The organism is Pseudomonas sp. NPDC077451 (genome assembly GCF_044543345.1).
Lineage (GTDB): Bacteria > Pseudomonadota > Gammaproteobacteria > Pseudomonadales > Pseudomonadaceae > Stutzerimonas.
The window spans coordinates 169,337-227,007 of sequence record NZ_JBITVX010000008.1 but is presented as its reverse complement, the minus strand read 5'-3'; the positions used below and the strand labels follow the sequence as shown (position 1 = coordinate 227,007).

Here is a 57,671-nt window from a genome sequence, read left to right as displayed (position 1 = left end):
GTACTGGAATCCATCGGGCAGCTGGAGCAATTCCAGGCCGGTGCTCAGGTCCTTGGTCGGACGCAACGGGCCGTAGCTGCTGCGAACCAGGCCGGCGCCGCGTCCTTGTGAGTTACGCGCTGCGAAGGCTTCGAGCGTGCCGAGAAACGGCGTGCTGGCGACGACGGCGGCGGTGATAGCGCCACCTTTGAGCAGGCTGCGGCGGCTGGCATCGTGTTCACGGTTCATGCGGTGTCCTCTTTATAGGAATGGGAGGGAGCGGCATGAATGAAGCCAGACGAATACGGCTAAACGATGACCGTGCGGTTTCGTTCCGGTGATGCGAGACGGGTGGACGGTATAAGCTTTGCTTAGATTGCCGTGACGTCAGCAAACGGCTGGCGTCCAACCTTCCTCTTCTCCCAGTCAGGTCCGACTCGTTCTATGCGCTCACCCTCGCTCAGCCATTCCCTGCGCCAGCTCTGGGCGCTGGACAAGTTCGGCTACAGCCTTCGCGTACTGATCGCACTGGCCGGCAGCATGGGATTGAGCTGGTACCTCTCCCAACCATCGATGGCGATTCCCTTGTTTCTCGGCGTCATTGCCAGCGCCCTGGCGGAAACCGACGACAGCTGGCTAGGGCGGTTATCGGCCCTGCTGGTCACACTGCTGTGCTTCAGCATTGCCGCGGCTTCGGTGCAGCTGCTGTTCCCCTTCCCTCTGCTCTTCGCGCTCGGCATGGCGGCAGCAGCGTTCGGCCTGGTGATGCTCGGTGCACTAGGCGAACGCTACGCGACCATCGCCCAGGCGACCTTGATTCTCTCGATCTACAGCATGATCGCAGCCGACCAGCGTGGCGGCGAGGCGCTGCATCCCTGGCGCGACCCGCTGCTGTTATTGGCGGGCGCGACCTGGTACGGCCTGCTTTCCGTCGTCTGGAATGCGCTCTTTGCGCACCAGCCCGTACAGCAAAGTCTGGCTCGCCTGTACCGGGAGCTGGGGCAGTACTACAAACTCAAGGCCGCTCTGTTCGAGCCGGTGCGCCAGCTGGATGTGGAAGAACGTCGCCTGCAACTGGCGCAGCAGAACGGTCGGGTGGTAAGCGCGCTGAACGCCACCAAAGAAACCCTGCTGCATCGCCTGGGCAATGGTCGGCCCGGAGCGAAGATCAGCCACTACCTCAAGCTCTACTTCCTTGCACAAGACCTGCACGAGCGCGTCAGCTCCTCGCACTATCCTTACCAGGAGCTGGCCGAGGCGTTCTTTCACAGCGACGTGCTGTTTCGTTGCGGCAGGCTGCTGCGCTTGCAGGGCTTGGCTTGCGTGGACCTGGCCAATGCCGTCCAGCTGCGTCAGCCGTTTCGCTACAGCGAAGCCAATGCACAGGCACTGGCGGACCTGGAGTCGTCGCTCGAACACCTGCGGCTGCAGAGCAACCCGGCGTGGCGCGGGCTGTTGCGCTCACTGCGGGCATTGTCCGGCAACCTAGCGACCATGCAGCGCCAGCTGTCCACGGCGACCAACCCCGATGCCCTGGAAGGGGAACAGGACAGCAGCCTGCTGGATCGGCAGCCACAATCGTTGCGTGATGCGTTCAACCGTATCCGCTTGCAGCTGACACCCACCTCGCTGCTGTTCCGCCATGCCCTGCGCATGAGTTTGGCGCTGCTTTGTGGCTATGCCGTGCTCCACACGATCCACCCCGAACAGGGTTATTGGGTATTGCTGACGACGGTGTTCGTCTGCCAGCCCAACTACGGCGCCACGCGGATCAAGCTGGTCCAGCGCGTGACGGGCACGGCACTCGGCCTGGCTGTTGGCTGGGCGCTGTTCGATCTGTTTCCCAGCCAGCAGATACAGGCGCTGTTCGCCGTGATCGCAGGCGTCGTGTTCTTCGCCACTCGCAGCAGCCGCTACACCCTAGCGACTGCGGCGATCACGCTGCTGGTACTGTTCTGTTTCAATCAGGTGGGTGACGGTTACGGGCTGTTCTGGCCTCGGCTGGTCGACACCATCCTGGGCAGCCTGATCGCGGCGGCCGCCGTGTTCTTCGTACTGCCGGACTGGCAGGGCCGGCGCCTCAATCAGGTCGTCGCCAATACGCTCGCGCGTAGCGCCGACTATCTACGGCAAATCATGACCCAGTACGAAAGCGGTAAGCGTGATGATCTGGCGTATCGCCTGGCGCGGCGCAACGCACACAACGCCGACGCGGCGCTCTCCACCACCTTGTCGAACATGCTCCTGGAACCTGGGCATTTCCGTAAGGACGCGGAAACCGGCTTCCGCTTCTTGATCCTCTCGCACACGCTGCTCAACTACCTATCGGGCTTGGGCGCCCACCGCGAGAGTCTTCCCGACGATGCGCGTGACGAAATGCTGGAAAGCGCGGCACAGCAATTGGCGAGCAGCCTCGACGAGCTGGCCAACGGGCTGCAACACAACCAACCGGTTGCCGTTTACAGCGAAGCAGAAGAAGCGCTGGCGCAACAGCTGGAGCAGACCTCGGAAGACCTCGACGATAGCCATCGTCTGCTGCAGACCCAGCTGGGACTGATCTGCCGACAGCTAGCACCACTACGCAGCATGGCCGCGCACCTGCTGCGGCAACCTCCGCAGCCTCAAGGCTGAGGCAGCGAATTCGGCGAAGGGAGACCATGACGCGCAAAGATAGCCGCGTAGGTGCCATCCTCGACCATCGCCTCGATCTCGCGGTTGAAGGCCGCAATGATTGCAGCCTGCTGCGGATGATCATTACGCACCACCAGCGACAGATCGCGAATGCTGAATTCACCCGGTACGAAACTCAGCCCATCACTCACATCCTTGAGCGAGCCGTTGAAGTGAAACAGCACAGTACGCTCGTCCTCAAGGGCCAGATCAGCGCGATCGGCCAGCAGCATTCGAGCCGCCTGCACGAAGTTATTGGCGTAGCCTTTGTTGAGTGTTGAATCGTCTGCCAGCTCATCGCTATAGGCATAACCATTGGTCAGCACGATGTCATAAGTGCGCAGACTTTCACGTCCCTCATAGCGGATGCCTGCACCCTGCCGCTGTACCCAACGCACCCGGTTGCTCAGGAAGGGACGACTGTACGTTGCGTAGTCTGCGTGCCGGGTCGTGAACCAGTCGTTGATGATGTCGTACTTGCCTTGCTGTAACCCCAGCACCGCCCGCTCCCAAGGCACCTCGGTGTAGGTGACGTCATAACCCGCTCGACCAAGCGCCGTGCGGATAAGCTCGACCGACAACCCGTCGCCGGGCAAGGTTTGGTCCGTGTACGGCGGCCAGGCATCACCTGCCAGTCTCAACACTTCGGCAGAAACCGACGCACTGGTCGACAGCAGCATTCCAACCATAATTTTTTTTATTCTTGTCAACGCGCTCTCCCGCACACTCATGGCGAAGCGCCACCATCGCTAGCTAATCACAACCAGCGCCGTTTGGGATGCCCGGCTCGTCGGATGCGGGAACACCGAGCTGCAGCCAGCGAGCGGCAGGAGTACCATCGCGCATTTTCCGGGCGAGGTAGCTGGCAGTGCAGACGGACGTGGTAGTAATCGGCGCAGGGGCTGCCGGGCTGATGTGCGCCTTCACAGCCGCCGCCCGGGGCAGACGGGTCCTGCTCATCGACCACGCGAACAAGGCCGGCAAAAAGATCCTCATGTCGGGCGGTGGCCGCTGCAACTTCACCAACCTCTACACCGAGCCGGCCAACTTCCTTTCCGGCAATCCGCATTTCTGCAAATCCGCGCTCGCCCGTTATACCCAGTGGGACTTCATCGAGCTGGTCAGCCGTCACGGCGTGCCCTACCACGAGAAGAAGCTGGGCCAGCTGTTCTGCGATAACAAGGCGAGCGACATCCTGGCTATGCTGCTGGACGAGTGCGAGCAGGCCGGCGTCGACTTGCGACTCGAGACGGCCGTACAAACCATAGACAAAGCGGATGGTGGCTACCAGCTGCTGACCGATGCAGGACCGGTAACCTGCCAGTCGCTGGTGATCGCCACAGGCGGCTTGTCGATCCCGACCCTCGGTGCGAGCGGATTCGGTTATCAAGTGGCGCGGCAGTTCGGTCACACCGTGCTGCCGACCCGTGCAGGCTTGGTGCCCTTCACCATCACCGAGCCACAATTGAAGTCGATGTGCGAGGCGCTGTCGGGGACTTCAGTCGAGGATTGCCTGGTCAGCTGCAACGGCCAAACCTTCCGCGAAAACATTCTGTTCACCCATCGCGGGCTGTCCGGTCCGGCGATTCTGCAGGTCTCCTCCTACTGGGAGCCGGGCGATGCCATCGAGATCAACCTGTTGCCGCATCTGAACCTGAGCGAGTGGCTGGACGAGCAATGCCGCGAGCGCCCCAATACCGAACTGAAAACCCTGCTCGGCGAACTGTTCACCCGCAAGATGGCCGGACTTCTGGCAGAACACTGGTTCGTCTCTAAGCCGTTGAAGCAGTATTCGGCCAACGAGCTGATCGAAATCGCCGAGCAATTGGGTTGCTGGCGCCTGGTGCCAGCAGGCACCGAGGGCTATCGGACGGCCGAGGTGACCCTCGGCGGCGTGGATACGAAGGAAGTGTCATCCAAGACGATGGAGTCGCAGAAATCACCAGGCCTGTATTTCGTTGGTGAAGTTCTGGACGTGACCGGCCACCTTGGCGGCTTCAACTTCCAGTGGGCCTGGGCTTCAGGGTACGCCGCCGCGCAATACGCCTAGCTACTCGTTGGCCAAGTTGGACGGCGGCGATAGTTCACGAGGCCCGGCCGGGTCGGTCGCAGTGTTCTGAAATTCCTGCTGATTTCGTTCATTGTTGCGCAGGGCTGACGGCTCTTCGTCCGGCGAGCAGCCGACCAGTGTCAGGGCGAGTGGAAGTGCGGCGGTCATGGCAATCAGTCGGGATTTCATATCGATTCTCCTGCCGTGCGGTGTACTACGCGAAGTGGCGGACACTGCACATGCTTAAGCTGAACGTGGATTTACTGAGCGGCACCTGACGCGCCGCGTGTGGTGTTGGGTGCCGTACCCGCGCCGGACGCTGTGCCCAGACCGCTGCCGTTATCCGCTGGCGCTGTGTCCATATTGCCCTCTGCACCGGTTGCCAGTGGCGCACCAGCTTCAGGACCGGCACCCTCTCCATCATTGGAGGGTGGCGCACCCGTGAAGGGCGGCTCAGGTTTTTCGATCGCAGGTTCGGGCGTCGCCACCTCCCGATCAACGTCATCCTGTCCACAACCCACCAGGACCAGGCCAAGAACAGGGGCACACAGATAGGCCAATCGCATCAATACCTCCAAGCATCTATCCCGCGAGTAGCCTGCGGGCATGAGTCAATCCTTATCAAAATTGACCCTGTAGACAGCCCGGAGTGCCCCGCCCCAGTGTCCAGGCCGCCCGACGGTTCCGAGTGGCTGCCTGCAGCTGCCGATAGGCTGGCGACCTAAGCCGACACGGCCAACTGCCAAAGCCCGTCGACGCAATGGTCATGGCGGAAGTGCTGTCGTAGGTCTTCAGCCGACAGGGGTCGGCTGAATAGATAACCTTGGGCGTACTCGCAGCATTCGGCCTCGAGGAAGGCTAGATGGCTCGCCTCTTCAACGCCCTCGGCGACTACCGTCAGACCGAGGCTCTGACCCAACCCGATGATGGCCCGACTGATTACCGCGGAGTCGGCATCGTCCGCCACACCCGCGATGAAACTGCGGTCGACCTTGAGAATGTGCAGGGGAAACTGCTTCAAATAACCTAGCGAGCAGTAGCCGGTACCGAAGTCATCCAGCGCCAGCCGCACGCCAAGGTCGGCGATTTCCTGCAAGGTCGCCAGCACCGCATCGCTGTGCTGCATCAGCAGGGTTTCGGTAATCTCCAGCACCAGGCTCGAAGCGGGCAGCTGCGTCTCGCCGAGTACAGCGACCAGACGGTGGATAAAATCGGCCTGCTGCAGCTGCCGAATCGACAGGTTCACCGAGCAGTAGAGCCGCGACTGACCGGCCTGCTGCCAGCGACGCACCTGCGTACAGGCCTCTCGCAACACCCACTCGCCGACCCGGACGATCTCCCGTGACTCCTCGAGTATCGGGATAAATTCCTGGGGGCCGACCGAGTGCCCGTCATGCTGCCAGCGCAGCAGTGCCTCAACCCCGGCCAGATGGGCCTGCCCATCAACCAGGCGGCAGATCGGTTGATAGCAGAGCGTGAATTCGTTGCGTTCGAGGGCCTGCGCCAAGTTGCTTTGCAGCTCCAGTTGACGCTGCGCCGTACTCTGCAGCCCTTCGCAGTACAGAGCGAACTGGTTCTTGCCAGCGTTCTTGGCGCAGTAAAGTGCCAAATCTGCGGCTTGCAATGCATCTAGCGGTTTGCCGTCACGCTGTAACGGAGCGATACCGATGCTGGCACTGAGCGAAAGTGTTCGCTCATCCAGTTGCAAAGGTTCCCGTAGCGCGTTGAGCATGCGCTGCGCCACGCGCTCGGCGTCGCTGGCGTACGCAAGGTCGCCCAGCAACGCCACGAACTCATCGCCACCGAAGCGGGCAAGATGATCACCGGGGCGCAGGCAACCGGAGAGGCGTCGAGCAACCTCCACCAGGACCTGATCGCCAACACGGTGACCCAGGCTGTCATTGATCAGCTTGAAACGATCAATATCGACGAATAGCAGCGCTGAGTCCCGAACCCCGCCCCGCTGCTGCGCGGCCTTGAGGAGCTCATCCATATGCAGACGATTCGCGAGCCCGGTGAGCGAATCGTGGCGGGCCGCGTAGTGCAGACAACTTTCGGCGATCTTGCGTGCGCTGATATTGGTTTGCGAGCCGGCCATGCGCCGCCCGCTGCGTTCGCAATGCTCGACCACGCCGCGCACCTGCACCCAGAGATATTCGCCATAGTGGGTTTGAATGCGGTACTCATGGTTCAACGATGCCGTGCGACCACCGAGGTGCGCGGAAATGGCTTCGCGCAATCCCGCCAGATCATCCGGATGGACCCGATTGAACCAGCTGTCGCTGGTGTATCCGGGCTCAGCGGAAAGGCCCAGCATGGCCATCCAGCGTTCGGAGAGATAGAGCTGGTCGGCATCGATGTGCCAGTCCCAGATGCCATCCTCGGTGCCCCTCATGGCACGGGCTAAGCGCGCTTCACTGTCTTCCAGGGCCTGACGCTGCGCCACCGTGTAGGTGTCAATCGCGAGAATCATGTCGAAGAACACCGCCTTGAGCAGGCTGTCGAACACGGCATACCCCGGCGCATCACCCACTAACTCCGCCAGCATGTCGCTGAGATACAGGCGATAGGCGCCCAGATACCACTCCAGGTCGACGCCCACGCGCTGATGCACCAGCCCGACAAGCAGACGGTCCGTTACATAACTACGGTCGTATGGGCCACTCCACAACCGCTCGTAATAACTTCGCTGGCTATGCTTGAGTCGCACGAGCCGCTGGGGATCGGCAAGCAGCGCCGTCGGCACCTCGAAGGCGGCCATGTGGGTGTAGAGGCGCTCAATGAACTTGGCATGCACATCGTCTAGATCGGCGGCTGCACTGTTCAACCGTGCGCCATCGCTTGGTTGCCACTCCAGAAAGCGCATGCGCGTACGGATCGCCTCAGGTCCGAGACCAATCCGCTTCAGCAATTCCTTTAGCTCGTCTTCCATCCGCCACCTACTCTGAAGCCGCCAAGCGTGGCTCCTTTCGTTTGACCCGCTACGAGCAGGCAATACCGCCACCAGGTAGCGCTAGGCCATCAAGCCTGACAGTAGCGTTGAGCAGGGATGTTGATGCAGATCAGCGAGGCGCCGAGCGAGGCCTAGTGCTTTCGTAGGCCCAGATAGACCGGGGCATTGCGCCCCGGTATCGTTGAATCAAGCTGCCTGTTTGGCAGTAAATTCTTTCTTCAGGCGGGTCTTGAGCGCTTCCATCTGCTGCCCCATCTCGTTCAGCTTGTCTTCGCTGAACAGTTCACGCGCAGAAGGAAACATCTCGGACTCTTCTTCCTCGATGTGATGTTCGAGCAGCTCCTTGCACACTTTCACGCGCCCGGAGAATTCAAGCGTCGACGGGTCAGTTGCCTTGAGATCAGGCAACACCAGCGAATCGACCGCACGGTGCTCTTCCTTGGCCTCGTGATACATAGTCTTTTCCTCTTTTCCGCCGGCCTCCTTGAAGGCTGGATAGAGAATCTGCTCTTCAAGCTGGGTATGGATCGACACCTCCATCTCCAGCTTTTGCAGCAACTCGGTACGGGTCTTGACCGCACGTTCGGTGGTATCGCTGAGGCGCGTCAGGATGTCTTTGACTTTCTCGTGGTCATCAATCAATAAGTCGATAGCGTTCATGATATTTCCTCTATCAGGTTTGTGCTGCATTCGGGCTCTTCGGCCTGATCGTCAGCACAAGGGAGTGTGTCTGGGAACGACAGGCCTGCGGCAGTGCAGGCCTGTGGTGCGACTCAGGCGTACTCGTAGGTGGGCAGCCCGGTGCGGCTCTGGCTCTGCAAGCGGGCAATGGCTGGCGACATTCCTGCTTCCAATGCGAGGTCGCGGCGGACCGAGCTGATGACCCATTCCAGCTGAATGTCGGTCTGGGTCTGTCCTTTGGACAGGGCCCGCTTGATGACGTCTCTATCATCGTTACGAAGCGTTAGCAGAAGCCCACCATCCGGACGAGGTGCGGTGATGACTTCGAACTCGGGAAACGCGGCAGAGAGAACTTTTTCAGCGGCAATCATTATTGTGTACTCCGGTTATGTTCCAGCGTACCTAGCTAGAGCATCGATCATGCCAACCGGACGACCACAAAAATCCGCATCATTTCAGAGACTTACGTCACATAATAGCGTTTTGTACACATGCAAAACGCATGACGGTTACGCTTACGGCATGCATTCTGCGTTGCTGAAGAACAAAAATAGAAGTTCGCTGTCCTGCGCTCAAGCCTTGCGCCAGACGCTTGCAAGCCACGGCTGTTGCTCGCGCGGCAGCCCAGGCGGGCGATAGTAATGCTCCAATTCAATGAACCCGACGGACTGCAGTAAGCGCCGCCAAGTCGGCCAGTCGTACCAGGTGCCGTAGCGAGCACCACTCCAACCTTCCTGATTGTCGCCACGTGGATTTGAGCAAAACAGCACGCCTGACGGACGCAGCGCCTCGCGCAGCTTCGACAAGACATGAGTGATTTCGCCGCTCGGCAGATGAAACAGCACGGCATTGGCAAAGATGCCGTCAAAGGTTCCGCTCGGCAGATCCAGCTCCAGGAAGTTCTGGTGCAATACCTCGCAGCCGGTATCGGCACGCGCCATCCGGACAAAGGGCTCGGCTCCATCGACGCCAACGGCAATATGTCCTCGCTCGGTGAATGCCTTGAGGTCCCGCCCAGGCCCGCAGCCAAGATCGAGAATGCGCAGCGGCGGCTCACCCTGGATATGCCGCAGCAAGGCGTCGATGTTCTGGCTGACGTCGTGGTCTCGGGTGCCCTCGCGAAACGCTTCGGCGTTGGTACGGTAATCGTCCAACGTCAGTTCTGAAATGGCACGATGATTTTCGTCAGGCATGAGCGAGCTCCGGTGATGAAGAGGCGAGCCTAACGGCACGATTGTCGATTGCCAACGCATGTGAAACCGCGGAAACCGCGTAAAAGCACAGCAAGCAGTTGACGGATGGCTGCACATCGCTGAACTTGCTGTACGGCGCTAGCTCCAACGCTGATTCGCGTGAATTAATACCCCACGCCGCACTATGTTCATGAAACACATCGAGAATCGCTCCGATGAGCCAACCACCCAATAAAGTCGTTTTACTCGTCGAGGACGAACCTCACATTCTTGCCCTGCTGTCTGATTACCTCGCAGGCGAAGGCTATAAGGTATTGGAGGCGGCAGGCGCGCCACAGGCCTTCGAGATCTTGGCGACAAAGCCGCAGCTTGATTTGCTGGTAACTGACTTCCGTCTTCCTGGCGGCGTGTCCGGGGTGATGATCGCTGAACCCGCACTGAAGCTGCGCCCTGATCTCAAGGTCATCTTCATCAGCGGCTACCCAATCGAAATCTACGAATCGGGCAGCGACATCGCGCGTTCCGCACCGATTCTGGCCAAGCCTTTCTCGCTAGACACCTTGCGTAGCCAGATCCAGCAGCTGTTGGCCTAGCTAGCCGCGCCCCCCTCCGATTTAGCCCCCTCATAACGCAACGAGCCCGCACTAGGCGGGCTCGTCATCAACGCTTCGACTCAGTTGACCTTGGGGTCGAGTTCGCCGCGCGCATAACGCTCGAACATCGCGTCCAGGGAGATCGGTTTGATCTTCGACGCGTTGCCGGCGGTACCGAAAGCTTCGTAACGGGCAATGCAGATGTCGCGCATCGCAGTTACGGTCTTCGCCAGGTACTTGCGTGGGTCGAATTCGCTGGGGTTCTTCGCCATGAATTCGCGGATCGCACCGGTGGAGGCGAGACGCAGATCGGTGTCGATGTTGACCTTGCGCACGCCGTACTTGATGCCTTCGACGATTTCCTCAACCGGCACGCCGTAGGTTTCCTTGATGTCACCACCGTACTCATTGATGATTTTCAGCCATTCCTGCGGGACCGAGGAGGAGCCATGCATGACCAGATGGGTATCCGGGATGCGCTGATGGATCTCCTTGATGCGCTGGATCGACAGGGTGTCACCGGTTGGCGGCTTGGTGAACTTGTAGGCGCCGTGGCTGGTGCCGATGGCGATGGCCAGCGCATCGACCTTGGTCTTGGCGACAAAGTCAGCGGCTTCTTCCGGATCGGTCAGCAGCTGGCTGTGATCCAGGGTGCCCTCGGCACCGACGCCGTCTTCCTCACCGGCCATGCCGGTTTCCAGCGAGCCCAGGCATCCCAGCTCACCTTCTACCGACACGCCACAGGCGTGGGCGAAGGCGACGGTCTGCTGAGTGACGCGGACATTGTATTCGTAATCGGACGGCGTCTTGCCGTCTTCACGCAGCGAGCCGTCCATCATGACTGAGCTGAAGCCCAGCTGGATGGAGCGCTGGCAAATGTCAGGGCTGGTGCCGTGGTCCTGGTGCATGACCACCGGGATATGCGGGAATTCTTCTACCGCCGCGAGGATCAGGTGACGCAGAAACGGTGCGCCTGCGTATTTACGAGCACCGGCCGAAGCCTGGACGATCACCGGGGAGTCGGTCTTGTCGGCCGCTTCCATGATGGCTCGCATCTGCTCGAGGTTGTTTACGTTGAAGGCCGGCACGCCGTAGCCGAATTCGGCGGCGTGGTCGAGCATCTGGCGCATGCTGATGAGTGCCATGTTTTCCTTTCTCCCGGTTAGGGTCGTTTAATCATGTAAAGCCTGCCGCAGGGGCCGGCGCTGTTCAAGCACCGCGCGGTATGGCGCGGCATTGTAGTGGTGGACGGCTCAAAAGCCATCAGGCCCGGCGAAAACGCCGCAAAACAGGGTAATCGCCCGCCTTTTCGATCAGATGTTGATCAACGACGCGCTGCAACCATGGGCGAGCAGCTTGTCATCCGCCAGGCGATAGACCAGCGCGCCTGTCCCCTTGTCGTGGAAGGCCACAACGCCATCGCTATAGAAAGCACCACGGGTCACGGGTTCCTTGCGCAACCTATGGACTTGCTGACTGTCTCCGATTTTCAGCTCCACCATCTGGCGGCTTTCATCAGCATAGCGCCAGGCAATGTTCTGCTTACTCTGGCACTTCCAGCCTACGAAGGGGGCGTCCGGGCCGGATTGCCAGTGGCCGCACCCGGCAAGAAGTAATGCAGCAATCGAAATGAGCAGGCCTTTCATCGGTTCTCCTAGCGGGCTCAGGAACAGTCCTGGACATCGGCAGCGGTGCCTGCAGTCGGGTCGCCAGTGCTCTGCATCTCAATGCGCTGATCGTTCTGCGCGGTCGGGCTTTGTACTGGTGGCGGGTCGATCACTTCACAGAGCGAGTCTGGTGAACCTCCGGCACAACCGGCCAGGCCAAGACAGCAAACAGCTATTGCGGCGTAACGCATGGTGAGTCTCCATTCCTCGTCTGGACAGAACAGAGACAGCAACCAGTCGCAGGGGTTGCCTTTGCCGTTACGCTTGTAACGACAAAAGGCCATCAGCCGTTTTACTTTGCGCGCTGCTCCAGCACTTCCACAGCAGGCAGAACCTTACCTTCGACGAACTCGAGGAAAGCACCGCCGCCGGTAGAAATGTAGGAAATCTGTTCGCTCACGCCATACTTATCGATAGCCGCCAGCGTGTCGCCGCCGCCAGCGATAGAGAATGCCGGGCTTTGCGCGATGGCCTGAGCCAGCACCTTGGTGCCGTTGCCAAACTGATCGAACTCGAACACACCGACCGGGCCGTTCCACAGGATGGTCTTCGACGACTTCAGCAGTTCGGCGAAATTGGCTGCGGTCTGCGGGCCGATGTCGAGGATCATGTCGTCTTCGGCGACGTCCGCGACTGCCTTGACGGTGGCTTCGGCATCTTCAGCGAAAGCCTTGGCCACGACCACGTCGACCGGCAGCGGCACGCTGACCTTGGCGGCGATGGCCTTGGCGGTTTCGACCAGATCGGCTTCGTACAACGACTTGCCCACCGGGAAACCGGCCGCAGCGAGGAAGGTGTTAGCGATACCACCGCCGACGATCAGCTGGTTGCAGACCTGGCTCAGGCTGTTGAGCACGTCCAGCTTGGTGGAGACTTTGGAGCCGGCGACGATGGCTGCCATCGGCTGAGCGGGGCTCTTCAGCGCTTTGCCCAGGGCATCCAGCTCGGCTGCGAGCAGCGGGCCGGCACAGGCCACCTTGGCGAATTTTGCCACGCCGTGGGTCGAACCCTGGGCGCGATGCGCAGTGCCGAAGGCGTCCATGACGAACACATCGCACAGCGCCGCGTATTGCTGCGCCAGCTCGTCGGTGTTCTTCTTTTCACCCTTGTTGAAACGCACGTTCTCCAGCAGCACCAGCTCACCCGCCTGCACCTGGACGCCGTTCAGGTAATCCTTGACCAGCGGGACTTCGCGATCGAGCGCCTTGCTCAGGTAATCAGCGACCGGCTTGAGGCTGTCTTCCTCGCTGTAGACGCCCTCTTCCGGACGGCCCAGGTGTGAGCAGACCATCACCGCTGCGCCCTTTTCCAGCGCCAGCTTGATGGTTGGCAGCGAAGCAAGGATGCGCGCATCGCTTTTAACCGCGCCATCCTTCACCGGCACGTTGAGATCCTCACGGATCAGCACGCGCTTGCCCTGGAGGTCGAGGTCGGTCATCTTCAAAACGGTCATGTGATCTTCCTTAAGTTCAAGAACGGCGATATTTGTAAGCTGCGGCCGGCCAGGTAAAGCCCGCCAGACAGTGACGGTTAGGCGCGGTGGGCGACGCGCAAATAATGATCGGCCACGTCCAGCATGCGGTTGGCGAAACCCCACTCGTTGTCGAACCAGGCCAGCAAGTTCACCAGCCGCGGCCCGGAGGCGCGCGTCAGGCTGCCATCGACGATCGCAGAATGCGGGTCGTGGTTGAAATCACAGCTGGCGTGGGGCAGCTCGGTATAGGCGAGCAGGCCTTTCAGCGGGCCGGATAGCGCGGCTTCCCGCAGAATCCGATTGATCGTTGGCGCATCCGTATCGCGGGAGGTCTGCACGGTGATATCCAGACAGGACACGTTCACCGTCGGCACCCGCACGGCTTTGGCCTGAATCCGCCCCGAGAGTTCCGGCAGCAGGCGTTCGATTCCTTTTGCCAGACCGGTCGACACAGGGATCACCGACTGGAAGGCCGACCGCGTGCGGCGCAGATCATCGTGGTGATAGGCGTCGATGACCGGCTGATCGTTCATCGCCGAGTGAATCGTGGTGATCGAGACGTAATCGAGCCCGATGGCATCGTTGAGCAGCTTGAGCAGCGGTACGCCACAGTTGGTAGTGCAGGACGCGTTGGAGACCAGTCGTTCGGCTCCCGTCAGCTGCTCATGGTTGATGCCCATGACCACCGTGGCATCGACATCAGCTGCCCCGCTCATGGGTTGCGAAAACAACACGCGTGGAACACCAGCCGCAAGAAAGCGCTCCCCGCCGGCACGCGTGTTGTAGGCACCGGAACACTCGAGCACGAGGTCCACACCCAGATCGCGCCAATCGACCGCTTCTGGCGTCGACTCGCGCAAGACCTTTACGCAGTGGCCGTTAAGATGCAGACAATCGCCTTCCACCGCCACGTCGCCGGGAAAGCGGCCATGGGTAGAGTCGAAACGGGTGAGGTACTCAAGACTGGCCATGTCGGCGAGGTCGTTGAGGGCGACGATCTCGAAATCGAAGGCCGCGTTGCGCTCGTAGAAGGCACGCAACACGCAGCGACCAATGCGACCGTAGCCGTTGAGGGCAATGCGGTAGGGGACAGTTCGGGGCATTCGCGGCTCGCCTTATGCGAGCTGGAAGCTGGAAGCCAGACACTCGAAATGGCTCATGCCGCCACCACCCCGATGTTGAGCCGCCACTTCTCAGCTGCTGTGATCTCGCAAACCTGAGCTGGAAGCCCTTACTCAAGCCTCCAGCTCCCAGCTTAGCTATCAGTCTTCCAGCAGCTCTTCAGCCACCGCAAGGATGTTGTCGACCGTAAAGCCGAACTCCTCGAACAGCTGACCAGCCGGGGCCGACTCGCCGTAGGTGGTCATGCCGATAATGCGGCCGTCGAGGCCGACGTACTTGTACCAGTAGTCCGCGTGCGCTGCTTCGATAGCGATGCGCGCGCCGACTTCTACCGGCAGCACGTGCTGCTTCCAGGACGCATCCTGGGCATCGAAGACGCTGGTGCACGGCATCGAGACGACACGCACGTTGCGGCCCTGCTCAGTCAGCTTGTCGTAGGCCTGAACGGCTAGCCCAACTTCCGAACCGGTGGAAATGAGGATCAGCTCCGGCTCGCCGACGCAGTTCTTTAGGATGTAACCACCCTTGGCAATGGACGCCTCGGTTTCGTTGTCGCGGATGTGATACGGCAGGTTCTGGCGCGAGAAGATCAGCGCGCTCGGGCCATCCTTGCGTTCGACCGCATGCTTCCAGGCGACCGCAGATTCGACTGTGTCGGCCGGACGCCAGGTATCCAGGTTCGGCGTGGTGCGCAGGCTGGTGAGCTGCTCGATCGGCTGGTGAGTCGGGCCGTCTTCGCCAAGGCCAATGGAGTCATGGGTGAAGACGTAGAGCACACGCTGCTTCATCAGCGCCGACATGCGCACGGCGTTGCGTGCGTATTCCATGAACATCAGGAAGGTTGCGCCGTAGGGAATCAGGCCGCCGTGAAGGGCGACGCCGTTCATGATGGCGCTCATGCCGAACTCGCGCACGCCGTAGTACATGTAGTTGCCCGAGGCATCCTCGGCGACCACCGGCTTGCAGCCTTTCCACAGGGTCAGGTTGGAACCAGCGAGATCCGCCGAACCGCCAAGCAGTTCCGGCAGCAGCGGGCCGAAGGCATTCAGGCAGTTCTGGCTGGCCTTGCGGCTGGCAATGGTTTCGCCCTTGGTGGCGACTTCGCGAATGAACTCGCTGGCCTTTTCGGCGAAATCGGCCGGCAACTCGCCCGCCATGCGCCGCTTGAACTCGGACGCCAGTGCCGGGAATTCGGTTTCATAGACGGCGAAACGCTTGTTCCACTCGTTTTCCGCGTCGGCGCCCTTCTGCTTGGCGTCCCACTCGGCGTAAATCTCGGCGGGAATCTCGAACGGGCCGTGATTCCAGCCCAGCGCTTCGCGGGTCAGGGCGATTTCCGCATCACCCAGGGCGGCGCCGTGGGATTCTTCCTTGCCCTGCTTGTTCGGCGAACCGAAGCCGATGACGGTCTTGCAGCAGATCAGTGTCGGGCGGTCGCTCTTGCGCGCGGTCTCCAGGGCGATCTGGATTTCCTCGGCGTCATGGCCGTCAACGTTGCGAATCACCTGCCAGCCGTAGGCTTCGAAGCGTCGCGGGGTATCGTCGGTAAACCAGCCATGCACTTCGCCATCGATGGAAATGCCGTTGTCGTCATAGAAGCCGATGAGCTTGTTCAGGCCCAGCGTGCCTGCCAGTGAGCAGACTTCATGGGAAATGCCTTCCATCAGACAGCCGTCGCCCATGAACACATAGGTGTGGTGATCGACGATGTTGTGCCCGTCGCGGTTGAACTGCGCGGCCATGACCTTTTCAGCCAAGGCGAAACCGACGGCATTGGCCAGACCCTGGCCCAGCGGGCCGGTGGTGGTCTCGACACCTGCGGTGTAGCCGAACTCGGGATGGCCCGGGGTTTTGCTGTGCAATTGCCGGAAGTTCTTCAGGTCGTCGATGGACAGGTCGTAACCGGTCAGGTGCAACAAGGAGTAGATCAGCATCGAGCCGTGGCCGTTGGACAGCACGAAGCGGTCGCGGTCGGCCCACTGCGGGTTGGTCGGGCTGTGCTTCAAATGGTCTCGCCAGAGGACCTCAGCGATGTCCGCCATGCCCATGGGGGCACCCGGGTGGCCGCTGTTGGCTTTCTGCACGGCATCCATGCTGAGGGCGCGGATGGCATTGGCTCGCTCACGACGGCTGGGCATCGCTGAATCTCCTGCGGGGTAGCTTCTGAAACGAAGGGGGCGGAAAAAGGCGGCCATTTTCCCCTACCGCGGGTGGCGGGGCAATGACTGAATAAGCGCCGCGGTGCCGCCAATGCCCCCTAATTAGTCGAGCAGACTGACGCCACAGCTGCCGATGTCCGGCAGATGTTGCAGCAAATAGTCCTTCATGCGCGTCAGCGTCAGGGGCGGCTCTCCCGCCGCCGGCCAGACCAGGTAATAGCTGTCGCCGGAGCGCACCGCCTGGTCGAACGGCAGCATCAGCGAGCCTTTGCGCAACTCGGCGTCGACCAGGGCCAGATCGCCGATTGAGATGCCATGCCCCTGCGCTGCAGCGGAGATCCCAAGCTCCAGCGTGTCGAACAGCTTGCCCTGCTGCCAGGCGACAGCCTCGACCCAACCGACCCGTTGCAGCCAGCGGCGCCAGTCTCGGCAGTCGCGCGACGGGTGAATCAGCTCTGCATCAGCGAGGCGTGCAGCCGTCCAGGGTGATCCCCCCTGATAGTCCGGTGAACACACCGGCACCAGCCATTCATCGAACAACTTGATCCGGTTCCAGTCTGCCGGAAACCCGCCATGCCCCAGCAGGATGGCGCAATCGAAGGGCTCGTTGTGGAAGTCCACCGAATCGAGGTCCATCCAGGCACTGGTCAGTTGCACGCGATCCTGCGGATGGGTGAGCTGGAAATTCTCCAGCGCACCGAGCAGCCAGCGCATGGTCAGGGTCGAGGGCGCTTTCAGCCGGAGCGCGTCCTGCTGCCGGTTAATGGCGATGCAGGCGTTTTCGATGGTACGGAAGCCGACCTTGAGCTCCTGCGCAAGCAGCCGTCCGGTGTCGGTCAGCGCCAACCTCGAACCGCGCCGCTCGAAAAGCGAGCAGCCGAGGCTTTCCTCCAGCGTCTTCACGTGCCGACTGACAGCACTCTGGGTGATGCACAGGCTTTCAGCGGCCTGTGTAAATGACCCGAAGCGCGCCGCGACCTCAAAGGCACGCAGCGCGTAAAGCGGCGGCATGCGCAACGTCATACCCCCAGCCTCCGGCATGAGTAAAACTCATCGGAGATGGCCGTTTTTTCCATTTTGCAACCCTCCAGGGCCCACCAATACTCGCCGGCAATCGGGCCAGCCATGCGTTGGCACCGACCCAATAAGAGGCCTCTGCCTTGTATAACGCTAGGGAAGGATGACATGCCCACTCGCGAGTTCGATCAACTTTTGTCTGCCAGTATTCGTCACGGGGGGCTCAGTCAGGCGCAGATAGCGGACATCCTTGATTTCAAGCTGTTCGGCAATGCCAAGGGTTTTGTCCTGTTGGAAGACACGGAAATCGGTGAGATACCGCCGACACCCGCCTCACGCACCGACCTGAACAAGGTCGACGACCGCAGCGAGCGCCTGCTCTTGCAAGCCACCGCGCTGCTGGGAGAGCCGATCGGCTACGTGCAGGAATCGGGCGGTTGCATCGTCAACAATTTCTTCCCGCAGCAGACGCAGTCACGTGCCGCGACCTCGGACAGCTTCGACACTGAACTCGACCTGCACACCGAAAACGCCTTCCACGCCATCCAGCCGGACTACCTGCTGCTGCTCTGCCTGCGTCAGGATCCGGCCGCCGAGGCCGTCACCTACATCGCGTCGGCCGAGCGCATCCTCGAGCGACTTTCCTACGAAGACCAGGTGTTCTTTCTCAACGAGCCCTACAACTTTCTGTCCGACTACGGCCACAGCGAAAAGAACCAGCGCATCGATATCAACAAGCATCAGACCGTGCTGTACGGCGACCCTGACGCCCCCTTTCTGCGCTTCGATCCGCAATTCATGGTCGCCTACAGCGACCGGGCTCAGCGCGCGCTGGACCGACTGCGCGCCGTTGCCTGGGAAGTGGTCGAGCCGGTGCGCCTCACTCGCGGCGATCTGCTGGTCATCGACAACCGCCGCACGGCACACGCACGCAGCCCCTTCACCGCCCGTTTCGATGGCAGCGATCGCTGGATGCAGCGCACGTTCGCCAGCTGCAACCTGCGCTTCTACACCGAAAAGCTGGGCAAGCAATCGCGCATCTTCGAACTGGTAACCGAGCTATGAACGCCACCTATCTCGCCTTTGCCGCCGCGGTCGCTTTGCTGATCGCCTCCCCTGGCCCGGTCGTCGCGCTGGTTGTCGCCGACGCCCGACGCAGCTGGCCGGCCTGGACCATTCTCGGCGGTGTGCTGTCGGCGCAAATGCTGTTGATCGCTGCGCTGATGGTGATCTACCTGGCCCTGGACCTGAAACCGGTAATTCTCGAATGGGGCCAGGTGCTCGGCGGGCTCTACCTGATCTGGCTCGGTGCCGACGGCCTCTGCGGGGGTGGTGGCGAAGAAGCTAAGGAGCTGCCGCGCCCGCAATCGCATTACTTCTGGCGGGCCATGGCGGTCGGACTGTCCAACCCCAAGGACATCCTGTTCTTTCTCGCCTTTCTGCCAGGCTTCATTTTGCCGGCGCAACCCTTCGCGCCGCAGGCGCTGGCGCTGATCGCCATCTGGGCACTAGTCGATGTTTCGATTTTGATCACCTACAGCCTGGTGTCACGCCAGTTGTCGAGCAATGACCGCCTGCAGGGGCTACTCGATCTGCTGCCCAATTTCTTTCTACTGGCGCTGGGTCTGGTGTCCTGCGGCATGGGCGTCAACAGCCTGATCAGCTAAGGCGTCGCTTGTCCAATATCAAAACTTTTTGATATTGGCATTGCTGGACGAAAATCGACCGACTAGACTGCGTCGCCTATGAGCCTGCGCATTCCCCAGATATCTTTCGACGACAGCGATCAGCTCGCCGCCCTGTGCAAGGCCGGCGGCGATTCGCTGCGGCTGAACGTACTGCGCGCGCTGGCCAGCGACTCGTTCGGCGTGCTCGAGCTGGCGCAGATTTTTGCCACCGGACAATCCGGCATCAGCCATCACCTCAAGGTACTGACCCAGGCTGGCCTGCTGGCGACGCGCCGAGAAGGCAATGCGATCTTCTATCGCCGCGCCCTGCCCCAGAGCGACAACCTTGGCGGCAGGGTGCATGCAGCCCTGCTCGACGAGGTGGATCAGCTGAGCCTGCCGCTCGATGTGCAGGCGCGCATTGCCGCAGTGCATGCTCAGCGCAGTGCCGCCAGCGAAGACTTCTTCGCAAGGATGGCCGGTAGCTTTCAGGCGCGGCAGGACATGATTGCCGGCTTCCCACAGTACCGCGACAGCGTGGTCGCACTGCTCGATGCGCTGAATCTTCCAGCCCAGGCAACAGCGCTTGAAGTAGGCCCCGGCGACGGTAGCTTTCTGCCCGAACTGGCACATCGGTTCGCTCGAGTGATCGCGGTGGACAACAGTGCGGCGATGCTCGAGCTGGCTCGCTCACGTTGCGAGCGGGATGCGCTGGAAAACGTCGAATTGAAACTTGCCGACGCCTTGCAGGACGAATGCCCATCGGCAGATTGCGTCGTGCTGAACATGGTTTTGCATCATCTGGCGGCGCCGGGTGAAGCACTCAAGCAACTTGCACGGCTGGTGAACATGGGCGGTAGCCTGCTGATCACCGAGCTGTGCAGCCACAACCAGAGTTGGGCCAGGGAGGCCTGCGGCGACCTCTGGTTGGGCTTCGAACAGGATGATCTGGCCCGTTGGGCCGATGCCGCGGGGCTCACGCCCGGCGAGAGCCTCTACATTGGCTTGAAGAACGGTTTTCAGATCCAGACCCGGTACTTTTCCCGGCTCGCCCCTGACAGCCGACTCACCCACCGGTAATTAGGAACCGATAGATGAGCGAATATTCGATTTTCACCTCCGAGTCCGTGTCCGAAGGGCACCCGGACAAGATTGCCGACCAGATTTCCGATGCGGTGCTGGACGCCATCATCGCCGAGGACAAGCACGCCCGCGTGGCCTGTGAGACGCTGGTCAAGACCGGCGTTGCGATCGTCGCTGGCGAAGTCACCACCAGCGCCTGGGTCGACCTCGAGCAGCTGGTACGCGACGTCATCATCGACATCGGCTACAACAGCTCGGAAGTCGGCTTCGATGGCGCCACCTGCGGCATCATCAACATCATCGGCAAGCAGTCGGTGGACATCGCCCAAGGCGTCGACCGCAGCAAGCCGGAAGACCAGGGCGCCGGCGATCAGGGCCTGATGTTCGGCTACGCCAGCAACGAAACCGACGTGCTGATGCCGGCTCCGATCCGCTTCTCCCACGCACTGGTCGAGCGCCAGGCCGAAGCACGCAAGAACGGCCTGCTGCCGTGGCTGCGTCCGGATGCCAAGAGCCAGGTCACCTGCCGTTACGAAGGCGGCAAAGTGGTCGGTATCGACGCCATCGTGCTATCCACCCAGCACAACCCGGAGGTCAAGCATTCCGACCTCAAGGAAGCGGTGATGGAGCTGATCGTCAAGCACGTGATCCCGGCCGAACTGCTGCACAAGGACACCCAGTTCCATATCAACCCGACCGGCCAGTTCATCATCGGCGGCCCGGTGGGCGACTGCGGCCTGACCGGGCGCAAGATCATCGTCGACACCTACGGCGGCATGGCCCGTCACGGCGGCGGCGCCTTCTCCGGCAAGGACCCATCCAAGGTCGACCGTTCGGCTGCCTACGCTGGCCGTTATGTGGCGAAGAACATCGTTGCTGCCGGCCTGGCCGAACGCTGCGAAATCCAGGTTTCTTACGCCATTGGCGTGGCGCAGCCGACCTCGATCTCGATCAACACCTTCGGCACAGGCAAGCTCAGCGACGAGAAGATCGTTGCCCTGGTGCGCGAGCATTTCGATCTGCGTCCCTACGCGATCACCACCATGCTCGACCTGCTGCACCCGATGTACAAGGCCACCGCCGCCTATGGCCACTTCGGTCGTACTCCAGTTGAAATGACGGTCGGTAACGACACCTTCACCGCCTTCACCTGGGAAAAGACCGACAAAGCCGACGCCCTGCGCGCTGCTGCCGGGCTCTGACCCGCCTCCAATCCGTAGGGTGGGCTTTAGCCAACCCCGCGGAGCTGTCGCCAACTCGGTGGGCTGAAGCGGAACGCCGCCCGGCCCACCCTACGAGACGGCCAAGCGCATGAAAAAGCCCCGCCAGCGAAAGCCGGACGGGGCTTTTTTACAGCTGCGACGGTTCTCTACCACCCCGACAAGGCCGACGCCCCGCAGCACCGCTTCGGCCTCGACCCGCCCCAAACCGTAGGGTGGGCTTCAGCCCACCACCACGGACCTGCCAGCGACGCGGTGGATTGAAGCGGAACGCCGCGCGGCCCACCCTACGAGATGGTCAGCGCATGGAGAAGCCCCGCCCGGCTCAATTCTTCAGGCGATAACCCGTCTTGAAGATCCACCAGATCAGCACCAGACACAGCGCCAGGAAGCCCAGCGTCATGGCCAGGCTTATACCGACGTTAACGTCGGAAACCCCGTAGAAACTCCAGCGGAAGCCACTGATCAGGTACACCACCGGGTTGAACAGCGTGACCTTCTGCCAGAGCGGCGGCAGCATTTCGATGGAATAGAAGCTGCCGCCTAGAAAGGCCAGCGGCATGACGATCAGTGACGGCACGATCTGCAGCTTTTCCCAACCATCTGCCCAGATGCCGATGATGAAACCGAACAGGCAGAAGGTCACCGCGGTGAGCACCAGGAACAGCGCCATCACCCACGGGTGCGCGATCTCGTAATCGACGAATAACCGAGCCGTCAGCAGAATCACCAAGCCGAGAATGATCGACTTGGTCGCCGCGGCGCCGACATAGCCGATGACAATCTCCAGGTACGACACTGGCGCGGACAGCACTTCGTAGATAGTCCCCGAATAGCGCGGCATATAGATGCCGAACGACGCATTGGAAATGCTCTCGGTAAGCAGCGCCATCATGATCAGGCCGGGGATGATGAAGGCACCGTAAGGGATGCCGTGCATCGCCTCCATCCGCGAGCCGATGGCCGAACCAAACACCACGAAGTACAGCGAAGTGGAAATGACCGGCGTGGCGATGCTCTGCAGCAGCGTGCGCCAGGTGCGCGCCAGTTCAAACAGGTAGATGGCGCGAATTGCGTGGAAATTCATGTGCGGCTGCCCTTTACCAAGCTGACGAAGATTTCTTCCAGCGAACTCTGACTCGACTGCAGATCCTTAAAATCGATGCCGTGCGCCGCCAGCCGCCTGAGTAGCTCGGCAATACCAGTGTCTTCATGCTGAGCATCGAAGGTGAACACCAGCTGATTGCCCGAGTCGACCAGTTCGAGCGGATAGCTGGCCAGATCCGCCGGAATCTCGGCCAGCGGCCGTTGCAAATGCAGGGTCAGCTGCTTGGTGCCAAGCTTCTGCATCAGCGCTTTCTTGTCCTCGACCAGGATGATCTCGCCCTTGCTGATCACGCCGATGCGATCAGCCATCTCCTCGGCCTCTTCGATGTAGTGCGTAGTCAGGATGATGGTTACCCCGCGCTCACGCAGACGGCGGACCATCTCCCACATATCGCGGCGCAGCTCGACGTCAACGCCCGCCGTGGGCTCGTCGAGAAACAGAATGGTCGGTTCGTGGGACAGGGCCTTGGCGATCATCACGCGGCGCTTCATGCCGCCGGACAGCTCGATAATGCGCGCGCTCTTCTTGTCCCAAAGCGACAGGTCGCGGAGCAATTGCTCCAGGTAGGCGTCATCTGGCGCCTTGCCGAACAGTCCGCGGGAAAAGCGCACCGTCGCCCAGACACTCTCGAAGCCTTCATTGAAGAGCTCCTGCGGCACCAGGCCGATCTTGGAACGTGCGGCGCGGTAATCATCGATGATGTCGAAGCCATCGACCCGCACGCGACCGCTACCGGGATTGACGATCCCGCAGATGATGCTGATCAGCGTGGTTTTGCCCGCCCCGTTGGGCCCGAGCAGGGCAAAGATCTCGCCCTTGTGGATCTCCAGATCGATCTGCTTGAGCGCTGGATGCCCCGACGCGTAGGTCTTGGTGAGGTGCTCGATGGTGATCACGGGTTGCACTGATGAATCACTCCGCAAAACATTTGGTTGGCAATTGTACGACGCAGTTAATTAGCTCACTAATCAATGCCGTTGATAACGATCATGCCCACCACTGCATCGCAAGCGCATGCTTCTCATGCTTCATCACAGCAGGGGGCACCGCCATGCAACGGATCAGACTGGCCTTAGTCACATTGTTCATCACCGTGACCCTTCTCTGGCTCGCTACTGCGGGCGGCATCACTGGCGGCTATCCCCGTTTCTGGCCGCTGCGCGCAGACATGGTTCACTACAGTGGCGCTCTTGCCATCAGCGCAATGAGCGTGGCGATCTACCTCGCCATCCGCCCCCAGTGGCTGGAGCGCCTGCTGGGTGGCCTGGACAAGAGCTATCGGCTGCATAAATGGCTGGGAATCGGCGTGTTGGTGGTATCAACCGTACATTGGGGCTGGGCGCAGATTCCGAAATGGCTGGTGGGGTTGGGCTGGCTCGCAGCCCCTGCCCGACGCGGCGCCGGCAAAGCCAAGGATGGCCTGCTCGGCTGGCTGCATGGGCAACGGGGGTTCGCTGAGGACATCGGCGAATGGGCCTTCTATGTCGCCGCGTTACTGATTGTTCTCGCACTGATAAAACAGTTCCCGTACCGCTGGTTCTTCAAAACCCATCGCTGGCTGGCACTGGTCTATCTGGTGCTGGCGGTACACAGCCTCATGCTGATGCCACCCGCCTATTGGCAGACCCTACTGGGTGCGGTGATAGCTGTGTTGCTTATTGGCGGGACCTTTGCCGCTACTGTTTCGCTGCTGCGCCAGGTCGGACGCGCACATCAGGTTGTGGGCCGCGTCGATGGCCTGACCTACCACCCCGACAATCAGGTCCTGCATGTGAATGTATCGCTGGAAGGGCCCTGGCCCGGCCACAAACCCGGACAATTTGCCTTTGCCAGCTTTGAGGAAAAGGAAGGACCACATCCTTTCAGTCTTTCCAGTGCCTGGCAAAACGACGGCAAGCTCTCCTTCGCGATCAAGGGGCTCGGGGACTACACCCGCCGTTTGCCGCAAACCCTGCGCAACGGCGATGCGGTTACGGTAGAAGGCCCTTACGGCTGCTTTGATTTCGGCGGACACAAAGCCGGGCAAATCTGGGTAGCGGGAGGCATTGGAGTCGCCCCGTTCATGAGCCGGCTGCAGGCGCTGGCGGGCAGCAATACGGACAACACCATCGATCTGTTCTATTGCACCAGCGCACCGGACCAACGCTTCATCGCGCAGCTGCAAGCACTCGCTGCGTCCGCCCGGATACGTCTGCACGTACAGGTGGCCAGGGAGCATGGTCGACTCACGCCTGACCAGATCCGCCAAGAGGTGCCAGACTGGCTGCAGCGTGACGTCTGGTTCTGCGGGCCGGCCCGCTTCGGCAGCAAACTGCGCCAAGACCTGACCGAGCACGGCCTGCCAGCCAGCGATTTCCATCAGGAATTGTTCAACATGCGCTAGCGCACGGCCTCAGCTGACCCTGCGGAGCAGAATGGGCGACCTCAACGAGCAAGGATGCTCTCTATGCAGCGCTTGATTGCGACAGCACTCTGTACCCTTTCCTGCCTGGCAATGGCCGATTGCCCTGACTGGCCGAACCGCCGCGCTGAAACGGAGATCGCAGCCTTGGCCGCCCAGGTGGCGCAATGGGACGACGCCTACCATCGGCGCGGTCTCTCGCTGGTCGACGACGAAATCTACGACCAGACCCGGCGGCGTCTGGAGCAATGGCAAGCCTGCTTTGCGACTGACAGCGCAGCAACAGCTGCAGACCCGCTCGACGGCAGCGACGGGCCCATTGCCCATCCAGTCGCTCAGACCGGCCTGGCCAAGCTCGCCGATGCCGAGGCGGTCAAGGACTGGCTCACGGCCCGCTCGGATGTGTGGGTCCAGCCCAAAGTCGATGGCGTCGCGGTAACGTTGCATTACCAACAGGGTTCACTGGTCCGGGTGGTGAGCCGCGGCGACGGCAGCCATGGACAGGACTGGACCGACCGCGCCCGGCAACTGCAGGCCATACAGCTGCAGCTGCCGATTAAAGAAGAGTTGATCCTGCAGGGCGAGCTCTACTGGCGCGTGCAGAACCACGTGCAAGCGCAAGCCGGCAGTGCCGGGGCGCGCAGCAAGGTCACCGGAGCGATGGCGAGGTTGGTGCTGGATGAGGCGACCGCCGCACAGATCGGCTTGTTCATCTGGGACTGGCCCAACGGCCCGTCCGACATGCGATCTCGCCTCGCCGGCCTGGTGGCGATGGGATTCGATGAAAGCGCTGCACTGACCGTGCCGCTGGAAACTGCGGAACAAGCTGGCCATTGGCGTGACCACTGGTTCCGCCATAGTCTTCCGTTCGCCAGTGATGGGATCGTGCTGCGCCAGGGTGAGCGCCCGGACGCCACCCGCTGGCAGGCCCAGCCGCCGCACTGGGCAATTGCCTGGAAATATCCGCTGCGCACAGCCGTTACCCAGGTGCGCGAGGTGACGTTCAGCATCGGTCGCAGCGGCAGAATCACACCGGTACTGCAACTGGAGCCGGTACAGCTCGATGACCGCCTTGTCAGCCGCGTCAGCCTCGGGTCCGTGAGGCGTTGGCAGCAGGCAGACGTACAACCTGACGATCAGGTCGCGATCGCCCTGGCCGGCCTGACCATCCCACGCTTCGAGCGTGTCGTCTGGCGCATGCAGCAGCGGCGGCGAGTCGAAGCGCCCACGCCGGACGACTACCACTTCATGAGTTGCTGGCATACGGCCCCCGGCTGTGATCAGCAGTTCGTCGCACGCCTCGTCTGGCTCAGCGGAAAGAAAGGGCTCGACCTGCCCCACTTGGGGCCGGGGACTTGGCAGGCATTGGTGGATGCCAGGCTGGTCGATGGCCTACTTGACTGGCTGCACCTCGATCAGCGTCGTTTGCAACAGGTGCCAGGTATCGGCGAAGCCAGCGCCAGCACACTGGTCGCCAGTTTCCAGCTGGCACGCGCCCGCCCTCTCGCCAGTTGGCTACGAGCGCTCGGCGCGCCACCGGGTGCAGATGCAATACCGGCCGACAGCTGGGACGACCTAGAGGCAATCTCCCTGACGCAATGGCAGTCCGAGCCCGGCATCGGGGCGACACGCGCTAAGCAGCTTCGGACCTTCTTCACGGCGCCGGAAATCCTTCGGCTGCGTCAGCAACTGCATGAGGTCGGCATCGCCGGATTCTGAGGGCACTTCACTGCCGGACTCCAGTCTTATGACATCACAACAACAAAAAGGACCTGTGCATGACCGGCCGGCACAATCCCCTCGCGTATCTGCTGATCTGCTTCTGTTGCAGTGTGCCGACGATGGCCATCGCAGAGACGGACGCAGCCTGCAGCGAACCGCGCGAGCGCATCAGCCAGCAAATCAAGGATGCACGCTTGAAGGGCGACAGCAGTCAGCGCGCGATACTAGAGGCTCAACTGCAACACCTGACCGAGCGCTGCAGCGGCGTGGTCCCGTTGCAACCCAACCACGCCGAGATCGAACGCGCGATGCGCCTGGCTACGACGCGTGAAGCGCAGCTGCGCGAGGCCTTGGGAACAGGCGACCCTCAGGTGATCGAAGTGAGTAAAAGGCGCTTGGATCAGGCCCGCAAGGAGCTGGAAGCGGCCAAGCGCTGATCGGTGCGCCGCCTCGATCAATAAGCGCGGAATTCCTTGTGGCACGCTTCGCAGGCGTCTTCTACCTGCTGAAACGCCGGTGCAACGCTTTCGGTCGTTACCGGCGTCTGAGTGGTCGCGGCGACGAGCGCAGCAGTTCGGGCTTCTAGCTCTCGGGCCATCTGGTTGAATCGCGCCTGCTGTTGCCATACATCGTCGCGGGCGTCGCTCTGCGCTTCCTTCACTTCTGGGTAATGCTGCCAGGGCTGACGGGACAGCTGATCCAGCTTCGCCGCTCCGCTGGTGAAGCCTTCTGGATCGAACGGCAGGCGACCGCGCAGCATGCCGCCCAGGTCCTCTTTGACGTCGAGCATCTGCTGATAGATCGCCTTGCGTTTGCCGAGCGGAGAGTTGGGATCGATGCGATCACAGCCAGCCAACAGCGCCAACACGGCGACCAGCGACACACTCAACGGCAACAGCTTCATGGTTCTACCACTCGGAAATACAACGGCCGGCGATTATCGCCCCTGCCGGCCGTATCACCAAACGTCACAAGCCTACTGCGACCATTCACCACCCGCGCTTTCACAATCGACCTTGGCCTGGGCGTGGTCCGTTGCCTTGTAGTAGAAGGTGACGATGCGTGCCTGCTCGGGCACCGTGGTGGGCGCGGGCGTGCTGGCGGCCTGACTGCCAGTGGCGCGCTCGTTGGCCAGCGTCGCGGGCGTCAACGCGGCAGTACACACGCCGAAGTGGCCGGATGGGCAACTTTCGAGGATCTCCCGCCGAGAATTCTTCACCGCCTCGTTGTTTTGACAGACCCAGTCGATGTTGTTGTCTTGCATGCCCTCGTAGCGAAAACACTTTTCGGTCACCACCGGGGGCGGCACTGCGCCGGAGGTTTCGGCGCTGACGTAGCAGGAATTGGCGGCAGCCGGCAGGCTCAACCCGGCCGCAATGGCTAGCAGAACAGAACGAAACAAGAGGTTCATGTTGGCAGCTCCTGAAAGGATCACTCGCCCGGCGAGGTTCACCGAACCTTATCCTTCGACCCTTCGATCCGTAGCTGAGTTCGCGATTCGCCTGGCACCATTTGCCTCGAAACCTAGTCCACTCTGCATTCGCTATCGATGCTGACCTGAGGACCCCATGCTCGAACTTTCGGCCATTTTCATCAGCCTCACTGCACTGCTCGCCTACCTCAACTACCGTTTCATCGGCTTGCCACCCACCATCGGCGTAATGGCCACAGCACTGGTGTTTTCGCTGCTGCTTCATGGTTTGACCATGCTGGGCCTGCCGCTGCTGGAAGCGCAGATCGAGGCGCTGGTCGGGCGAATCGACTTCAATCACCTGTTGATGGACGGGATGTTGTCGTTTCTGCTCTTTGCCGGTGCGCTGCACATCAACCTGGCTGATCTACGTGCCCGCCGCTGGGCGATCGGTTTGCTGGCCACCGTAGGCGTCCTGTTCTCCACTGCGGTGATCGGCTTCGGTAGCTGGTGGATCCTCGATCTGTTCGGGTTGCAGCCGCCGTTGATCTATTGCCTGCTGTTCGGCGCGCTGATCTCGCCGACCGACCCGATCGCCGTGCTCGGCATCATGCGCTCAGCCGGCGCGCCAAAAGCGCTGGAAACCACCATCGTCGGTGAGTCACTGTTCAATGACGGCGTCGCGGTGGTGGTGTTCACCGTGCTTCTGGGTGTGCTGGCTCGGGGGGAGGCTCCGGGCGCAGGTGAGGCTGTCTGGCTGTTCGTCGAGGAAGCCGGCGGCGGCATGCTGCTCGGTGCGCTGCTCGGCGCATTGACCTTTGCCCTACTCAAGAGCATCGACCAATACCAAGTGGAGGTCCTGCTGACCCTGGCGCTGGTTCTGGGTGGCTACACCCTGGCAACCCATCTGCACCTTTCCGGTCCGATCGCGATGGTGGTGGCCGGCCTGATCATCGGTAACCAGGGGCGGCGCCACGCGATGTCGGATCATACCCGGGAGAACCTGGACAATTTCTGGGAGCTGCTCGACGAGATCCTCAACGCGGTGCTGTTCGTGCTGATCGGCATGGAACTGGTGCTGCTGCCATTCAGCGCGGAATACCTGCTGATCGCACTGTGCATCACGCTGTTGATTCTGGGCACGCGCCTGGTGGCCGTCGGGCCGCCCGCGCTGTTGCTGCGCAAGATGGGTCGCGCCCTGCCCAATGGAACGGTACGCATCCTTACTTGGGGTGGGCTGCGAGGCGGAATTTCTGTCGCGCTGGTGCTGGCATTGCCGGCAAGCGACGAACGCAATCTGCTGCTGAACATCACCTATCTCATCGTGCTGTTCTCGATTCTGGTCCAGGGATTGAGCATTGGCAGGCTGGTTCGGCAGATCTGCACGCGCGACAGCGGCGGTCACTGACCGAGAGCACTTCGCCGGGCTTGGGATCTTCTGCGGGCGCGGCTATAATCGCCGGGCTTCACACCGCCGGCACTGTTCGGCCGTGCCCGCCACCTGTCCGAGGGGCGCTGCAGCAGGGCGAAAGCCTGTTTTGGATCTCACAAGCCACGCGGCTTATCTGTCGCGCCGCAGCAGATCCAAATCAGGTTTCACCTGTCAGGCTCGGATAGGGCGTTAACCATACGCATCAACGGCGCCCATTCGCACAAAACGAATGGAGAACTCTTCAATGAGCGCTGTCATGACGCCTGCCGGCTTCAACGATTTCAAGGTCGCCGACATTTCCCTGGCTGACTGGGGCCGTCGCGAGATCATCATCGCCGAATCGGAAATGCCTGCCCTGATGGGCCTGCGCCACAAGTACGCAGGCGAGCAGCCGCTGAAAGGCGCAAAGATCCTCGGCTGCATCCACATGACCATCCAGACCGCCGTCCTGATCGAGACGCTGACCGCCCTCGGCGCCGAAGTCCGCTGGTCCAGTTGCAACATCTTCTCGACTCAGGACCAGGCCGCCGCCGCCATCGCTGCTGCCGGCATCCCGGTATTCGCTTGGAAAGGCGAAACTGAAGAAGAGTATGAGTGGTGCATTGAGCAGACCATCCTCAAGGACGGCCAGCCGTGGGACGCCAACATGATCCTCGACGACGGCGGCGACCTGACCCAGATCCTGCACGACAAGTACCCACAGGTGCTCGAGCGCGTGCATGGCGTCACCGAGGAAACCACTACTGGCGTACATCGCCTGCAGGACATGCTGAAGAAAGGCACCCTGAAGATCCCGGCGATCAACGTGAACGACTCGGTCACCAAGAGCAAGAATGACAACAAGTACGGCTGCCGTCACAGCCTTAACGACGCCATCAAGCGCGCCACCGACCACCTGCTCTCCGGCAAGCAGGCACTGGTGATCGGCTATGGCGACGTGGGCAAGGGCTCGGCGCAGTCGCTGCGTCAGGAAGGCATGATCGTCAAGGTTTCGGAAGTCGACCCGATCTGCGCCATGCAGGCCTGCATGGATGGCTATGAGCTGGTGTCTCCTTACAAGGACGGCCTCAACGACGGCACCGACGCCTGCATCGACGCAGCCCTGCTGGGCAAGATCGACCTGATCGTCACCACCACTGGCAATGCCAACGTGTGCGACGCCGGCATGCTCAAGGCGCTGAAAAAGCGCGCGCTGGTGTGCAACATCGGCCACTTCGACAACGAGATCGATACCGCCTTCATGCGCAAGAACTGGGCATGGGAAGAGGTCAAGCCGCAGGTGCACAAGATCCACCGCACCGGCCCGGGCAGCTTCGATGCGCATAACGATGATTACCTGATTCTGCTGGCCGAAGGCCGTCTGGTGAACCTGGGCAACGCAACCGGCCACCCGAGCCGGATCATGGATGGTTCGTTCGCCAACCAGGTGCTGGCGCAGATCCACCTGTTCAACGAGAAGTTCGCTGACCTGCCGGTTATCGAAAAGACCAAGAACGTCACGGTCATGGTGCTGCCGAAAAAGCTCGACGAGGAAGTTGCAGCCGAAATGGTCAAGGGCTTCGGTGGGGTCATCACCCGCCTGACCCCGACCCAGGCCGAGTACATTGGCGTGGAAGTCGAAGGTCCGTTCAAGCCGGATAGCTACCGCTACTAATAACGGCCAGAGCCGCACCAGCGCTTTGCACGAGCCAGCTCGGGTAAGCGCGGTGTGGCTGACTGCCGAAAGGAATTGTCATGTCACAAACACGTAGCCATAGCTTCAGCTTCGAGTTCTTCCCGACCAAGACCGACGCCGGACACGAAAAACTTCTGGCCACCGCCAGGCGCCTGGCCGAATACAAGCCGGACTTCTTCTCCTGCACCTACGGTGCCGGCGGTTCGACGCGTGATCGCACCCTAAATACCGTGCTGCAGCTCGACGGCGAAGTGAAGGTCTCCACGGCGCCGCATCTGTCCTGCGTTGGCGACACCAAGGCTGAGTTGCGCGAACTGCTGAACATCTACAAGGACGCCGGGATCCAGCGCATCGTCGCCCTGCGCGGCGACCTGCCCTCCGGCATGGGCATGGCCAGCGGCGAGCTGCGCTATGCCAATGAGCTGGTGGAATTCATTCGCGCCGAAACGGGCGATCATTTCCATATAGAAATCGCGGCTTATCCGGAGATGCATCCGCAGGCGCGCCATTTCGAAGATGACCTGGCCAATTTCGTGCGCAAGGCCAAGGCCGGTGCTGACAGCGCCATCACCCAGTATTTCTTCAACGCCGACTGCTACTTCTACTTCGTCGAGCGTGTGCGCAAGCTGGGCGTGGATATGCCGATCGTCCCGGGCATCATGCCGATCACCAACTACAGCAAGCTGGCGCGCTTCTCCGACGCCTGCGGTGCGGAAATTCCACGCTGGGTGCGCAAGCAGCTGGAAGCCTACGGCGACGACATCGAAAGCATCCAGGCTTTCGGCACGCAAGTGATCACCGAGATGTGCGAGAAACTGCTCGCCGGTGGCGCGCCTGGGCTGCACTTCTATACCCTGAACCAGGCCGAACCCAGCCTGGCCGTCTGGGAAAACTTAAAGCTGGTTCGCTGAACTTGCTCAGCTCCCTGCGAAACAGGGAGCTGGCCAATGAACCTGAGAACTGCCACACTGTCCTACCAATGCGGCGTTAACAGGCTCTGTTATACTCCGCGCTTCCGCCAGGCTTACGCCCGGATGCCAGCATCGTCAAATGCGGCAGGACCGGACGGGATCGCACGCCAGTCGCGATTCGAGCCAGGCATGACCATCCCAGGGCAACGCCCTACACAAGACAGGATTACTCATGTCCTTTGCTTCCCTCGGTCTCTCCGAGGCTTTGGCCGGTGCCGTCGAGGCCGCCGGTTACACCCAGCCTACACCGGTGCAACAGCGGGCCATTCCCGCCGTGTTGCAAGGACGCGACCTGATGGTCGCTGCACAGACGGGAACCGGCAAGACCGGTGGCTTTGCCCTCCCCGTACTCGAAATTCTTTTCCCAGGCGGCCATCCTGACCGCGAGCACCGCCACGGTCCGCGCCAGCCGCGCGTACTGGTGCTGACGCCAACACGTGAGCTCGCCGCCCAGGTACACGATAGCTTCAAGCTGTACGCCCGCGACCTGCCGCTGAAAAGCGCGGTGATTTTCGGAGGCGTGGGCATGAACCCGCAGGTTCAAGCCATTGCAAAGGGCCTCGACGTGCTTGTCGCCTGCCCGGGCCGCTTGCTCGACTTGGCGAACCAGAAGGCCGTCGACCTCTCTCATGTAGAGATTCTGGTCCTCGATGAAGCCGACCGCATGCTCGACATGGGCTTCATCCATGACGTCAAGAAGGTCCTGGCCAAGCTGCCGACCAAGCGCCAGAACCTGCTCTTCTCGGCCACTTTCTCCCAAGACATCACCAATCTCGCCAGCAAGTTGCTGCACGAGCCGGAGAAGATTCAAGTCACGCCGCCGAACACCACGGTCGAGCGGATCGAGCAGCGCGCGTTCCGCCTGCCGGCCTCGCACAAGCGTGCACTGCTGGCACACCTGATCACCAAAGGCGCCTGGGAACAGGTGCTGGTGTTTACCCGCACCAAGCACGGCGCCAACCGCCTTGCCGAGTATCTCGACAAGCACGGTCTGCCGGCAGTCGCGATTCACGGTAACAAGAGCCAGAACGCGCGTACCAAGGCGCTAGCGGATTTCAAGGCCAACCAGGTACGTATCCTGGTCGCCACCGATATCGCCGCGCGCGGGCTGGACATCGACCAGTTGCCTCACGTGGTCAACTTCGAGCTGCCGAACGTCGAGGAAGACTACGTTCACCGGATCGGACGTACCGGTCGGGCTGGCCGCAGCGGTGAAGCAATTTCGCTGGTTGCACCCGACGAGGAAAAGCTGCTCAAGGGCATCGAGCGGATGACCAAGCAGAAGATTCCGGACGGCGATTTGCTGGGCTTCGACGCCAGCACCATCGAGGCGGAAAAACCTGAAGTACGTGAACCGCGCCAGCCGCGTCCACCACGTAACGGCGAGCGCAAGCCACGCCCTGAGCGCGCTGCGAAAACCACCGAAGCTGCAACCAGCGAGCCGAAAGCGGGTGACCGCAACCGTCGCGGACGCAACAAGCCGCGCAGTGCGCGTCCAGCGCAGGGCTCAGCAGAGCAGACAGCTGCAGCTCCGGTGAGCCGTCCGCCTCGCCTACCGAATGATCGCGCTCCGGACGAATTTCTTGATGACGAAGTCGATAACTTCGGCAACAGCGTCGACTATGTCAGTCCCTACCAGAACAAGCAGGGACGTGGCCGTCGTCCCGGCGCGCCGGCTCAACCGGCTGGCCAGCCACGTGCCGCGGCAGCCCCACGCAGCGGCGCTGCCAGTGCAGGCGCTCAAGGTAAAGGCAAGCGTCAAGGGCAGCCTGCACGTGGCGCGCAGCCACGCCGCAAGAACGAAGGGCGTCGGATCGACGGTGACAGCGGTGGTGCCCGCCGGGACGTTGCGGAGAAGCCGAAGGAAAAGCAGCCGGTCATCATCCACAAGGAGTCGAAACTGGACCGACTGCCCAGCATTGAGCAATTGGAACAGCTGCCAACCAAGCCTCGCGGCGAGAAGCCAGCATTGCTGACCCGCAATCGCTGAAACGCCGCACGAATAAAAACGCCGCCCTCAAAGGCGGCGTTTTTTTGTTTGAACGTTAGCTCGGTAATCACACCATCGACCGACGGCAAGCGTCGCGAGACAGACTCAACCCGGCCCTGGGATAGCCTCGGCGTTAGCATCCCAACCGCCACCCAACGCCTTGAACAACTCCACTTCACTGATCATCTGTGCCAGACGGTCACTTATGTATTGCTGCTGCACTTCGAACAGCTGACGCTGTGCATCGAGCAACGTCAGGTAGCTGTCTACGCCCGTCCGGTAACGCCTCTCGGCGAGACGATAGTAATCTTCGCTGGTCTCCAACAAGTCACGCTGAGCCTGCAACTGGCGAACGTAGGTCGCCTGGGCAGCCAGCCCATCCGCCACTTCACGGAACGCCGTCTGGATTGCCTGTTCATACTGCGCTACCTGGATGTTGCGGCTGATCTCGGCGTAGTCGAGGTTGGCACGCAGCTGCCCGGCATTGAAGATTGGCACACTGATGCTCGGAGAAAAATTCCAGTAGCTGGAGCCACCATCGAACAGCCCGGACAGCTGACTGCTCGCGGTACCTACCGCACCAGTGAGGCTGATACGCGGGAAGAACGCCGCCCTTGCCGCCCCGATATTCGCGTTGGCAGCGCGTAGCTGATATTCAGCTTGAATGATGTCCGGACGCTTATAGAGCAAGTCTGACGGTAGCCCTACCGGAACCGTGGCCAGCAGGTCGCGCTCCAGCCGACCATCGGCCGGCAAGTTCAATGGAATGTTCTGGCCAAGCAGCAGCGTGAGGGCGTTGCGGTCCTGGGCAACCTGGCGGGTATAACGCTCGATCCCCACTCGTGCGGTATCGACCGCGCTGCGCGCCTGGCTCAGCTCGAGCGCCGAGGCTACGCCGACATCGAAGCTGCGCTGAGTAAGTGAGAGGCTTTCCTCATAGGCATTCAGCGTGTCACGGCTCACCTGCAACAGAGCCTGATCGGCCTGCAAGGTCAGCCAGGCATTGGCAACGCTCGCGATCAGACTGATCCGAGTGCTCCGCTGTGCTGCCTCGGTGGCGAAATACTGCTGTAGCGCCTGTTCACGCAGACTACCCAGGCGCCCGAACAAGTCCAGTTCCCACGAGACACCGAGCGTCGCGCTGTACTGGCTGCTGATGGCACCGTCGCCGGTCTGGTTCAGATCTCCAGGCGTTCGAGTACGACTGCCGGCCGCGTCGCCACTTACCAGCGGCAACAGATCGGCCCGCTGAACACGGTAGAGCGCGCGATACGCATCGACATTCAGCGCCGCAACCCGAAGGTCGCGGTTGTTTTCCAGAGCTACGCGTATCAACTCACGTAGGGCGGGATCCCTGAAGAAGGCCTGCCACTCCATCTCCATCTGTCGCCCTTTCACCGCACTGGCAGAACCGATGTAAGCCTCACCCTCGGGCCAGGACTCGGGCGTTGGTGCGTCGGGGCGCTGGTAATCAGGCATTAACGAGCAACCGCTCAGCGCTGCCATCAGCGCCAGGCTCAGTACTGACTTGTTCATTGCGCCTCTCCGTTTTGCTCGTCGCCCACAGTCTTTTTGCGCTTACCCAGCGAAGACACCAGCACATAGAATAGCGGCACCCAGAAGATCGCCAACAGCATGGCGCTGAGCATGCCGCCGATCACACCTGTACCGATCGCATGTTTGCTGCCGGCACCCGCCCCGCTGGAGATCGCCAGCGGAAGTACGCCGAGCATGAATGCCAGTGAGGTCATGATGATAGGACGTAAACGAATGCGGCAGGCTTCGATCGCCGCCTCGGTTAGTGTCATGCCCTGCTCGTGCAAGGTCTTGGCGAACTCGACGATCAGGATTGCGTTACGCGCCGACAAGCCTACGGTGGTCAGCAGACCAACTTGGAAGAAGACGTCATTCGACAACCCGCGCCCCATGGTGAACGCCAGCGCACCAACAATACCCAGCGGCACAACGAGCATGACCGAGAGCGGAACCGACCAACTCTCGTACAGGGCCGCGAGCGCGAGGAATACCACCAGCAGCGACAGGGCATACAGTGCCGGTGCCTGCGATCCGGACAGCCTCTCTTCATAGGACTGGCCAGTCCATGAGAAACCGATGCCAGCCGGCAATTGCGCGGCGATCCGCTCGACCGCCGCCATGGCCTCACCGGAGCTGTAGCCCGGTGCAGCCGCTCCCAGAATTTCCATCGCCGGCACGCCATTGAAACGAGTCAGCTTGGGCGGGCCATACGTCCACTCACCGGTGGCGAAGGCAGTAAACGGCACCATTTCGCCTGCAGTGTTGCGCACATACCATTTGCCGAGATCTTCCGGGTTCATCCGTGAAGTAGGTTCGCCCTGCATGTAGACGCGCTTGACCCGCCCCCGATCAATGAAGTCATTGACGTAGCTAGAGCCCCAGGCGATGGACAGCGAGTCGTTGATCGCGGCAAGGGAAACCTGAAGAGCACGCGCCTTTTCGTCGTCGATGATCAGGCGGTACTGCGGTTCGTCGCGCATCCCGTTGAAGCGAACGCCGGTGAGCGTCTGGTCCTCAGCGGCGAGCTGCATGAACTGGTCACGCGCCTTGCTCAGGGCTTCATGGCCGAGCCCGGCCTGGTCCTGCAGATATACGTCGAACCCGGTGGCGTTCCCCAACTCCATCACCGCAGGCGGCGCGAAGGCGAACACCATGGCATCGCGGAGACTGAAGAAGTACCCCTGGGCACGCTCAGCTAGCTCGAATACACCCTGCCCGGGCTCGGTGCGTTCTTCCCAAGGCTTGAGCATGATGAAGGCCATGCCTGAACTTTGGCCACGGCCTGCGAAGTTGAAGCCGGTAATGGTAAATACTGAATTGACCGTCTCGCTTTCCTCGGTCAACAGATAATCCCGCATCTGCTCGACGACTTCCTGGGTGCGGCTAGCAGACGAACCGGCAGGTGTTTGCACCTGGGCGAACAGCACACCCTGATCTTCCTCGGGAAGGAAGGCGGTTGGAATGCGTGTGAACATCCAGATCATGATGCCGACGATAAGCAGATACATCAGCAGGTAGGGTGCCTTGCGCCGCAGCACAGCAGTCACACCGCGCTCGTAGCGCTGGGTGCCGCGCTCGAAGGTGCGGTTGAACCAGCCGAAGAAACCTCGCTTACCCTCATGATCGCCGCTATGCGGCTTAAGAATGGTGGCGCACAGCGCTGGCGTGAAAATTAGCGCAACCAGTACCGAGAGCACCATGGCTGAAACCATGGTGATGGAGAACTGACGGTAAATAACCCCGGTGGAGCCGCCGAAAAACGCCATCGGCAACAGTACAGCGGAAAGCACCACGCCGATGCCTACTAGCGCGCCCTGGATCTGTCCCATCGACTTGCGCGTCGCCTCACGCGCGGAAAGACCCTCCTCGCGCATCACCCGTTCGACGTTCTCCACCACCACGATGGCATCGTCCACCAGCAGACCGATCGCCAGAATCATGGCGAACATGGTGAGCGTGTTGATGCTGTATCCGAACGTCAGCAGGACCGCAAAAGTACCGAGGATCACCACTGGTACAGCCAGCGTCGGGATCAGCGTAGCCCGCAGGTTCTGCAGGAACAGGAACATCACCAGGAACACCAGTACGAAGGCTTCTATCAGTGTGTGGACTACGCCTTCGATAGAGGCCGAGATGACCGGCGTGGTGTCGTAGGGGTAGACCACCTCGACGCCAGGCGGGAAGAAAGGCTCCAGCTCGGAGATCGTCTGGCGGACCGCTGTTGCGGTATCAAGCGCGTTGCCGCCCGCCGCCAGGCGTATCCCCAAACCTGCTGCAGGCCGGCCGTTGTACTCGGCGCGAATTGCATAGCTTTCGGCGCCGAGCTCGACCTTGGCCACGTCACGCAGGCGCACCTGTGATCCATCGGCATTAACCTTCAGCAAGATCTTCTCGAACTGCTCCGGCGTCTCCAGGCGGGTCTTGCCAATGATCGTGGCGTTGAGCTGCTGGGTTTCCACCGCCGGCAAACCACCAAGCTGACCGGATGAAACCTGGACGTTCTGCTCCTGGATCGCAGACCGGACGTCCACTGCGGTCAGTTGGTACTGCTGCAGTTTGGCCGGGTCTAACCAGATCCGCATCGCATACTGGGCGCCGAACACCTGGAAGTCACCGACACCAGGCGTACGCGAAATTGGATCCTGCACGTTAGCGACGATGTAGTTGGCCAGGTCGAAGTTGCTCTGTTGCCCGTCCTTGGACACCAGCGCCACCACCATCAGGAAGTTGCGCGCCGACTTCGACACACGTATGCCCTGCTGCTGAACTGCTTGGGGCAGCAGCGGCGTGGCGAGCTGCAGCTTGTTCTGTACCTGCACCTGCGCGATATCAGGGTCGGTGCCCTGCTCGAACGTCACGTTGATCGTCATGCTGCCATCGGAGTTACTTTCCGATGAGATGTAACGCAGACCATCGAGGCCATTGAGCTGCTGTTCGATGACCTGGACGACGGTGTCCTGAACCGTTCGCGCCGAAGCGCCCGGGTAGTTGACCGAAATCGAGACGTTCGGCGGTGCGATGCTCGGGTACTGGTTGACTGGCAGCTTGAGGACCGCCAACGCTCCGGCAAGCATCAGCACCAGGGCGATCACCCAGGCAAAGATGGGCCGGTCGATGAAGAACTTGGACATGTCTGGTTATCCCTCTTGGCCAGCGGCGGCTGCGCCAGCCTGGCCATTGCTCTGCCCGGCCTGCTTGACGTTACCGGCTGGCTGCGCATTGACCTCGACACCTGGGCGAATGAACTGCAGCCCTTCGGTAATCACGCGATCCCCTGGCTGCAAGCCTTCGCTCACCAGCCAGCGATTACCGACTGCTCGCTCGGTCTTGATCTGACGCAGTTCGACCTTGTTGTCGGCGCCTACAACCATCGCCGTCGGCTCACCACGCGCGTCACGGGTAACGCCCTGTTGAGGCACCAGCAATGCCTGCTCTCGAACACCAGCCGGCAAGCGCGCGTGAACGAACATGCCAGGCAGCAGCTCTTTCTCAGGATTCGGGAACTTGGCGCGTATGGTGACCGAGCCCGTGCCTTCGTCCACGGACACTTCGGAGACCTCCAGCGTACCGTCATGCGGATATTCGGAGCCGTCCGGCAAGATCAGCCGGGCCTTGGCCGCGCTGTCCCCGGCCTGCTGCAGCCGGCCGCTTTCCAGGTCCCGCCGCAGCGCAATCAAGTCCTGTACCGGCTGGGTCACGTCGACATAGATCGGATCGAGCTGCTGGATGGTCGCTAACTCCTGCGCCTGGCCATTGCTGACCAACGCCCCTTCCGTCACCGCGGAGCGGCCTATACGCCCGGAGATGGGCGCAAGTACTTTGGTATAGCGAACATCGATTTTCGCCCGTTCCAGCTCGGCCTGGGCCTGCAGGGACGCAGCCCGAGCCTCATCATGGGCTTGCTGGCTCACCGCCTGTTCCTTGACCAGCAGCGCATAGCGATCAGAGAGCGACTTGGCCGATGCCAGCCGCGCCTGAGCACTTTTCAGGGTGGCCTCGTATACGGCCGGATCGATCTGATAGAGCTGCTGGCCCTTCTTTACTTCGCTCCCTTCTGTGAACAGGCGCTTCTGAATGATGCCGCTGACCTGCGGCCGGACCTCGGCAACGCGGAAGGCTGTTGTTCGGCCCGGCAGCTCCGTTGTCAGTTCGAACGGCTCAGCTCCGAGTGTCACGATGCCAACCTGAGGGGCCGGCTTCCCTGCCGGCGCCGCCGCTTGTTCGTCCTGACAACCGCTGAGCAGTGCTACGGCGACGAAAAGTGGAATCAGAACAGCACTGGCTGGTTTGATCAGCATCGGGAGTGACCTCATTGAACAAATGGCCCTAGAGCAGAACAGCCTGGGCAGACTCGAATGGCAGAATGCGGCGAATATACTTACATGCAGTAGTGTTTGTAAACAGGCGATTGCGTCTCCGACGGGCTATTGCGCTGACACCAATGCTGCCAAGCAACGCCTGCAAGATGCCTTTACGCGGCTCTGACCACCGCACAAAAAGCAGAACGCCGGCTTACGCCGGCGCCTGGTGACTATTGTCGATTACTGGCGGATGCCTTCGACCGAGATGATCAGATCAACTGACTGCGAAGCCGGGCCAAGATCCATTTTGATATCGAAGTCTTTCAACTTGAGCGTCGTCGTGCCTTCAAAGCCTGCACGGTAGCCGCCCCATGGGTCCTTGCCTTCGCCGAGGAACTTAGCCGCAATGACCACCGGCTTGGTGACGCCGTTTAGGGTCAGATCGCCCGTGATATCTGCAGTACCGTCACCAGTCGGCTTGACCGAGGTGGACGCGAACGTCGCCGTTGGGTGCTCAGACACGTTCAGGAAATCCTCGCTGCGCAGATGCTTGTCACGCTCGGCATGGTTGGAAAAGACGCTGTCCGTCTTCAGCGTTACCTTCACGCTGCTTGCTTCAGGCTTCGCGGCATCGAAGCTGAAGCTGCCGTCGAACTCCCTGAAGGAGCCCCAAAGCCAGCTATAACCCAGGTGGCTGATCTTGAAGTTAACGAAGGCGTGCTGGCCTTTGGTGTCGATCGCGTAGTCAGCGGCAAACGCCTGGCCAGCAAGCATCATCGAGCCCAGGGCCAGTGCAGCGAAGCTTTTCTTCAACATGGAATACTCCTTTCGAGGTTTGTCAGGCATCGGCGCGTCCGAACATTCGCTTGAGCGTCGGATCGCGATCGATGAAATGGTGCTTCAGAGCCGCCAGGGCATGCAGACCGGAGAAAATCACCAGTCCCCAGGCGAGGTATTCGTGGATCAGTCCGGCTATGTCTTCCTGATCCGGAATCGAGGTGATCAGCGCAGGCACTTCGAACCAGCCGAACACGCTAATGCTGCGGCCGTCTGCCGTGGAAATGAGGTAGCCCGAAATCATCACTGCGAACAGGCCAAGGTAGAGCACACCGTGACCCGCCTTGGTCGCCAACCGCGTCAATCGGCCGTGGCTAGCAAGTGGCGCTGGGCCGCTGCTAAGGAAGCGCCAGGTGACGCGCAGAATCATCAGGGCCAGCAAGAGCAAGCCGATACTTTTGTGGATATCCGGCGCCGTGCGGTACCAGCTGCTGTAATAGGTCAGCCCGACCATCCAATAACCCAACGCAAACAGGCCGACTACGGCAACCGCTACCAGCCAATGCATCGTGATGCTGACCAGACCGTAGTTAGTGGAAGAGTTTCGCCATTGCATTGCTAAGTCCCGAGCTGATTAACGCGCTTAGCCTAACGGCTAACAGATCGAAATGAATCGCATTTTTTCGTTTCAAAATATCGACCCGGTAGATAGGTCCGCTTTCACTGAACGGACCGCCGCGCGGTTTCTGCTAGGCTGCGCCGATGTCTATACCAAGGAGCAACGATGAGCCTGAATGACAGCTGGATGCAGCGTGACCTGTCCGTGCTCTGGCACCCCTGCACTCAGATGAAAGATCACGAGCAGCTTCCTCTGATTCCAATCCGGCGCGGCGAGGGCGTGTGGCTTGAGGATTTCGATGGGAAACGCTATCTGGACGCCGTCAGCTCCTGGTGGGTCAATGTATTCGGGCACGCCAACCCGCGCATCAATCAACGCATCAAAGACCAGCTTGATCAGCTCGAACACGTCATGCTTGCCGGCTTCAGCCACCAGCCGGTGGTTGAACTGTCGGAGCGGCTGGTCAACATCACGCCTGCCGGGCTCGATCGGGTGTTCTACACCGATAATGGATCGACCGGCATTGAAGTCGCGCTGAAGATGAGCTTCCACTACTGGCGCAATGTCGGACGCCCAAGCAAGCAGCGGTTCGTCACCCTGACCAACAGCTACCACGGCGAAACCGTTGCCGCCATGTCAGTAGGCGATGTAGCGCTGTTCACCGACACCTATAAGCCGCTCTTGCTGGACACGTTTAAGGTACCGAGCCCGGATTGCTACCTGCGTCCAGAAGGCGTGAGCTGGGAAGAGCATTCGCGCACCATGTTCGCCCATATGGAGCAAACCCTGGCCGAGCACCATGACGACATTGCGGCGGTGATCGTCGAGCCCCTGATCCAGGGCGCAGGCGGCATGCGCATGTACCACCCGATCTACCTCAAGCTGCTGCGAGAGGCCTGTGACCGGTACGAGGTGCATCTCATCCATGATGAGATTGCGGTAGGCTTCGGCCGCACCGGCACCATGTTCGCCTGCGAGCAAGCCGGGATCACACCTGACTTCCTTTGTCTGTCAAAGGCATTGACCGGCGGCTACCTGCCTATGGCCGCAGTGTTGACCACCGACAAGCTGTACCAGGCGTTCTATGACGATTACTCGACCTTACGAGCGTTTCTCCATTCGCACACCTATACCGGCAATCCCCTGGCCTGCGCGGCGGCGTTGGCCACCCTCGACATCTTCGAGCAGGACAACATCCTAGAGGCCAACAGAGTGTTGGCAGCCCGCATGGCCAAGGCCACTGCACACCTGAGCGATCACCCGAACGTGGCCGAGGTGCGCCAGACCGGCATGGCCGTTGCCATCGAGATGGTGCAGCACAAAGCCAGCAAAACTCCCTATCCCTGGCAGGAACGCCGCGGCTTGAAGGTCTACCAGCACGCCCTGCAACGTGGCGCATTGTTACGCCCGCTGGGCAGCGTAGTGTACTTTCTGCCGCCCTATACCATCACCGAGGAACAGATCGACTTTCTTGCCGACGTGGCTACCGAAGGCATCGATATTGCGACACGCGCGGCGATCAGCGTTGCTCTGGCACCCGGTGCGCCCAGCACATTCCACGATCCCGGCTAGCACCGACACAGGCTGTGGGCTTCAGGGTCCACGGCCGACGCTATAAACTGCCGCCCCAACCTTCGACCGTAGCTTTCCGATGCGCATATCCCGACTCTTCATCGACACGCCTCTCTCACTTGGTACATGCGAGCTACCGGAAGCTTCAGCGCATTACCTCAGCCGGGTTCTGCGACTGCCCGTCGGCGCTGGAGTGCAGCTGTTCGACGGCAGCGGCCAGGAGTTCTGCGGCGAACTGGTGGAGGTGGGCAAGAAGCATGTGAAGGTCCGACTGCATGAGCAGCGCCCTGGCTTGCCCGAATCAAAGCTGAAGATCCACCTGGGCCAAGGGCTGTCGCGCGGCGAGCGTATGGATTGGGCCATTCAGAAAGCGACAGAATTGGGCGCTGCGGAAATCACGCCAATCGTCAGCGAGCGCTGTGAGGTACGGCTGAATGACGAACGAGCCGATAAGCGCTTGGCGCACTGGCGCCAGATCGCCATAAGCGCATGCGAACAGTGTGGACGTTCGGTCGTCCCGACCATTCACCCACCAATGCCACTGCAGGATTGGCTGGAGCTGGACGCGGAGCTGAAACTGGTCCTGCACCCGGTAGCTGAGCCGCTATCCTCGCATCGGCCACCGGCTACATTAGCGTTTCTCATTGGTCCCGAAGGCGGCTTGAATGAGGCCGAAGTCGAACTGGCGCGCAATGCCGGATTTCAACCGGCCCGACTCGGACCACGAGTATTGCGCACAGAAACCGCCCCGGTAGTGGCACTTAGTATCGCGCAGCAACTCTGGGGTGATTTCCAGCCTGACGCCTGAGCGGAAAAACACAGCAATCGACCTGACGGCCGGACGACCGCAATGTCCCGACTCAGATCAGGCCGGCGTCCGCCAGTTTCTGCTCCAGCGCGATAAGGTCCGGTATGCGCGCCTGAACATCGCCAAGGTTGACTGCATCCAACTCCAAGGGGGCCAACGGGACGTCCGAGCGTGCCAGGTTTGGGTCAACCTTGACCGAGCGCGGGATCCCCTGAACCAGCAAAGCGATGAACTTCACATGGTCACGCCCACCCAGGGCGTTTAGCACGGCTACGCGAGAACCCGACCCAGTGTTGGGTTGACCGTCCGATGCCGCCTCGAACGACAGCAGCGGCAATGTGAGGTCTCGCCACGACACCTGCCCGAGGAACCAGGACGGGGTGCCTTGCGCCGACTGCGGAGCGCGATAAGGAATGAGCTCGGCTACCGCGACGTTTGGCACTAGCAACATTCGGTCGGCTAAGGGGACCAGAAGCCCGGTTAGGCTGGCAGAGGTATCCTGAGTGATAGCGGCTTGACTCATAGGTTATCCAGTTGCAATGCCGCAACAGGCTGGCTGGCCTGTTGCGCAAAATGATTGACCAAGGCCTGAGCCAGCTCGCGAGGGTCACCGCTGAGCGAGCTATAGCCACCCTCGCGGAGGCTGTCGGGCATGCTCGAGCAGACGCAAGAGTCGGCTCGTTGGGTCCAGACCCTGCCGCCCTGACGTAAAACATAGGCGGCTGCGGCATTGCCATCGCTGCCCATGCCGCTGAATGCGATAACACCACAACGATCACCGAACTGCTGAGCCAGATTAAGCATCATCTGATCGATGGATGGACTATAGGGCTCGGGCCAGCTTCGCCCATGGAGCAGCATGACGCCGTCCTTGCCGAACCCCATCTCCTCGCTGATAGGCGCCACGACCACCTCACCGCAACGTATCGAGTCGTTTGCACGACTTTGATTAACGCTCCACTGACTGTGGCGCCCCACCGCTTGCGATAGGGCCGATTCGAAGCTTGCCTCGATATGCTGGGCGTAGACGAAGCCAACCGGCAGCCCCACCGGCAGCGCATCAAGAAAAGCCTTTACCGCCTCTGGCCCGCCCAGCGATGCCGCCAGTAGCCATACTTCGCGGGCAGGTTCCCCGGCGATCGAATCAGCCGCAGCCAGCAGCGTGCCAGGCAACGCAAGGCGGGTGGCACGTTCCGCTTCTCCACGCAGAACCTCAAGACGTGGGCCCACAACTCGAGAAGGGTCGCCAACCAACCGCTTCAGCTTGCCAAACATGCGCCGTTCCCAGCGCGGATAATGTTCGGAGTGACGCTCCGGCGCGTGCCCCTCGCCAAACAAAACCGGACAGCTGTCCCGCTCGAGCAAGGCATTAACCAGCGGGGAATCCTCCGTCTGCGCCAGATCAACCAGCCACAGGTCGGCTTGCGCTGCCACCAGGTCTGATTCCTCAATCCGCGCCGGGTCGCAGTTGAGCACGACGTTGTAACCATTGGCACTCAAGGCCTGCTGCAGCACATGGCGCTGCAACGAAGTGTCTGCGATCACACCGATACGGGCGGCGCTGACTTCACTCATGACGCGGAACCAACTTCTGGATTGTCTCGAGTAGCAGCGATTCCTGATAAGGCTTTCCAAGGTACTCGTTCACACCGATGGCCATGGCCCTATCCCTGTGCTTTTCGCCGGTTCGCGAGGTAATCATGATGATGGGCAGATCCTTCAGATGCTCATCGTGGCGCACCAGCGTGGCTACTTCGAAACCGTCCATCCGCGGCATCTCGATATCGAGCAAGATGATGTCCGGCTTGCGCTCCTGCAGCTGCGTGATTGCGTCGACACCATCCTTGGCCGTCAGCACGTTCATTCCGTTCCGCTCGAGGAGGCGGCTGGTGACCTTGCGCACAGTCACCGAATCGTCAACGACCATCACCAGCGTCGGCCGATCGACTTCAATATCGCCCGGCTCGTCTTCGCCGAGCAGGCGCAATGGTTGCTGCTGGGTGAGCAGATGCGCATGCAGAACACGGATGGTTGCGAGCAGATCGAGAATCACCACCACCCGGCCATCACCGAGGATGGTCGCACCGGAAATACCGGGCACGGTGGCAAATTGCGGCCCCAAGCCCTTCACCACAATTTCTCGGGAGCCGGCAAGGCTATCGACCTGTACCGCCACACTGTGGTCATTCGAACGCACCAGGATCACCGGTAATGGCAGGCTTTGCCCGACCAGCTTTGGCCGCTGACCGTTGTTAAGCAGCTCGCCTAGGTAGCGCAACTCATAGGTCTGTCCCGCATACTCGAAGCGCGAAGCACCAGGCTGGTAATAGGCTTCGAGTTCGTAAGGCGACACACGCACGATACCTTCGATCGTGTTCAGCGGAATCGCATAAAGGTCCTCGCCGGAGTACACCATCAGCGCCCGATTGACCGACACAGTGAATGGCAGGCGGATCAGGAAGCGTGTCCCTTTACCAAGCGTAGACTCGATGCTCATGGAGCCCCCGAGCTGCTTGACCTCGGAGTGCACAACATCCATTCCGACGCCACGCCCGGATATCTGCGTCACTTGCTCGGCGGTCGAGAAACCGGCCTCGAGAATGAACTGCAGCACGTCATGGTCCGACAGTTCGATGCCGGGCTGCATCAAGCCGCGCTCGATCGCCTTGCGGCGAACGGCTTCAAGGTTGATGCCTGCACCGTCATCGCTCAACGCCAGCACGATATCCCCGCCTTCACGGCTCAGGTCCAGGCGAATGTTGCCCTGCTCGGGCTTACCTGCTGCGACACGCTTGGCGCCGGCTTCAATACCGTGGTCAACCGCGTTGCGCAGCATATGCTCCAATGGCGCAACGATGCGCTCGAGTACGCTGCGGTCCATCTCACCTGTCGCATTGCCCACCTGGAACTCGACCTGCTTGCCTAGCTCGCCAGCCACCTGACGAACGATCCGGCGCAAACGAGGCACCAACCGATCGAAGGGAACCATGCGGGTGCGCATGAGGCCTTCCTGCAGCTCCGTGTTGACCCGCGCCTGCTGCAGCAGCAAGGTTTCGGCGTCGCGATTACGCGCGGCCAGGGTTTCCTTTAGATCCAGCAGGTCCGATGCCGACTCGAACAGTGCGCGTGACAGCTGCTGCAACTGCGAATGCCGGTCCATTTCCAGCGGATCGAAGTCGTCGTAGCCTGCACGCTCGGCCTCAGCCTGATAGCGGCTAAGAATCTGCGCCTGGGTTTCGGTGTCCAGCCGTCGCAACTGGTCGCGAACCCGCTCGATAGTGGCTTCCATCTCTCCCAGGGTGAAGCCAACGTCGCTGACCTGCTGCTCAACCCGACCGCGGAAAATTGATGTTTCGCCCGCCAGGTTGACCAATCCCTCCAAAAGGTCCGCAGGCACCTTGACCAGTTCCTGCGGTGCGCGGCGTGAAGCAGCATCCAGTGCAGCCTGTTCGGCGCGCCGGATGAATGGCAGAACCTTAGCCGGCGAGGTGCTGATCGGAGCCTGGGCACTGGCGGCCACGATAGGCGTTTCGAGCACGATGACGGACGAGCTTGTGTGCTCGGCCTGTGCATTTTCCTGCGGCTGTGAGTCTGTCTCCAGATCGGGCTCAGTTATAAGCCGCGAGCGCATCGACTCGACCTCTTTGAGCAATGCGTCATAGCTGCCCTGCACGTCCAGAAACAGGCTGTCAGTCCATGGGCCGCCTTGCAGTTGCGCCTCACTGAGACGTTGCTCCAGGTCATGTGCCATGTCGCCCAGACGACCTTGAGCCGCCAGCCGCGCACCACCTTTCAGGGTATGGAGCACCCGCATCATGTCGGCCAGGGGCGCGACGCTATCACCTGTGGCTTCCCAGCGCCCGAGGGCGGACTCCATTTCCTCCAACAGCTCGTCCGCTTCTTCGACAAAAATATCGAGAATCTCGGCTTCGGCAGCGTCTTGGGCGGCATCCTGCGCTGCCTTCAACGCAACGCTGCTGGGCATGCTCAATTGCTCTTCAGGGTTCGCCCGAAAACGCTGAATGGTTGCGATCAGGTCTTGTCCGTCCGGCAGCTCACGGAAAGCGCGCACGGCATCGAGCATCGCCGCGAGCCGGTCATGGCATGTTTGCAGTAGGGCGAACAAGGTTGGACTGGCGCGGTAATGACCGGCGCACAGTCCCTCGTAGAGGTACTCCAGCTCGTGGGCCAGATCGCCGATCTCGCGTATGTCCGCCATCCGCGCACCGCCTTTCAGGGTGTGCAGATCCCGTTGCAGCGCTTCGATCTCAAAACTATTGTCAACATCATCGATCCAGCGTTGAAGCGATGCTCCGGCGCGCTCGATGATGTCAAACCCTTCCTCTAGAAAGATCTCTACCAGCTCTGGATCGCGGTTTTCCCAGCTGCCGGCTCCTGCCTTGCCTGACTCGGTCGCCGAAGTCGCATCCTGCGATTCGACCGGCTCCGGCTCTTTGGGCAGTTCTACGACGACCTGCTCCACTGGCTGGTCCAACGCTTCAAGCGGGAGGGCGTCGCCCGCTGCACGTTCGACCTCAGGTTCATCGGTGCCGGTATCAAGCCCGAGTAAGGAATCGGCCCTCTCCGCAGCTTCAAGTTGCTCTGAGTCATCAGTAGCGGACTCAGCCCTCTGCGGGTCCTCGTCAACCATTTGCATTTCGTCGTCGGCCGAAACAGCCGGGTCGAAGCTCGGTGCGATCCCTTGCCGGTAAGCGCGAATATGCTCAATCAACCGCGCAGCGGGATCCATTGGCTTGTGCGCCTGGAGTTGCTCAAGTTGAATAGCCAGCTGATCGTGGCTGCGTAGGAGCAGCGTGGCGAGATCATCCGTATGCACGTAGCGGCCGTCTGAAAGCCCTTCATAGAGGGTTTCGAGCTCATGCGCGAGATCGCCAATCGGCCGAATTTCAGCCATCCGCGCGCCGCCTTTGAGGGTATGCAGGTCACGCAGCAAGGCCGATAACGCCAACTGATTGGCTGGGTCTCCCAGCCAGCGTTCCAGCGCACCGCCAGCGCTTTCCAGCAGATCGACAGCTTCGTCAAGAAAGATCTCGACCATTTCCTCGTCTAGCTCGTCCTGGCCCAACAAAGGCTCGGCGAGCAGGGCTTCGGCTTCGGCTTCGGCTTCGGCTTCGGCTTCGGCTTCGGCTTCGGCTTCGGCTTCGGCTTCGGCTTCGGCTTCGGCTTCGGCTTCGGCTTGAGGCTGTCTGGCACCGTCGACTGAGTCAAACGCAGCAGACGGCGCCATGGAGCTTTCTTCGGCCGGTTGCTCAAAGGTGAGCGGATCAATCGCTTCGGCCAGCAACTGTTCAAGCCGGGCCACCAGCTCCGGCTGTCCGGTCACCTGCAGACCGGCCGCCACCTGATCCATCATGCCAACCAGCGCCTCGTGAGCTTGTTCAACGTCATCGAAGAACCGTGCACTGACTGCGAGACGACCTTCCTGCACGACCGCATACAAGTCGAGTAACACCTGGCACAGCGTGTCGATTTGCGGAAGCTCGGCCATCTGAGCGCCGAGACCAAGCGTCGTCAACTCTTCCAACAGCGCCGTCAGCTCCTGCCGCTCGGCAGGATGTTCGCGCCAGCTCTGCAGAAGCGCTTCGGCGTCGAGCAGGATGTTCATGCCCTCGGAGAGAAACATCGCAATCATGCCTGGATCGCGTGGCTCACCCTGTTCTGTATCGCCACGCTCGCCAGCGTGCGCCAGCCGTGCCTGATGCAGCGCATGCACGCTGGCGATGAAATCTTCTGCTCCCTCGATCGTTGCCAGCGGCTCACGCTCAAGATTTTCCAGCCCTCGCCTGAGCAGCTGCTCTGCGGTATGTAACAGTTCGGCCTCAGCCAGATCCATCTGTATCAGGTTGGCCTTGAATTCCTTGACCATTCTTTCCAATGGCGTGGCGATCTCCGCCATCGGAAGTATCCCGGCCATGTGCGCGCTCCCCTTGAGGGTATGTAGCGCGCGCTGCAAAGGGTCGGTAACTGGTTGCGGCAGGCGTTGCGCGCAATCGGCGAGAAAGTCAACGAGCGTGGCAAGATGCGCTTCTGCCTCGTTGCGGAATATCTCCAGCAACTGCGGATCCAGTACTTCGTCAATCACCTCTTCCTGGGCCGGCTGGTCAATCGCGACTCTGCCCTGAGGGTCAGGTTCAGGCAACTCACCTTTGGCCAAGGCGTGAGCGTTGGCTGCCAACCGATCGACATCGTCGCGCTGGCGTTGTGCCCTAGCTGCAAACTCTTCGACTAGGGTTGGCATCAGAGCCACTACGTCACGTACCAGTTGCTTGACAGGCTCGCCTACGTCAATGCTGCGATCAAGGACCCGATTGAGCAGGTTTTCGACTGACCAGGCGAGCTCGCCAATGATCAGTGCACGGACCATGCGCCCGCTGCCCTTGAGAGTATGGAAGGCGCGCCGCACCTCGCCGAGGAACCCCTTGTCAGAAGGATCCTCACACCAACGTGGCAGGTACTCGGCGATAGTTTCGAGCACCTCGGCGGCTTCCTCGATGAACACTTCGAGCAAATCATCATCGACCGCCTCCTCACCTTCAGGCGGAGGCAGAAGGCTCGGCGGAACATCCCGAGCTGGGGGGTTGACCGAGACGACAGGCGTAGCCATGACATCTTCCATGGTCATAGCCGACTCGTCAGAAGCTGAATCGACAATGGGGCCGGGCAGCACGACCTCAGGCATATCGAGCGCAGCCATCTCGGCTTCACTCCACTCCAGCTCGTAGGCCGGCGAATCATCCGCAGGCTGTCCTTCGGCAGCATGCGACGCATCGTCCGCCGCAGCAGCATCTGCCTGAAAAGACTCCAACTCGGTCGGTTCGAGAGTTTCGCCTGACCAATCGAACGAATCAGCCTCCGCCACACCGTCGACGCCCAATGCTTCTTCGTTGGCCCACTCGGTATCGGCTCCCAGATGCTGCTCGGAAGGCGGAAAATCTGATCGTATCGAGGCCTGCTCCTGCATTTCGGCAGTAGGCTCGGAGGCCAGCGCTGGCTCGGAAGGCAGCACTTCGATGTCATCGAGCGGATCCGACGATTCGACGCTCGCCTCAGGGCTGGCTTCTCCAAACTCGCTAGAAGGCTGCTCACTGAGCGGATAGCCCAACGCCTGCAGACTCTCTTCAGCGACATCCAGAATCAGGTCGCCCTGCGAGCCGCAGTCTTCGCTGAGACGCTCGAGGTAGTACTCGACGCTGGTTATTGCATCAGCCAGCGTATCCAGGCTTTGCCAATCTGGAATCGCCTGCTTCGCCAGCAATTGCTCTTGTATGTAGCGGTTGCAGGCATCCAGCAAGGCCGCAGCGCGGGCAAGGGGAACCATTGCGAGCCCGCCGCGGGATTGGGTCAGCAACTCCGGAACACGTGCCAGATGTTGATGATTCCATTGGGAGGCGATGAACTCGATAATCGCGTCTTTCGCCTGTTCCAGGCCCGTACGCGCCTCTCGGATAACCAGGCGATGGATCTGCCCGACGTCCGTGGTTGGGAGGTGACTCTCCTCGCCTCGATGCTCGGCTGCGGTACCCCCAACCATGCCAGCGAGCGTCGCCTCAACGTACAGCAGGGCGCCCGCGACATCCATCAAAGCAGCGTCGTCAGGCTGCTGCTGCCCATTGGCCAAGGCTTCGACCAGGCTGATCTGCTCTAGAATGATCCGGCGTGGTTGACCGAAACCGAGCACGGCGAGCGTATCGGCAATCTGCTTGAGCGGAGGCTGCAGCGCGCCAAGCTCAGTGAGTCCCAGACGGTCGCTACGTACAAAGAGGTCCAGGCTGTCCTTGACCCGAACCAGCTCCTCACACAATGCGGCCACAACCGAGCGCATGGCGCCGCGGTCCGGCCCGGCCAGCTGAGCCCGCTCTTCGTCGACTAGCGTGCTGTCGGGCAACGCATCATCCAGACTGTACTCAGCTTTCAAGGCCTGGATGCGGGGCGACTGAGCCGGCGCCTTGGCGATATAAAACAGCAGATTCTTGGTCAGCTCGTCAGGAGCGGCCTGATTGATGCCCTCTGCGCCCTGAGTGACCAGACGCTTCAGCTCTTTGTCTACCTGCCGTAACAGGTTCCGAACCGTGGTGCCATTAGCGACAGCGCCACTGGCGAGCCCCTCAACCACGCCGGATGCGATCTGCCACAGCGCGCCCAACGGCGCATCCTTACAGAGCATTTCCAGACGCGCGAAGACTCGCGCCATATAGCTTAGGTTGGTAGGTAGATCCTGGTTGCGAATGACCCCAACCAACGCGACCTGCAACATCTGCCGTAGCTTTCGTAGCAAACTCGGCAGATCGTCGGTCTGTCGCTGCGCCAAAAACTCGCCCGACAGGGCCGGCGCCCGCGCGGACATATTTGGCGAAAACAGGCTGGTTTCCGATAACAGCTTCTCGCCACGCGCCGCCCGAAGATCGTTAAGCAGCGGCAACACGACCATGGGTAGATCGCGCCGCGCACTCTGGATGCGATCCAGATAAACCGGCATCTGCAGAATCGCCTGCATGAGCACTTCAAGCGCCTCGGTCTGGCTGGCGACGCTTTCATCCAACAGCGCACGGGCGAGCTGCTCCATTTCCTCGGCAAGCAGTGCAGCGCCATAAAACTCAACCATCTGCAAGGTGCCGAGCACCTGATGCACGTAGGTCAGACAGAAGCGCATCCGCGTCGAGTCTTGCGGGTTTTCGACGAACGCTTCCAAGGCCTGCCGTGCCTGCTTCAGCGTTTCGGCAATTTCGCCTTTCACCCACTCCAGGGCGACATAATCGTGCCGATCACCCATAGCGACTCCGCTCATAAACATTTCCGGGTAAAGGCCAGAACCTGACTATCAGCCACCGGAACCAGATCCGGGTGCTGCCAACCGACAACCTCGCCCGCACCAATAACCAGCAATCCTCCCGGCGCCAGGCGCTCGACAAGACGATTGAGGATTTCGCGGCGGCGCCAGCGGCGGAAGTAAATCAACAGGTTCTGACAAAAAATGACGTCCACATCGGACATTGGCGCACCGGCCAGCTCCAGCACGTTAAGTCGGGCAAAGCACACCCGTGCTGCCAGGCTGGGCACTACTCGGAAACGATCACCCGCCAGTGGTTGGAAATACCGCTCGCGTAGGTCGGGGTCCAGCTGCTCGAGCCGACGAAGACCGTAAAGGCCCTCGCGAGAACGGCTCAACGCGCTGAGACTGATATCGGTTCCTATCACACCAAACTGTGTTTCGCCGCCAGCGCACGCAAGCGCCTCTGCGGTACAAATCGCCAAGGAGTATGTTTCCTCGCCGCTTGCGCAACCAACGCTCCACAGCGACCAGGGGTGAGCAGCGCTTCGCGACTCGACACGCCCCTTTATGTAATCGGAAAGCGCTGCAAACGACGGCGGGTGACGGAAAAAGCGAGTCTCCTGCACCGTCAGGCGGTCCATCAGGGTGGACCATTCCACAGCACCGCGGGGGCCGTCAGTGACCTGGCGGTAATAACTCGCGTAGTCCAGCGCCCCGACTTCGCGCATGCGGCTGCTCAGATTGGTCTGAAGAAAGGCCCGACGCTGCTCGGTCACGACCATACCGGAGCGCTCTTCGAGCAGGGCCTGCCAGTCATTGAATTCCGCCGCTGACATATCAGCCAAGGGTCTCAGTGACCAATCAACACCTGGCTGCATGCCCTGCCCCTTATCCATGAACTTCCACAGCGGGCCATCTCAGGCCGCCGCGTTCTCCAATCAGGCCTGATCCTGCGCTTCCGGCAGGGTAAAGCCGGACACCGAATGCCGCATTTCATTGGCCATCTTGGCGAGGTTACCAATGCTCCTCGCAGTAGCGGTGGTGCCCGAGGAGGTTTGCGAAGTAATTTCCTGAATCACGTTCATGGTGTTGGAAATATGACCAGCCGAAGACGCCTGCTGGCGAGCCGCGTTGGAAATGTTCTGTATAAGCGCCGCGAGGCTCTTGGATACCTTTTCGATTTCCTCCAGAGCAACCCCGGCGTCCTGGGCCAGACGTGCACCTCGAACCACTTCGGAAGTAGTCTGCTCCATCGAGATAACCGCTTCGTTCGTGTCGGTCTGAATCGTTTTCACCAGGGCTTCGATCTGCTTAGTTGCAGCAGAGGATCGCTCCGCAAGGCGCTGTACTTCGTCCGCAACTACTGCGAAGCCTCGACCGGCATCACCTGCCATGGAGGCCTGAATCGCAGCGTTCAATGCGAGGATGTTGGTCTGGTCTGCGATGTCGTTAATCAAGCTAACGATATCCCCGATCTCCTGGGAGGACTCACCGAGACGCTTGATTCGCTTGGAGGTGTCCTGAATCTGCTCCCGAATGTTATCCATGCCGGTGATGGTGTTATGCACCACCTCGTTGCCCTTGTTTGCGATCGCTACCGAGCGCTCGGCTACCGCCGAGGATTCGGCAGCGTTGGCCGATACCTGGTCAATCGACACCGCCATTTCGTTGATCGCTGCCGATGCACCGGCAATTTCCTGAGCCTGATGCTCGGATGCCTCGGCCAGATGCATTGCAGTCGCCTGGGTTTCCTGGGCCGCACCAGAGACCTGTACGGCGGTCTGGTTGATCGTCTCAACCAAGTCACGCAACTGGTCGATGGAATAGTTGATCGAGTCGGCGATGGCGCCGGTGAAGTCTTCGGTAACCGTGGCGGCTACCGTCAGGTCACCGTCAGCCAGATCGCCGATTTCGTCGAGCAGACGCAAAATCGCTGTCTGGTTGCGCTCGTTCTTTTCCGCGGTTTCGCTCAATCGACGACGCGTAACCTGGACCATGACCAGGCCGATCAACAGAATTGAAGCCAGTGCCAATGCACCAAGGACATAGCCTGCTAGTGTATTGACGTAACGGGCTTCGGCACGATTTTGAAGCCCTTGGGTCAGTTCGGACGTTTTGTCGAGCAGGGTCTGCGAGACCTCGAAAATACTGTTCGATGACTCACGCACCTGGAACAGTTCCGGTGAGGTTTCCAGAATCTCATCCACTGATCCGGACACGAACTGGAACAGCTCAGAGATCGCCGCCAGCCGATCCAATGCTTCGACGTCGCTCACCCGGGTGATCCCCATGGCTTCGTTGCCTTCGAGCATGGCGCTGAGGACGCGACCGAACAGGCTGGCGTCACGACCAAACATGTCTGCAGCCTGCACTGAGTCCTGGTCGCCGGAAAGTACCTTGTTGACCGAACCCAGAATACGTTCGGCGAGCAGCGATTGACGCTGCGCTACTGAAACCTGAGCGGCTGGGGCACCACTTTCGAGAAGGATGTCCACGACCTCCTCATACTCAACCTGAAGCTGGGGGATGGTTTCGGCGAGGGTCGCAGCAACCTGGTGCAAGGACAGTACGGTTTGTTCGCTCGCAAGAATCGCATCAGTATTCTGCCGCAGCGTATCCCAATCCTGCTGCACCGCCGTCACCTCAGACTGAAGCGACTCCGGCACCGCTGGTAGTCCAATGCGCTCATCACCAACGGACAAATAGCTCCAACGTTCGCTGAAGTCATTGCGAGCATCTTTCAGGGAGTCAAATGCTTCGGGAGTACCAGTGGCCGCCTCAACCGCGTTCTTCGCAATGCGCTGGGAGAGAACTCGCAGCTCACCTGCGTGTCCAACGTATTCGTTATCATAGTCGGCCTGTGTATTGATGTACGCAAAGTTCACGAACAGCAGCACCATCGACACGATCAAGAGGATAAACAGGCCAGCAATCAACGTATTGCTACGTACACCTGCCAACAATGCATTCGCGTTCATTTTTTTCATTTTTTCCGGCCCCCGCCTGGACCACCCGTACGTTTCCTTCCAAGAACCAAAAGGCCGGCATCAGCCGACCCCACCTAAATCAATACGCCACGTCCAGGAATTTCTGGTGCGCGGCAAGCGCGTGCGGACTGAAGACCAGCCAGGGCTGCTCACGCTGAAAAACACCGTGAATGAATGGTTGAATCGATGCCTCGACAGGAGGCAGCTGTTCGGAAAAAGCATCTACCGGAAAATGCTGCATGCCGAACACTTCATCGACCGTCAATCCCGCAAACACTTCCTGATGGTCCACCACCAGCACGCGCCGCTGCTTGCGTAGCGGCGATAACTCCAGTCCTAGATAACCGCACAGATCCATGATAGGCAAAAGCCTGCCGCGGACGTTGGCAACCCCTTTCACCCAGGCTTTCACTCCGGGGAGCAAGGTGTAGCGCGGCTCGTGGAGTATTTCGCCAACCTCCCCCATCGGGGCAACAAACAGTCGGCCACCCATCCGGAAACCTATACCCGCCCATGTCTGGACAGCTTCTTGCTGCGACGGCAGTCCGGCAGCCAAAGCCCTACAACGGCTGTCGATCTCCAAGAGTCGCTGAAAAGGCGAAGGCGTATCCGACATGCTGCAACTTCCTTTGTCCGAATCCCGAAATCGTCGATTAACCGGTAAGTACGGCGCTCAGGGTCTTCAGCAGTGTCGCTTCGTCCACCGGCTTGGTCAGGTAATCTTTGGCACCTTGACGCTTGCCCCAGACCTTATCGGTTTCCTGATCCTTGGTGGTCACAATGATCACCGGAATGTGACTGGTTTCAGCATCTTTGGTCAGTTGGCGAGTTGCCTGAAAACCGTTCAGGCCGGGCATTACGATATCCATCAAAACCGCGTCCGGTTTCTCCTGGCGCGCAAGCGCTACGCCATCGGCACCGTTTTCGGCCTTGAGCACGACGTGTCCATGCTTTTCCAGCATGGCTGTCAGCTTGTACATCTCGGTCGGCGAGTCATCAACAATCAGAACGCGAGCCATGGTTTCTCCGTGGGAAAGGCTTCAGCGGCACACAGGGCCGGACTTCAGGATACTTGCTCAACCGGTGCAAAATCCGGCACATGTGCCTTGATAGCACCGAGCAATTCTTCTTTGCTGAACGGCTTGGTGAGGTACTGGTCCGACCCCACGATCCGCCCCTTGGCCTTGTCAAACAAACCATCCTTCGAGGACAGCATGATCACCGGCGTGGACTTGAAAGAACTATTGTTCTTGATCAGCGCGCAGGTCTGATAACCATCCAGCCTGGGCATCATGATATCGACGAAGATGATGCGCGGGTGACTATCCGCGATCTTGGCGAGCGCATCGAAGCCATCCACCGCCGTGATCACATCACAACCTACTTTCTTCAGTAGCGTTTCGGCGGTGCGACGAATCGTTTTCGAATCGTCGATCACCATGACCTTCAAGCCCTCGGAGTGCTGTTCCATTTCGCCCTACCATCGCCTCGGTGAGTCGTAGTTTATCGTTATGTCAGTGCGCCGGAGGCCCTGTCATCGATGGGCTGCACCCAATCGCCGGACCTTTTTAGCACACTCCTCAAATGCAAGCTATCTGCCGCCGGAGCAGCGGGATTTTCCTTGACCCAGCGCACAACCGCGGCCAATCTGCGTCGGTATTTCAAGCCTCTGGCAGCTCCTGCTGCCCCTCGTTGGAGACCACCACATGACTGTTCGCGTCGGGATCATCATGGACCCAATCGCGCAGATCGCATTCAAGAAAGACAGCTCACTGGCCATGCTGCTGGCAGCCCAGGACCGCGGCTGGACGATCTATTACATGGAACAGCGCGATCTTTACCAGCTTGCCGGCGAGGCACGGGCCCGCATGCGCCCGATCCAGGTCTTCAACGACCCCCAGCGCTGGTACGAAACAGGGGAGGAGATCGACAGCGCTCTTGCCGATCTCAATGTCATCCTGATGCGCAAAGACCCGCCCTTCAATAGCGAGTATGTCTATGCCACCTACTTGCTGGAGCTTGCCGAGCAGGCCGGCACGCTG

49 protein-coding genes and 1 riboswitch (2 of these 50 running past the window's edge) are annotated in these 57,671 nt (G+C 60.7%); of the genes, 17 read left to right on the top strand and 32 right to left on the bottom strand.

What is annotated here, in order from left to right:
• Window positions 1–228 carry the 5' portion of a PhoX family protein gene (locus tag ACIGHL_RS14885; protein WP_128120350.1) on the bottom strand. It extends 1,254 nt beyond the left edge of the window, so 228 of the gene's 1,482 nt are visible here — the first part of the coding sequence; it begins with the start codon at window positions 226–228; the stop codon falls past the left edge of the window.
• Window positions 229–423: 195 nt separating this feature from the next.
• Between ACIGHL_RS14885 and yccS the strand changes: the two genes are divergently transcribed.
• Window positions 424–2,610 carry a YccS family putative transporter gene (gene yccS / locus ACIGHL_RS14880; protein WP_128120351.1) on the top strand — a complete coding sequence of 729 codons (2,187 nt, stop codon included), beginning with the start codon at window positions 424–426 and terminating at the stop codon, window positions 2,608–2,610.
• On the opposite strand, the gene ACIGHL_RS14875 is transcribed toward yccS, so the two are convergent.
• Window positions 2,601–3,359 carry a substrate-binding periplasmic protein gene (locus ACIGHL_RS14875; RefSeq protein ID WP_446697614.1) on the bottom strand — a complete coding sequence of 253 codons (759 nt, stop codon included), beginning with the start codon at window positions 3,357–3,359 and terminating at the stop codon, window positions 2,601–2,603. The genes yccS and ACIGHL_RS14875 overlap by 10 nt on opposite strands.
• Window positions 3,360–3,517: 158 nt before the next feature.
• Between ACIGHL_RS14875 and ACIGHL_RS14870 the strand changes: the two genes are divergently transcribed.
• Window positions 3,518–4,699 carry a BaiN/RdsA family NAD(P)/FAD-dependent oxidoreductase gene (locus ACIGHL_RS14870; RefSeq protein WP_128120352.1) on the top strand — a complete coding sequence of 394 codons (1,182 nt, stop codon included), beginning with the start codon at window positions 3,518–3,520 and terminating at the stop codon, window positions 4,697–4,699.
• On the opposite strand, the gene ACIGHL_RS14865 is transcribed toward ACIGHL_RS14870, so the two are convergent.
• From ACIGHL_RS14865 to ACIGHL_RS14840, 6 genes are all read right to left on the bottom strand, one after another.
• Window positions 4,700–4,888 (bottom strand): hypothetical protein, encoded by a 189-nt coding sequence (locus tag ACIGHL_RS14865; protein ID WP_128120353.1) that lies wholly within the window; start codon window positions 4,886–4,888, stop codon window positions 4,700–4,702.
• Between the two features lie 71 nt (window positions 4,889–4,959).
• The gene (locus tag ACIGHL_RS14860; RefSeq protein WP_128120354.1) at window positions 4,960–5,265 is read right to left on the bottom strand and encodes a hypothetical protein; all 306 of its coding nucleotides are present in this window, start codon (window positions 5,263–5,265) and stop codon (window positions 4,960–4,962) included.
• 155 nt (window positions 5,266–5,420) lie between these two features.
• Window positions 5,421–7,631 (bottom strand): putative bifunctional diguanylate cyclase/phosphodiesterase, encoded by a 2,211-nt coding sequence (locus tag ACIGHL_RS14855; RefSeq protein ID WP_128120355.1) that lies wholly within the window; start codon window positions 7,629–7,631, stop codon window positions 5,421–5,423.
• A 207-nt stretch (window positions 7,632–7,838) separates the two neighbouring features.
• A complete protein-coding gene (locus ACIGHL_RS14850) occupies window positions 7,839–8,312 on the bottom strand; it encodes a PA2171 family ribosome-binding persister protein (protein WP_128120356.1) in 474 nt (157 codons plus the stop codon).
• A gap of 113 nt (window positions 8,313–8,425) precedes the next feature.
• A complete protein-coding gene (locus tag ACIGHL_RS14845; RefSeq protein ID WP_045423791.1) occupies window positions 8,426–8,704 on the bottom strand; it encodes a DUF3509 domain-containing protein in 279 nt (92 codons plus the stop codon).
• A 201-nt stretch (window positions 8,705–8,905) separates the two neighbouring features.
• Complete coding sequence (locus ACIGHL_RS14840) at window positions 8,906–9,526, bottom strand: class I SAM-dependent methyltransferase (RefSeq protein ID WP_128120357.1); 621 nt, start codon at window positions 9,524–9,526, stop codon at window positions 8,906–8,908.
• Window positions 9,527–9,741: 215 nt separating this feature from the next.
• On the opposite strand from ACIGHL_RS14840, the gene ACIGHL_RS14835 reads away from it, so the two are divergent.
• Window positions 9,742–10,119, top strand: coding sequence for a response regulator (locus ACIGHL_RS14835; RefSeq protein WP_128120358.1), 378 nt, complete (start codon window positions 9,742–9,744; stop codon window positions 10,117–10,119).
• Between the two features lie 80 nt (window positions 10,120–10,199).
• Here ACIGHL_RS14835 and fba read toward each other — a convergent pair whose 3' ends face one another.
• The 7 genes from fba to ACIGHL_RS14800 all read right to left on the bottom strand — a co-directional run bounded on the left by fba (window position 10,200) and on the right by ACIGHL_RS14800 (window position 17,564).
• Window positions 10,200–11,264, bottom strand: coding sequence for a class II fructose-bisphosphate aldolase (fba, locus tag ACIGHL_RS14830; RefSeq protein WP_045423785.1), 1,065 nt, complete (start codon window positions 11,262–11,264; stop codon window positions 10,200–10,202).
• A gap of 168 nt (window positions 11,265–11,432) precedes the next feature.
• Window positions 11,433–11,765: an MliC family protein gene (locus ACIGHL_RS14825; RefSeq protein ID WP_128120359.1), complete on the bottom strand. Its 333-nt coding sequence runs from the start codon at window positions 11,763–11,765 to the stop codon at window positions 11,433–11,435.
• Between the two features lie 17 nt (window positions 11,766–11,782).
• Window positions 11,783–11,977: a hypothetical protein gene (locus tag ACIGHL_RS14820; protein ID WP_045431533.1), complete on the bottom strand. Its 195-nt coding sequence runs from the start codon at window positions 11,975–11,977 to the stop codon at window positions 11,783–11,785.
• Window positions 11,978–12,078: 101 nt separating this feature from the next.
• On the bottom strand, window positions 12,079–13,239 hold the full coding sequence (locus ACIGHL_RS14815; RefSeq protein WP_128120360.1) for a phosphoglycerate kinase: 1,161 nt from the start codon (window positions 13,237–13,239) through the stop codon (window positions 12,079–12,081).
• Window positions 13,240–13,316: 77 nt separating this feature from the next.
• Window positions 13,317–14,363, bottom strand: a complete 1,047-nt coding sequence (gene epd, locus ACIGHL_RS14810) for an erythrose-4-phosphate dehydrogenase (RefSeq protein WP_128120361.1) — start codon at window positions 14,361–14,363, stop codon at window positions 13,317–13,319.
• A 159-nt stretch (window positions 14,364–14,522) separates the two neighbouring features.
• Window positions 14,523–16,520: a transketolase gene (tkt, locus tag ACIGHL_RS14805; RefSeq protein WP_128120362.1), complete on the bottom strand. Its 1,998-nt coding sequence runs from the start codon at window positions 16,518–16,520 to the stop codon at window positions 14,523–14,525.
• 123 nt (window positions 16,521–16,643) lie between these two features.
• A complete protein-coding gene (locus ACIGHL_RS14800) occupies window positions 16,644–17,564 on the bottom strand; it encodes a LysR substrate-binding domain-containing protein (protein ID WP_128120363.1) in 921 nt (306 codons plus the stop codon).
• 162 nt (window positions 17,565–17,726) lie between these two features.
• On the opposite strand from ACIGHL_RS14800, the gene ACIGHL_RS14795 reads away from it, so the two are divergent.
• From ACIGHL_RS14795 to metK, 4 genes are all read left to right on the top strand, one after another.
• Window positions 17,727–18,623 carry a TauD/TfdA family dioxygenase gene (locus ACIGHL_RS14795; protein WP_128120364.1) on the top strand — a complete coding sequence of 299 codons (897 nt, stop codon included), beginning with the start codon at window positions 17,727–17,729 and terminating at the stop codon, window positions 18,621–18,623.
• Window positions 18,620–19,225, top strand: a complete 606-nt coding sequence (locus ACIGHL_RS14790; RefSeq protein ID WP_128120365.1) for a LysE family translocator — start codon at window positions 18,620–18,622, stop codon at window positions 19,223–19,225. The genes ACIGHL_RS14795 and ACIGHL_RS14790 overlap by 4 nt, the downstream gene beginning before the upstream one ends.
• A 78-nt stretch (window positions 19,226–19,303) precedes the next feature.
• Window positions 19,304–20,305 carry an ArsR/SmtB family transcription factor gene (locus ACIGHL_RS14785; protein WP_128120366.1) on the top strand — a complete coding sequence of 334 codons (1,002 nt, stop codon included), beginning with the start codon at window positions 19,304–19,306 and terminating at the stop codon, window positions 20,303–20,305.
• A 14-nt stretch (window positions 20,306–20,319) separates the two neighbouring features.
• Entirely contained in the window at window positions 20,320–21,510 is a 1,191-nt protein-coding gene (gene metK / locus ACIGHL_RS14780) for a methionine adenosyltransferase (protein ID WP_128120367.1), read from the top strand.
• 343 nt (window positions 21,511–21,853) lie between these two features.
• On the opposite strand, the gene ACIGHL_RS14775 is transcribed toward metK, so the two are convergent.
• Both ACIGHL_RS14775 and ACIGHL_RS14770 read right to left on the bottom strand, forming a co-directional pair.
• Window positions 21,854–22,615 carry an ABC transporter permease gene (locus ACIGHL_RS14775; protein ID WP_045423768.1) on the bottom strand — a complete coding sequence of 254 codons (762 nt, stop codon included), beginning with the start codon at window positions 22,613–22,615 and terminating at the stop codon, window positions 21,854–21,856.
• The gene (locus ACIGHL_RS14770) at window positions 22,612–23,541 is read right to left on the bottom strand and encodes an ABC transporter ATP-binding protein (RefSeq protein ID WP_128120368.1); all 930 of its coding nucleotides are present in this window, start codon (window positions 23,539–23,541) and stop codon (window positions 22,612–22,614) included. The genes ACIGHL_RS14775 and ACIGHL_RS14770 overlap by 4 nt, the downstream gene beginning before the upstream one ends.
• Window positions 23,542–23,687: 146 nt before the next feature.
• On the opposite strand from ACIGHL_RS14770, the gene ACIGHL_RS14765 reads away from it, so the two are divergent.
• The 3 genes from ACIGHL_RS14765 (at window position 23,688) to ACIGHL_RS14755 (ending at window position 27,196) form a co-directional block, all read left to right on the top strand.
• Window positions 23,688–25,019 carry a ferredoxin reductase family protein gene (locus tag ACIGHL_RS14765; RefSeq protein WP_128120369.1) on the top strand — a complete coding sequence of 444 codons (1,332 nt, stop codon included), beginning with the start codon at window positions 23,688–23,690 and terminating at the stop codon, window positions 25,017–25,019.
• Between the two features lie 63 nt (window positions 25,020–25,082).
• Window positions 25,083–26,756, top strand: a complete 1,674-nt coding sequence (gene ligB, locus ACIGHL_RS14760) for an NAD-dependent DNA ligase LigB (RefSeq protein ID WP_216707052.1) — start codon at window positions 25,083–25,085, stop codon at window positions 26,754–26,756.
• Window positions 26,757–26,815: 59 nt separating this feature from the next.
• Window positions 26,816–27,196 (top strand): DUF1090 family protein, encoded by a 381-nt coding sequence (locus ACIGHL_RS14755; protein ID WP_128120370.1) that lies wholly within the window; start codon window positions 26,816–26,818, stop codon window positions 27,194–27,196.
• A 17-nt stretch (window positions 27,197–27,213) separates the two neighbouring features.
• Here ACIGHL_RS14755 and ACIGHL_RS14750 read toward each other — a convergent pair whose 3' ends face one another.
• Together ACIGHL_RS14750 and ACIGHL_RS14745 are read right to left on the bottom strand one after the other, a co-directional pair.
• Window positions 27,214–27,663: a c-type cytochrome gene (locus tag ACIGHL_RS14750; RefSeq protein WP_128120371.1), complete on the bottom strand. Its 450-nt coding sequence runs from the start codon at window positions 27,661–27,663 to the stop codon at window positions 27,214–27,216.
• Between the two features lie 72 nt (window positions 27,664–27,735).
• Window positions 27,736–28,170 (bottom strand): hypothetical protein, encoded by a 435-nt coding sequence (locus ACIGHL_RS14745; RefSeq protein ID WP_128120372.1) that lies wholly within the window; start codon window positions 28,168–28,170, stop codon window positions 27,736–27,738.
• Window positions 28,171–28,327: 157 nt separating this feature from the next.
• Between ACIGHL_RS14745 and ACIGHL_RS14740 the strand changes: the two genes are divergently transcribed.
• From ACIGHL_RS14740 to rhlE2, 4 genes are all read left to right on the top strand, one after another.
• Window positions 28,328–29,578: a cation:proton antiporter gene (locus ACIGHL_RS14740; protein ID WP_128120373.1), complete on the top strand. Its 1,251-nt coding sequence runs from the start codon at window positions 28,328–28,330 to the stop codon at window positions 29,576–29,578.
• 93 nt (window positions 29,579–29,671) lie between these two features.
• Window positions 29,672–29,823: riboswitch (S-adenosyl-L-homocysteine riboswitch) on the top strand.
• Window positions 29,824–29,846: 23 nt separating this feature from the next.
• Complete coding sequence (ahcY, locus tag ACIGHL_RS14735) at window positions 29,847–31,256, top strand: adenosylhomocysteinase (protein ID WP_128120374.1); 1,410 nt, start codon at window positions 29,847–29,849, stop codon at window positions 31,254–31,256.
• Window positions 31,257–31,336: 80 nt separating this feature from the next.
• The gene (metF, locus tag ACIGHL_RS14730) at window positions 31,337–32,188 is read left to right on the top strand and encodes a methylenetetrahydrofolate reductase [NAD(P)H] (RefSeq protein WP_128120375.1); all 852 of its coding nucleotides are present in this window, start codon (window positions 31,337–31,339) and stop codon (window positions 32,186–32,188) included.
• 232 nt (window positions 32,189–32,420) lie between these two features.
• Window positions 32,421–34,238 carry an RNA helicase RhlE2 gene (gene rhlE2 / locus ACIGHL_RS14725; protein WP_128120376.1) on the top strand — a complete coding sequence of 606 codons (1,818 nt, stop codon included), beginning with the start codon at window positions 32,421–32,423 and terminating at the stop codon, window positions 34,236–34,238.
• Window positions 34,239–34,343: 105 nt separating this feature from the next.
• On the opposite strand, the gene adeC is transcribed toward rhlE2, so the two are convergent.
• From adeC to ACIGHL_RS14700, 5 genes are all read right to left on the bottom strand, one after another.
• The gene (gene adeC, locus ACIGHL_RS14720) at window positions 34,344–35,774 is read right to left on the bottom strand and encodes an AdeC/AdeK/OprM family multidrug efflux complex outer membrane factor (protein WP_128120377.1); all 1,431 of its coding nucleotides are present in this window, start codon (window positions 35,772–35,774) and stop codon (window positions 34,344–34,346) included.
• A complete protein-coding gene (locus ACIGHL_RS14715) occupies window positions 35,771–38,905 on the bottom strand; it encodes an efflux RND transporter permease subunit (protein WP_128120378.1) in 3,135 nt (1,044 codons plus the stop codon). The genes adeC and ACIGHL_RS14715 overlap by 4 nt, the downstream gene beginning before the upstream one ends.
• Window positions 38,906–38,911: 6 nt before the next feature.
• On the bottom strand, window positions 38,912–40,072 hold the full coding sequence (locus ACIGHL_RS14710; RefSeq protein WP_064480813.1) for an efflux RND transporter periplasmic adaptor subunit: 1,161 nt from the start codon (window positions 40,070–40,072) through the stop codon (window positions 38,912–38,914).
• Between the two features lie 243 nt (window positions 40,073–40,315).
• Window positions 40,316–40,891 carry a YceI family protein gene (locus ACIGHL_RS14705; RefSeq protein ID WP_128120379.1) on the bottom strand — a complete coding sequence of 192 codons (576 nt, stop codon included), beginning with the start codon at window positions 40,889–40,891 and terminating at the stop codon, window positions 40,316–40,318.
• Between the two features lie 22 nt (window positions 40,892–40,913).
• A complete protein-coding gene (locus ACIGHL_RS14700) occupies window positions 40,914–41,468 on the bottom strand; it encodes a cytochrome b (protein WP_045423743.1) in 555 nt (184 codons plus the stop codon).
• A 168-nt stretch (window positions 41,469–41,636) separates the two neighbouring features.
• Between ACIGHL_RS14700 and ACIGHL_RS14695 the strand changes: the two genes are divergently transcribed.
• Both ACIGHL_RS14695 and ACIGHL_RS14690 read left to right on the top strand, forming a co-directional pair.
• Window positions 41,637–43,043, top strand: a complete 1,407-nt coding sequence (locus tag ACIGHL_RS14695) for an adenosylmethionine--8-amino-7-oxononanoate transaminase (RefSeq protein WP_128120380.1) — start codon at window positions 41,637–41,639, stop codon at window positions 43,041–43,043.
• Between the two features lie 79 nt (window positions 43,044–43,122).
• Window positions 43,123–43,851 carry a 16S rRNA (uracil(1498)-N(3))-methyltransferase gene (locus ACIGHL_RS14690; RefSeq protein WP_128120381.1) on the top strand — a complete coding sequence of 243 codons (729 nt, stop codon included), beginning with the start codon at window positions 43,123–43,125 and terminating at the stop codon, window positions 43,849–43,851.
• Between the two features lie 52 nt (window positions 43,852–43,903).
• On the opposite strand, the gene ACIGHL_RS14685 is transcribed toward ACIGHL_RS14690, so the two are convergent.
• From ACIGHL_RS14685 to pilG, 8 genes are all read right to left on the bottom strand, one after another.
• Complete coding sequence (locus ACIGHL_RS14685; protein ID WP_128120382.1) at window positions 43,904–44,374, bottom strand: chemotaxis protein CheW; 471 nt, start codon at window positions 44,372–44,374, stop codon at window positions 43,904–43,906.
• Window positions 44,371–45,426, bottom strand: coding sequence for a chemotaxis protein CheB (locus ACIGHL_RS14680; protein WP_128120383.1), 1,056 nt, complete (start codon window positions 45,424–45,426; stop codon window positions 44,371–44,373). Before ACIGHL_RS14680 ends, ACIGHL_RS14685 begins: the two co-directional genes overlap by 4 nt.
• Window positions 45,419–52,642 carry a hybrid sensor histidine kinase/response regulator gene (locus ACIGHL_RS14675; protein WP_446697615.1) on the bottom strand — a complete coding sequence of 2,408 codons (7,224 nt, stop codon included), beginning with the start codon at window positions 52,640–52,642 and terminating at the stop codon, window positions 45,419–45,421. The genes ACIGHL_RS14680 and ACIGHL_RS14675 overlap by 8 nt, the downstream gene beginning before the upstream one ends.
• An 11-nt stretch (window positions 52,643–52,653) precedes the next feature.
• Window positions 52,654–53,520: a CheR family methyltransferase gene (locus tag ACIGHL_RS14670; protein ID WP_128120497.1), complete on the bottom strand. Its 867-nt coding sequence runs from the start codon at window positions 53,518–53,520 to the stop codon at window positions 52,654–52,656.
• Window positions 53,521–53,580: 60 nt separating this feature from the next.
• Window positions 53,581–55,629 carry a methyl-accepting chemotaxis protein gene (locus tag ACIGHL_RS14665; RefSeq protein ID WP_128120384.1) on the bottom strand — a complete coding sequence of 683 codons (2,049 nt, stop codon included), beginning with the start codon at window positions 55,627–55,629 and terminating at the stop codon, window positions 53,581–53,583.
• Between the two features lie 79 nt (window positions 55,630–55,708).
• Window positions 55,709–56,245: a chemotaxis protein CheW gene (locus ACIGHL_RS14660; RefSeq protein WP_045423728.1), complete on the bottom strand. Its 537-nt coding sequence runs from the start codon at window positions 56,243–56,245 to the stop codon at window positions 55,709–55,711.
• A gap of 37 nt (window positions 56,246–56,282) precedes the next feature.
• Complete coding sequence (gene pilH / locus ACIGHL_RS14655; RefSeq protein ID WP_102836674.1) at window positions 56,283–56,648, bottom strand: twitching motility response regulator PilH; 366 nt, start codon at window positions 56,646–56,648, stop codon at window positions 56,283–56,285.
• 44 nt (window positions 56,649–56,692) lie between these two features.
• Window positions 56,693–57,100 carry a twitching motility response regulator PilG gene (gene pilG, locus ACIGHL_RS14650; RefSeq protein WP_019339789.1) on the bottom strand — a complete coding sequence of 136 codons (408 nt, stop codon included), beginning with the start codon at window positions 57,098–57,100 and terminating at the stop codon, window positions 56,693–56,695.
• Window positions 57,101–57,335: 235 nt separating this feature from the next.
• Here pilG and gshB point away from each other — a divergent pair, with 235 nt between their 5' ends.
• On the top strand, window positions 57,336–57,671 hold the beginning of the coding sequence (gene gshB, locus ACIGHL_RS14645) for a glutathione synthase (RefSeq protein WP_128120385.1). It continues 624 nt past the right edge of the window; 336 of the gene's 960 nt are visible here — the first part of the coding sequence; its start codon is at window positions 57,336–57,338; its stop codon lies beyond the right edge, outside the window.

Coding starts and splice junctions, on each gene's coding strand:
- yccS (WP_128120351.1), top strand. CDS start 424: ATGCGCTCACCCTCGCTCAGCCATTCCCTGCGCCAGCTCTGGGCGCTG.
- ACIGHL_RS14865 (WP_128120353.1), bottom strand. CDS start 4,888: ATGAAATCCCGACTGATTGCCATGACCGCCGCACTTCCACTCGCCCTG.
- ACIGHL_RS14860 (WP_128120354.1), bottom strand. CDS start 5,265: ATGCGATTGGCCTATCTGTGTGCCCCTGTTCTTGGCCTGGTCCTGGTG.
- ACIGHL_RS14855 (WP_128120355.1), bottom strand. CDS start 7,631: ATGGAAGACGAGCTAAAGGAATTGCTGAAGCGGATTGGTCTCGGACCT.
- ACIGHL_RS14850 (WP_128120356.1), bottom strand. CDS start 8,312: ATGAACGCTATCGACTTATTGATTGATGACCACGAGAAAGTCAAAGAC.
- ACIGHL_RS14845 (WP_045423791.1), bottom strand. CDS start 8,704: ATGATTGCCGCTGAAAAAGTTCTCTCTGCCGCGTTTCCCGAGTTCGAA.
- ACIGHL_RS14840 (WP_128120357.1), bottom strand. CDS start 9,526: ATGCCTGACGAAAATCATCGTGCCATTTCAGAACTGACGTTGGACGAT.
- ACIGHL_RS14835 (WP_128120358.1), top strand. CDS start 9,742: ATGAGCCAACCACCCAATAAAGTCGTTTTACTCGTCGAGGACGAACCT.
- fba (WP_045423785.1), bottom strand. CDS start 11,264: ATGGCACTCATCAGCATGCGCCAGATGCTCGACCACGCCGCCGAATTC.
- ACIGHL_RS14825 (WP_128120359.1), bottom strand. CDS start 11,765: ATGAAAGGCCTGCTCATTTCGATTGCTGCATTACTTCTTGCCGGGTGC.
- ACIGHL_RS14820 (WP_045431533.1), bottom strand. CDS start 11,977: ATGCGTTACGCCGCAATAGCTGTTTGCTGTCTTGGCCTGGCCGGTTGT.
- ACIGHL_RS14815 (WP_128120360.1), bottom strand. CDS start 13,239: ATGACCGTTTTGAAGATGACCGACCTCGACCTCCAGGGCAAGCGCGTG.
- epd (WP_128120361.1), bottom strand. CDS start 14,363: ATGCCCCGAACTGTCCCCTACCGCATTGCCCTCAACGGCTACGGTCGC.
- tkt (WP_128120362.1), bottom strand. CDS start 16,520: ATGCCCAGCCGTCGTGAGCGAGCCAATGCCATCCGCGCCCTCAGCATG.
- ACIGHL_RS14800 (WP_128120363.1), bottom strand. CDS start 17,564: ATGACGTTGCGCATGCCGCCGCTTTACGCGCTGCGTGCCTTTGAGGTC.
- ACIGHL_RS14795 (WP_128120364.1), top strand. CDS start 17,727: ATGCCCACTCGCGAGTTCGATCAACTTTTGTCTGCCAGTATTCGTCAC.
- ACIGHL_RS14790 (WP_128120365.1), top strand. CDS start 18,620: ATGAACGCCACCTATCTCGCCTTTGCCGCCGCGGTCGCTTTGCTGATC.
- ACIGHL_RS14785 (WP_128120366.1), top strand. CDS start 19,304: ATGAGCCTGCGCATTCCCCAGATATCTTTCGACGACAGCGATCAGCTC.
- metK (WP_128120367.1), top strand. CDS start 20,320: ATGAGCGAATATTCGATTTTCACCTCCGAGTCCGTGTCCGAAGGGCAC.
- ACIGHL_RS14775 (WP_045423768.1), bottom strand. CDS start 22,615: ATGAATTTCCACGCAATTCGCGCCATCTACCTGTTTGAACTGGCGCGC.
- ACIGHL_RS14765 (WP_128120369.1), top strand. CDS start 23,688: ATGCAACGGATCAGACTGGCCTTAGTCACATTGTTCATCACCGTGACC.
- ligB (WP_216707052.1), top strand. CDS start 25,083: ATGCAGCGCTTGATTGCGACAGCACTCTGTACCCTTTCCTGCCTGGCA.
- ACIGHL_RS14755 (WP_128120370.1), top strand. CDS start 26,816: ATGACCGGCCGGCACAATCCCCTCGCGTATCTGCTGATCTGCTTCTGT.
- ACIGHL_RS14750 (WP_128120371.1), bottom strand. CDS start 27,663: ATGAAGCTGTTGCCGTTGAGTGTGTCGCTGGTCGCCGTGTTGGCGCTG.
- ACIGHL_RS14745 (WP_128120372.1), bottom strand. CDS start 28,170: ATGAACCTCTTGTTTCGTTCTGTTCTGCTAGCCATTGCGGCCGGGTTG.
- ACIGHL_RS14740 (WP_128120373.1), top strand. CDS start 28,328: ATGCTCGAACTTTCGGCCATTTTCATCAGCCTCACTGCACTGCTCGCC.
- ahcY (WP_128120374.1), top strand. CDS start 29,847: ATGAGCGCTGTCATGACGCCTGCCGGCTTCAACGATTTCAAGGTCGCC.
- metF (WP_128120375.1), top strand. CDS start 31,337: ATGTCACAAACACGTAGCCATAGCTTCAGCTTCGAGTTCTTCCCGACC.
- rhlE2 (WP_128120376.1), top strand. CDS start 32,421: ATGTCCTTTGCTTCCCTCGGTCTCTCCGAGGCTTTGGCCGGTGCCGTC.
- adeC (WP_128120377.1), bottom strand. CDS start 35,774: ATGAACAAGTCAGTACTGAGCCTGGCGCTGATGGCAGCGCTGAGCGGT.
- ACIGHL_RS14715 (WP_128120378.1), bottom strand. CDS start 38,905: ATGTCCAAGTTCTTCATCGACCGGCCCATCTTTGCCTGGGTGATCGCC.
- ACIGHL_RS14710 (WP_064480813.1), bottom strand. CDS start 40,072: ATGCTGATCAAACCAGCCAGTGCTGTTCTGATTCCACTTTTCGTCGCC.
- ACIGHL_RS14705 (WP_128120379.1), bottom strand. CDS start 40,891: ATGTTGAAGAAAAGCTTCGCTGCACTGGCCCTGGGCTCGATGATGCTT.
- ACIGHL_RS14700 (WP_045423743.1), bottom strand. CDS start 41,468: ATGCAATGGCGAAACTCTTCCACTAACTACGGTCTGGTCAGCATCACG.
- ACIGHL_RS14695 (WP_128120380.1), top strand. CDS start 41,637: ATGAGCCTGAATGACAGCTGGATGCAGCGTGACCTGTCCGTGCTCTGG.
- ACIGHL_RS14690 (WP_128120381.1), top strand. CDS start 43,123: ATGCGCATATCCCGACTCTTCATCGACACGCCTCTCTCACTTGGTACA.
- ACIGHL_RS14685 (WP_128120382.1), bottom strand. CDS start 44,374: ATGAGTCAAGCCGCTATCACTCAGGATACCTCTGCCAGCCTAACCGGG.
- ACIGHL_RS14680 (WP_128120383.1), bottom strand. CDS start 45,426: ATGAGTGAAGTCAGCGCCGCCCGTATCGGTGTGATCGCAGACACTTCG.
- ACIGHL_RS14675 (WP_446697615.1), bottom strand. CDS start 52,642: ATGGGTGATCGGCACGATTATGTCGCCCTGGAGTGGGTGAAAGGCGAA.
- ACIGHL_RS14670 (WP_128120497.1), bottom strand. CDS start 53,520: ATGCAGCCAGGTGTTGATTGGTCACTGAGACCCTTGGCTGATATGTCA.
- ACIGHL_RS14665 (WP_128120384.1), bottom strand. CDS start 55,629: ATGAAAAAAATGAACGCGAATGCATTGTTGGCAGGTGTACGTAGCAAT.
- ACIGHL_RS14660 (WP_045423728.1), bottom strand. CDS start 56,245: ATGTCGGATACGCCTTCGCCTTTTCAGCGACTCTTGGAGATCGACAGC.
- pilH (WP_102836674.1), bottom strand. CDS start 56,648: ATGGCTCGCGTTCTGATTGTTGATGACTCGCCGACCGAGATGTACAAG.
- pilG (WP_019339789.1), bottom strand. CDS start 57,100: ATGGAACAGCACTCCGAGGGCTTGAAGGTCATGGTGATCGACGATTCG.